Origin of the sequence: Nostoc sp., assembly GCF_036917675.1 — a bacterium.
Lineage (GTDB): Bacteria > Cyanobacteriota > Cyanobacteriia > Cyanobacteriales > Nostocaceae > Nostoc.
In genome coordinates, this window is sequence record NZ_JBALCT010000060.1 from 1 (window position 1) to 56,905 (window position 56,905).

Here is a 56,905-nt window from a genome sequence, read left to right on the forward strand (position 1 = left end):
AGCTAAAAACATCGGGAGCCGTGTACACGGAAACGGGTACGCACGGATCTAACTGAGAGGTGCGGGAGACAATACTCCCCATCGACTCAACCAAACAGTGGATATTTTAGATTTATTTTATAAGGGCGGGCCAGCAATGTGGCCTTTGCTAGTTCTCTCGATTCTATCTTTGAGTGTGATTTTCGAGCGTTTGTGGTTCTGGTTGCGAATGTTGACTCAGGAAAAGCAAATAGTCGATCGCATCCTAGATGCTGCCCAGGATAATTGGGAAGTAGCTGCGGACATTGCCAGACTTGCAAGCCATCAGCCCGTCGGGCGTTTTCTCTATGCCCCTCTACGCTTCGCCAAAACTGATGCGGAAACCTTTCGATTAGCACTGGAGGCTACCGCCGAAGATGAATTAGCTGGAATGCGGCGGGGCGAAAAACTTTTAGAAGCCGTGATTGCCCTAGCGCCGTTGCTGGGATTATTGGGCACGGTTTTGGGTTTGATCCGCGCTTTGCGATCAATTCGGATTGGCGATTTAGGAACTGAATCTACTGCTGGGGTAACTACTGGTATTGGTGAATCACTGATTGCTACGGCAACGGGGCTAATAGTTGCCATTATTAGTTTGGCATTTTACCGCCTATTTCAAAGTTTTGTAGTTAACCAAGTCAAAGTTTTTCGGAAGGCAGGGAATGAGATGGAATTACTGTACCGGCAGTCTCCGCCTGACTTTAGTAATAGAACATCAGCAATTGTACCAGAAAATTTTACTCCACCCCGCAAGCCAGGAAAGACCAGGTTTTCTGAACCTCCTGAACCCCCGAATGCACCTAATTAATTAGTTAAGAATTCAACCCCCAAACCAGGTGTTAGAGTGAGACGATGAAAGTTAATCTACATACTCCAATTGAAGAAGTCCAAGTTCAAATCATCCCTTTAATTGATGTTGTTTTTTGTATCCTGACGTTTTTTTTGTTAGCAGCTTTGCAATTTACGCGGCAACAAGCAATAAATGTTGATTTGCCTAAAGCCAGCCCCAGTTCAGTATCTGGAATAACATCACAGAGTGGAAGTCTGATTGTAACGATCGATGCCGTTGGCAATACTTACATAGAAAAACAGCCTGTAAAACGGGAGGATTTGCGAGAGAGGTTAAAACAGTATCTCCAACAAAATCCCAGTGCCATTGTGGTGCTGAATGCTTCCCGAACAGCAACTTACAATGATGTGATTGAGACATTGGATTTGCTACGGCAAGTAGGGGGCGATCGCGTTTCTTTGGGAATTATTCCTGCCCCATCTGAACCACCCACAAACTCACTCAACCAGCCTACTGTTCCGTCATTCCCAATCAATCCTGGTGCAGCACCAGTTCCAGGTATCAATCCTGAAGGGAATCTTACCCCTAATTTTCCCTTAGCACCTAATTCCGTACCCTTACCGACGGTAACTAGTCAACCTTCAACTGGGCAGGGTATTAGTCCGATCAATCCTGGTATTTCCAACCCACCAGCATCCCAAACCCCTGTAGCACCCAAAAAAACCCAACCTACTCTTAAAAGATGAGATAGGGAGCGGGGGAGCAGAGGAGAGTTAGAATTTCCCTCATCTCCTCACTCCCCTTCAAGCTCTTTCCCAAACCTAAAGATATCTAAAATAAAATTCGGTTAGAGAAAAATTTCCTGCTAATTTATAGATAATTGGTTGAGCTTTAAAGATTTTTCCACCGATAAACTAAAGTAATTTATCACCAATTGCCATTCACGTTTCAGGGGTTGTGGCATGAATATCGTGACGCTTTTAATTGTTTGGATAGTAACAGCTATCACCCTGTTAATAATTAGCAAATTGCCTCTGGGAGTTGAAATTGACACTCCAGGTAAAGCTTTCCTTTCGGCCGCAGTGCTTGGTATCGTGACGGCAATAGTCAGACCGATTTTAAGCCTCGTTTTTGCAGTACCAAATTTACTCACATTGGACTTATTATCCAGTATTTTCACATTTATGATTGCCGTGGTTTGTTTTAGTATTGCTGCTTGGTTAGTAGACGGCTTTCGCTTGCGTTACGGAATTTGGAGTGCTGTTATCGGCGCATTTGCGCTGACTATAATTAACAGCTTAATCTACAAATTATTGGGTGTCTAAAATCAATAGTTAGGAGTTACTTTAAAATCAATAGTTAGGAGTTACTTTAAAATCAATAGTTAGGAGTTAGGAGTGATGAGTCATGAGTTGTTAATAAGTCTTAACTCCTGCACAGACGCGATGTTCCTCGCGTCTACTCCTAACTCTTGTACAGACGCGAGGAACATCGCGTCTCTCCCATCTCCCATCTCCTAACTATTCGTTGGAACTTGGGGGAGCAACTGGGATAGTTGATTGTTGTTTACGTTGCTCGCGTTTTTTGCGATCGGCTGAGAGCATATCTGCCATTACCACCAGCGCTTGCGCCATCTTGTCTAGGTTAGAACGGTATAGTTCCAAATCTTTGTTGAGTTTGTCATCAGAGAGGTGCAAGCCAGCAGCGATCGCTTTCAGCGCCTCAGTGAGTTGTTTTTCATCTTTGACTAATTCGGGATCTGACAGTTCTAATAACGAAAATACACCAATTGCAAACAAACGGTTGTATTTAAAGTTAGGATTGTTGGCGATCGCTTGCAGGTGCGCTTGCAAGTCAGCATCTCGATCTAAGTGAGTAGTTTGACCTAGCCACGCAATTAAATCTTTAATTGGTAAACCTTTAGCTACAGTTTGCAATCTTTGGGCATCCTGTTGATAGTGTTGCGGATCTCGTTCTATAGCCCGACATAGGGCGTTAAAAATTGATTCTTGATCACGTTCTGGTTGATAGCCTTCCATGAAGCGGTCAAAGGTAGTGACGACACCCAAGGCATAAATTGGATTGTAGCTAAAATCGATATTTACTGACAGCAGATGCATTTCCACCATCAATTCTTCTACTACCCGACGATAAATAGTGTTGATCGGACGGGTGTGAAGATTATAGAAAGTTCGCTTTGTATCAGAGACAGTACGGACGTTATTCACAAAGAAAAAGAGAATGTTAAGGGCGACGTATCTTTATTTTCTCGCTTAAAGGCTAGTTTGCCAAGTTAAGCTTTTAGCTGGTGACGGTTTCATTTACAATATAGACAAATCAGAAGCACTTTATAAGCTGCTAGACACTGGGGATAAGACCCTTTAACCTAAAAACTAGCAAAAAATTATTATCCTTAATGATTCGTTTATCGCATTTATGAACTTCTCGCCCCAGTTAATTGCTTTAGGTGAGTACCTAGCTGGTGAATTTGATAATCGGCAACAAGCCATAGCAGAGCCAGTTTGGTATGTCCACCTCCGGCTGTGGCAAAGACCAGTTAATCTGTTCACAGAAGATAGCATCACCCTGTTTGCCGAACAGGCTAACATTATTAACCTAGACCAACCTTACCGCCAGCGAATTATGCGGTTGCGTCAGGGGAGCAACTCTGACGCATCTCTAGAAGTACAATACTACATGCCTCAAGATCCAAGTGCATTAAAAGGCGCAGGTGATAATCCTGCTCTACTGAACACACTGACACCCGAACAATTAGATTTACTACCAGGTTGTATCCTAACAGTTACTCAGGAAACACTAGCCCGCGATCGCTATAAGTTTACCGCTACCTCACTACCAGAGACTCATTGCAGCTTTACTTATCTTGGTAATAGCGTCTATGTTTCCTTAGGATTTGAAGCCACTGCGGCAGAATTTCACAGCTACGACAAAGGAATTGACCCAGCAACTGGAAAAGCAACTTGGGGAGCGATTATGGGGCCTTATCGTTACACCAAGCGAAATCAGTATTCAATAAGATAAAGTTATGAGTCATGAGTTATAAGTTTTGAATTAACTCCTAACAGACGCGATGTTCCTCGCATCTCTCCTAACTCCTGTACAGACGCGAGGAACATCGCGTCTTTCTTAGCTGGCAATGCTACGAGGTACACCTTCTAAAGCTTCCTCTTCTGTTTCAAAGATTTCAAAGACAGTATCCATCATCGTCACTTCAAACACAAGTTTCGCTTCTGGATGTACATTCGAGATGCGAAAACTGCCCTTGACTTTATCAGCATCACGCATCCCAGCTACCAAAGAGGTTAGACCGGAACTATCAATAAAATTTACCTGAGCCAGATTTACAACTACATGGCGGCTGAGTTTGGAAATACACTCTTGTAACTTCAGGCGAAATTGCCAAGCAGTGGTAATGTCTAGGCGACCGGCTGGTGTCAAGACAATAACAGTGTTTCCGTCTTGGGTTGTATAACTTTTTTGGTCTATATGAATCACTAAAGCCCTCCCCGTGGCATTCCTTTTCAGATTAACTAGCGACAGAATTTTCTAATGCTGTCACTTGAGATTAACAAGCTATAGCTAAAATTGTCACCTTTTTTTCTTAAGTGCTTACCTTTAGTAGTTTAACTTACCGAAATAGTGCTGAGTAGCAATTTTTAATGGGGAGTGGGGAGTAGGGAGTGGGCTTGCCGTGACCGTAGCCGAATGGGAGTGGGGGAAGATCAGGATAATTATCATAACTCCTGACTCCAGACTCAGCATGGACTAAACCATAGCTAACAGCACTCAGCACTCAGCACTCAGCACTATTAATTGGGTGTCCAGTTAATCCAATCTTGGGGCTTGAGGAAGGTTTCATATAATTCGGCTTCAGGGGAATTGGGTTCTGGCTGATAGCCGTATTCCCAACGCACTAAGGGAGGTAGGGACATGAGAATTGATTCGGTGCGTCCGTTGGTTTGCAGACCAAAAATTGTGCCTCGGTCATAAACCAAGTTAAATTCTACATACCGTCCCCGGCGGTAGAGTTGAAAATTCCGTTGGCGATCGCCATACTCTATCCCATGTCGCCGTTCTACAATTGGTACGTAGGCTGGTAAAAATGCCTTACCACAGTCTTGCACAAAGGCAAATAAATCTTCCCAATTGCGGGTTGCTGGTGTTCCCACCTGGTTGCTATAAATAGCCGCTTCCCCATTGGGATTTGGACCACGATATAAAGCACCCTCACCATCTTGGTAATCAAAAAACAGACCACCGACACCCCGTGTCTCATCACGATGCTTCAGGTAGAAATATTCATCACACCACCGCTTAAACACTGGGTAATAGTCTGGGTGGTTTTGGTCACAAGCTTGTTTTAATGTTTTGTGTAAATGTGCCGCATCTTCAGCAAAGGGGTAATAAGGTGTCAAGTCAATACCGCCACCGAACCACCACACTGGACCGGCTTCAAAATAGCGATAATTTAGATGAACTGTTGGTACGTAAGGATTGTGAGGATGTAATACCATTGAAGTGCCCGTGGCATAAAAGCCATGCCCCTCTGCTTCAGGGCGTTGGGTTAAAATTGAGGCTGGCAAATGCTCTCCCCAAACTTCAGAAAAATTTACACCTGCTTGTTCAAATATTGCACCTTCGCGCAGCACGCGCGATCGCCCTCCGCCCCCTTCTGGGCGTTCCCAACTATCTTCGAGAAACTTAGCCACACCATCTAGTTTTGCCAATGATTCGGTAATTTCGTCTTGCAATTGTTTCATAAACTGACTGACCCTAGTCTGAGCATCAGTTGCTGGCAAAGACTTGGATGATTGTGCTGCTACAGTTGGTATTTGCGAGTTGGTCAACATAGATTCCCGAACCTAAATTACAATTTCCAGAAAGCCACAAATTTCTTATCTTAAAATTTGGGTGAAACATGCGTCAACAATCAAGCTCTATTTGCCCAACCCGCTTTTTCTTACTGGTTAAGCATTTATACGATTGATGGGCATCACTACAGTTATTTTCCCTCAAATGCGTATACGCTTGTATATTGACTGAGTTTTTTTTTGAAATTTTATTTTTAATTGGAATATTTTGGTATAAACACTAGACTATAGTCTTACCCTTGATACTTCAAGGTTAAGACTTGCCTGCTCAAAACTTCTTTGCCATATTGCTATGTTGGATGTTGGCATCTGTGGCGAATCGAGGCTTGCTATGTTTAGGGTATTTCGGAGAAAGTTTTAATTTAGGAACTAAGGGTAGTTGCCCACAATACCAGAGTTACCAGAAAGTGTCTAGGGAGGAGGATTAGGAAAATGCAAGGTTGGTTATCCAAATTCATCCACCGCAAACGTCGTCGGTTTTGCGCTTCTCTGGTGCGGACGTATCGAGAGATTAGTTCTGCTTCTGTAGATGAAATGTGGCAAAAAGTCGCTGATTTAACAGATGTTTCCTGGCATCCACTACTTAAGAGTACTAATGTCCCCTACGGATTAGTACCCAAACCAGGATTGATTTTTCAGGCTGTAACACGCTTTTCCCCGATTCCCATTCGGATTTTTGTGGAACGCGTCAATCCTAGAGAGATGCTGAGTATCCGAGTGCTGGCGATTCCTGGGATAGAGGAACGGGTGACTTATCAAGTAGAGTCAACAGTTTGTGGTACTTGTCTGTCTTATTCTGTAACGCTACGGGGTTGGTTATCGCCCCTGATTTGGTCTTTATCCCGTCCTTACGCAGACCGCGTTGCACGGTCTTTAGTCGAGGCAGTAGAAAAGACGGCATTGCCAACGGTATCTAGTAAGAAAAAATCCCTTAATGACAGTTGCTTTGATTTTTAGGTACTGAGGAGTGGGGCATGAGGGAGCAGGGGAGGCAGGAGGAGAAATAACCAATGCCCAATGCCCAATGCCCAAAGAAAGTTAAGATTGCATTAGGTGAAAACACTAACCTGACCTTAATTAAGAAAGCATCCAGTTAATAGCTAAGATGTTCGCCACGAGTGTATTTCTTCATTTTGAATTTTAATTTTTTATGTACGATGTCCTCAATTCTCACTCTGTCTTAGAAGTTTTGCGACCAGTGGAAGACCCAGAACTCCGCAAAAGTCTGGTAGAACTGAATATGATTCGCAACGTCAAAATTGACGCTGGTAAGGTTAGTTTTACTTTGGTGTTAACCACTCCTGCCTGTCCTTTACGTGAATTTATCGTCGAAGACTGTCAGAAAGCTGTCAAAAAACTCCCAGGCGTTACAGATGTCAGTATAGAAGTAACGGCAGAAACACCGCAACAAAAAAGTTTGCCCGACCGCACTGGCATTTCTGGGGTGAAAAATATCATTGCTGTTTCCAGTGGCAAAGGTGGCGTTGGTAAAAGTACGGTGGCGGTGAATGTAGCAGTGGCTTTAGCCCAAACTGGGGCAAAAGTCGGCTTGCTAGATGCTGATATTTATGGCCCCAATGACCCCACCATGCTGGGTCTAGCTGATGCCCAAATTACTGTCCGCTCAACCAAAACAGGTGACATCCTGGAACCTGCTTTTAATCACGGCGTCAAATTAGTTTCAATGGGCTTTTTGATTGACCGAGATCAACCAGTAATTTGGCGGGGGCCTATGCTCAATGGTGTAATTCGCCAGTTTCTCTATCAAGTTGAATGGGGAGAACTGGACTATTTGATTGTAGATATGCCACCGGGAACCGGAGATGCTCAGTTAACTTTAACCCAAGCAGTGTCGATGGCAGGGGCAGTAATTGTCACCACGCCACAAACTGTAGCCCTGTTAGATTCTCGCAAGGGATTGCGGATGTTCCAACAAATGAATGTCCCGGTCTTGGGAATCGTAGAAAATATGAGCTATTTTATACCCCCCGATCAACCGGATAAGCAGTATGACATCTTTGGTTCTGGTGGTGGCTCCAAAACAGCCACCGAATTGGGAGTGCCATTATTGGGGTGCGTACCCCTAGAGATTTCCACGCGAGTTGGTGGTGACAGTGGTGTGCCGATAGTGGTTGGTGAACCAGATTCGGCTTCGGCAAAAGCATTAACAGCGATCGCTCTTACCATTGCTGGTAAAGTATCAGTTGCTGCCCTGACATAAGAAATTTTCAAATCTCAAAGCTAAGTCTAAACTGGCATAATGTTGTTAAAACGATCGCTCCCCAAAATTCGCTGGAAGTCTTGGGTTAAGCCCTGGCAGGATGTAGATTGGCTACTATTTTGTTTACCGATTGCTATCAGCATCTTTGGCGGCATCATGATCCTCAGTACGGAACTGAAGCAGCCAGTAACTGACTGGTGGTGGCACTGGATGGTAGCAGCTATCGGCGTGCTTATAGCCCTGTTTTTATCTCGCATCCGTTACGAAATCTTGATGCAGTGGCACTGGGTAACATACGGACTGACGAACTTCAGTTTAATCGCTGTGATGATTGCTGGTACTAGCGCCAAAGGGGCGCAACGATGGATTACTGTTGCCGGCTTTAACGTCCAACCCTCAGAATTTGCCAAAGTCGGCATGATCATCACCTTAGCAGCTTTGCTACACAGGCGCACTGCTTCTAGCATCGAAGGTGTTTTCCGCGTTCTGGCAATCACTGCCATACCTTGGGGATTAGTATTTTTGCAGCCAGATTTAGCAACATCACTGGTATTTGGTGCGATCGTTTTAGGAATGCTTTACTGGGCAAATGCTAACCCAGGCTGGTTAATTCTGATGATTTCTCCGGTGGTTGCCGCCATTTTGTTTAGTATATCTTGGCCATTAACAGAGCCGATAGTTTTATTTAAAGGATTAGCTTTTGGCCCATTAGCTTTTGGCCTATTAGGGCTAATTTGGTCAGTTGCGATGGCAATTGTGGGCTGGCGAACTCTCCCCTGGCATCGATTTGGTTTTGGCGCTATTAGTGCGTGGAGTCTCAATATCTTGGGTGGCGAATTAGGAGTCTTCGCCTGGAACCATATTTTGAAAGACTATCAAAAAAATCGGCTAACTGTATTCATGGACCCCGATCACGATCCCCTCGGTGCCGGGTATCACCTAATCCAATCTCGCATTGCTATTGGTGCTGGTGAAATTTGGGGATGGGGTCTGTTCAAAGGGCCAATGACGCAACTGAATTTCGTACCTGAACAGCATACAGACTTTATTTTCTCTGCGGTGGGGGAAGAATTCGGTTTTCTTGGTTGTTTGGTAGTGCTGTTTGTCTTCTCCTTAATTTGCTTGCGTCTACTGCATGTTGCCCAAACCGCCAAAGATAACTTTGGTTCGTTGTTGGCCATTGGCGTTTTTTCCATGATCGTGTTTCAGGTGATTGTGAACGTTGGTATGACTGTAGGTTTAGCGCCTGTGGCAGGAATTCCCCTACCTTGGATGAGTTATGGGCGTTCTGCCATGCTGACTAACTTCATTTCCTTGGGAATAGTAGAATCGGTAGCGAATTTTCGCCAAAGGCAGAAGTATTATTGATTCGTCATTGGTTAGTTGTCCTTTGTCCTTTGCTAATGACCAATGACTAATGACAAATGACTATTAAGAAGTATTAAGCTATTAAAAGGAAACAAGCGAGGCTAAAAACATGATCCTGCCTGGAGCAACTGTTCGCGTCAACAATCCCGCAGATACCTATTATCGCGACGAAGGACTCGTGCAACGATTGACTGATGGCAAAGTAGCCGTATTATTTGAAGGTGGTAACTGGGATAAATTAGTTACCTTCCGCCTGAGCGAATTGGAACTCGTAGAAACCACCGCCGGACGTAAAAAAGCTAAATAATATTAGTTAGGAGTGAGAAGTTAGGAGTTAGGAATTACAATTCTTCAACTCATCACTCCTAACTCATCATTCTTAACTCATCACTCCCATGCGCCTCCCCCTACCACAGTTTGCTATTGGCGATCGCCATCCCAACCATATTGCGGAGGTGATTGAAACTACTAGTACTGAATTTTTAGCTCAGTGTTTGGAACCAAAAGATTTGAGCTTTCCCTCAATGCCACCCTTTGGTAGTTGGGTTTGTTCTGTAGATGAAGAATCTGGCAATCAAATTTATGCTGTAGTGTATTATGCCACAACTATGCCGATAGATTCAGTACACCGGGCCAGAGCCTTGGGGTTGTCTTTGCAAGACTTACGCGAGGAACAACCCCAAATATTTGCGATGCTCAGAACTGAATTCCGGGCTGCGATCGTGGGATTTGAGCAGTCTTCCCAGAATCGAGGTTATAACCAAAGAATATATCAATATCTACCACCCCGTCCCCCACAAATTCATCAAGCTGTTTATCGGTGCGAACCAGAAGCGATCATTAAATTTACTGAAGAACTAGATTTTTTGCGGACACTGCTTTGTATTAATGGTGCGCCAATAGAGTCTTTGACCGCAGCTGCGATTCGAGATGTATACCAGTTACGCAAAGCTGACCGAGAATGGCTAATTAAAGCTGGACGTAACTTGAGTGTGCTACTTAAAGACGACTACGATCGCTTGCGGTTCATTTTGAGTCAAATCCACCCGTAGGTAGTTAGTTCTCAGATAATTACCTAGTTAGTGTAAGTTAAGAATTTTGATTGTTCGTCAGGTGGCTTCTCTATTTATATCGATTAAGCGATCGGACTCAAGATAATCGCAATTTTACCATAGCCCCTTCAATTCCTACCTATGGAACTCATATCACAAGTTCTTGTTCTGGAACCAACTTCCCAAGTTCTTGGCAAGGAACCAATTGTTCCCTTTGCTATTTTGCTGGTGGTCATCTTAGTTATACCGATTATATTTGAGCGGCTAAGATTACCAGGATTAGTGGGTTTGGTTTTCTCAGGGCTAGTACTTGGGCCTTCAGGCTGGAATCTACTTCAGTCTGACTCGCCGATGATTAACCTGTTATCAGACATTGGGTTAATTTACTTGCTGTTTGTCGCTGGGCTAGAAGTTGATCTAGAACAGTTCCGTCGCCAGAAAAGTCGTGCTTTTGGGTTTGCTAGCTTGACTTTCAGTATACCCTTGGTGATGGGAACCTTAGTAGGGCTGATTTTAGGCTGTGGCTGGAATATATCAATATTAATTGGCTCTTTATTCGCTTCCTATACCCTTTTGGCATATCCGATAATCAGCCGTTTGGGAATAGTAAACAACGAAGCTGTTAGCGTCACCATTGGAGCGACGGTTTTTACAGATATTGGCGCAGTGCTGATCTTAGCCGTTTGTCTAGCCGTCGCTAATGCTGGAACATTCAGCTTTGCTAAACTACTCACCTTGTCGGGTTGGTTAGTTATTTACTCTGTTGCCGTTGTCACAGGCTTTGATTGGGCAGGCAAAGAATTTTTCAAGCGGTCTGGAGACGACGAAGGAAACAAGTTTTTGTTTGTGTTGCTTTCTCTGTTTCTGGCGGCTGTAGGCGCTCAATTGATGGGGATAGAAAAAATTGTTGGTGCTTTTTTAGCCGGTTTGGCGGTGAATGAAGCTGTGGGTGAAGGTCCAGTCAAAGAAAAGGTGGTATTTATTGGCAGTGTGCTATTCATTCCCATTTTCTTTGTTCACCTTGGCTTACTCGTCAATCTACCCGCCTTTGTGAACAATCTAGATACGCTCAAGTTAACACTGTTGATGATAGTCGGTTTGATTGTCAGTAAATTGATTGCCGCTTTGTTGACAAAACTGGTTTACCGCTATAACTGGCAAGAAATGCTCACGATGTGGTCGCTGTCACTTCCCCAGGTTGGTACAACTCTAGCAGCAGCCTTAGTGGGATATCGGGCCCAGTTGCTGCCACTAGAAGTATTACACAGTGTGATTATCTTAATGCTTGTTACATCAACCTTGGGGCCGTTGATCACCAGTCGAATAGCTGTTGGTTTGAATTCTTCACCAGCCGAAGATCCAGCACCACCCCTACTTGAACAGAAGGCATCAGAGACAAACAATGCTTTTACTATCGTCGTACCTATATATAATCCTCAGACCGAGCAGTATTTGATTGAAATGGCGGCGTTATTAGCGCGTCAGTCTCATGGCAAAATTATACCCCTGGCGATCGCTACTGCTGCCGCTCAGATGGATGCACCGCAGTTAGAAGCGTCTCTACAACGGAGTGAGCGCTTATTAACTAAAGCCACGGCACACAGTCGAATATTGGGCGTGTCCGCAGAACCAATGCTGCGAATTGATGATGCCTTTGCTCAAGGAATTAGCAGAGCTGCTCGTGAACAAAAGGCTAATTTAATTGTTATGGGTTGGGGTAAACGGACTGGGTTACGAGCGCGTTTATTTGGGAATGTGATTGATGGTGTGCTTTGGGCATCCCATTGTCCAGTAGCGGTGACACGTCTAGTAGAATCACCGAAAAAAATTCAGCGCATCTTAGTACCAGTAGAAAACTTAACATCACCAACATTACAGCCTGTACAATTTGCCCAGATGTTGGCAGAGGCAAATCAGAGCCATATTACTGTGCTGAATGTGTGCGATCGCCGCACTAGTTCCAGTAAAATTGCTTGGAGGCGATCGCATCTCTCCCTATTGGTATCTAAATTAGCTTTGGCCAATACCCCAGAAATTCAAATCATCGCTCATGAAAATGTTGCTCAAGCAATTTTGCAGGCAGCACGATTATATGATTTGGTAGTTTTACCTTTTATACGTAATCGTACCAGTCCTGGAGGGTTAGCCATTAGCGATGTCACAACCCAGTTAGCCAGACAAATTACCTGCTCCATTGTCATGCTTGGAGAACCGCAACGCACTCAAACCCCAAATGTAGTGATGTCAAACACGATTACCAGCATTACATCTGCTGTATGATTGAGTGGATTTGGGCTGCGTTGGCGTAGCCCCCCGAAGGTATGCTTGAAATTTGACGAGTTTCAACCTACTCCCTGCTACTTTGCATCCAACTGAGAATAGTAATAACCATAAAAAGACTCTATTTTATTGAAGATTTAATGAATTTTAGGTGAAAGACTGACAACTTTGAGACTAAATTTGGTATTTTGCTAATTAAATTGTTAAGGAAAAAGGTAAAAATATTACAAAACTACATCCGTAGAGAAATAGGTAAGTTCAATAACACTTTTTGATTGAGCCTTATTCTTTTTTTTCGTTTTGTATTTTTGTCTCCAAGCTGGGTAATCTAAAAGTAAGTGCGATCGCTACTGAAAATATTTGTAAGTAACTGGGAAACTATGAGAATTTTGGTGACGGGCGGTGCTGGGTTTATTGGTTCCCATCTCATCGACCGACTAATGAGTGATGGGCATGAATTAATATGCTTGGATAATTTTTACACTGGTCATAAACGGAACATCCTTAAATGGTTAGGTCATCCGTACTTTGAACTGATCCGCCACGATATTACCGAACCAATTCGGTTAGAAGTGGATCAAATTTATCATTTAGCTTGTCCTGCTTCACCGATACATTACCAGTACAACCCAGTTAAAACCGTTAAAACTAACGTAATCGGAACGCTGAATATGTTGGGGCTGGCTAAACGGGTGAAAGCAAGGTTTTTCTTGGCTTCAACTAGCGAAGTCTACGGAGATCCAGAAGTTCATCCCCAACCCGAAGAGTATAGAGGTAGCGTCAATCCCATTGGGATACGTTCATGTTACGACGAAGGCAAAAGAATTGCTGAGACTCTAGCATTTGATTACTACAGGCAAAATAAGGTTGATATTCGAGTTGCTCGGATCTTCAACACTTACGGGCCGAGAATGTTAGAAAATGATGGCCGGGTGGTGAGCAACTTTCTAGTTCAAGCGTTGCGGGGTACTCCTTTAACCGTGTACGGTGATGGTTCGCAGACTCGGAGTTTCTGCTACGTTTCCGATTTGGTAGAAGGATTCATCCGCCTGATGAATGGCGAGTATATTGGCCCAGTAAACCTGGGTAATCCTGGTGAATACACGATTTTACAATTGGCACAAGCTGTGCAAGACATGATCAACCCGGACGCGCAAATTAAGTTTGAGCCACTACCTTCGGACGATCCCCGACGTCGCCAGCCTGATATTACCAAGGCAAAAACTTGGTTAAATTGGGAACCTACCATTGCTCTGCAAGAAGGGCTAAAACTAACAATAGAAGATTTTAGCGATCGCATTCAAAGCGATGCCAATAATTCAACCACCTGAGTGGCGTCTAGCGTCGCTGTGAATTTTCATGTAGGCTGACCCTATCGGTAGCTAGTATGCTTAGTGGCTGAGTTTCCTGCCAGTGTGTAAAAGACTAACCCGAAAAAAGTGAGGAGTTAAAAAATGCGTGTTTGCGTGATTGGTACTGGTTATGTTGGTTTAGTTACAGGTGCTTGCTTGGCTCATATTGGGCATGATGTAATTTGCGTAGACAATAACGAAGAAAAAGTTAAGTTAATGAAGTCTGGACAGTCCCCAATTTTTGAGCCGGGACTCTCAGAAATTATGCAGTCTGCCATTCAAACAGAGAAGATTCATTTTACCAGTGATCTTGCTGCTGGAGTTACCCACGGAGAAATTCTGTTTATTGCTGTGGGAACACCACCTTTACCTACTGGTGAAAGTGATACTCGTTATGTTGAAGCTGTAGCCCGTGGGATTGGGGAAAATCTCAAGGGTGGTTATAAAGTCATCGTAAATAAATCTACAGTACCCATTGGCTCAGGTGACTGGGTGCGGATGCTTGTTCTAGATGGTGTTGCTGAACAGCAGAAAACACTCGTAAGCGCAGGTGGGGTATCGAGTGATGAGAAATTACCTGAGTTAGCAGCCGAATTTGATGTCGTGAGCAATCCAGAGTTTTTGCGCGAAGGTTCAGCAGTTCACGACACCTTCAACCCCGATCGCATTGTACTAGGAGGCAATAGTCAAAGAGCAGTTGCCTTAATGAAACAACTGTATGCCCCAATTGTGGAACGCAAGTACGCACAGGATCAATCTTTACCCCCAGTGCCAATTCTGGCAACAGACCTGAGTTCGGCGGAGATGATTAAATACGCCGCTAATGCCTTTTTAGCCACTAAGATTAGTTTTATTAACGAAGTTGCTAATATTTGCGATCGCGTCGGTGCTGATGTTACCCAAGTAGCCAAAGGTATTGGTTTAGATTCCCGCATTGGTAACAAGTTTTTGCAAGCTGGTATTGGTTGGGGTGGTTCCTGCTTTCCCAAAGATGTCTCAGCTCTGATTCATACTGCTGAGGACTATGGTTATGAAGCCCAGCTAATGAAAGCTGCTGTTAGTGTCAACGAGCGCCAGAGATTGATTGCTTTGGAGAAACTCCAACAAGTTCTGAAAATTCTCAAAGGCAAAACAGTCGGACTACTCGGACTCACCTTCAAGCCAGATACCGACGACTTACGAGACGCCCCAGCCCTCATCCTAATCGAGCAGCTAAACCGACTTGGAGCCAAAGTTAAAGCTTACGACCCGATTATTTCCCAAACAGGTATGCGTCATGGTCTTTCTGGTGTGCTAGTAGAAACCGATGCCGAAAGACTTGCTGACGGGTGCGATGCTTTAGTACTCGTCACCGAATGGCAGCAGTTCAGCACTCTTGACTATGTGAAGATGGCGAAATTGATGGCTCACCCCGTTATCATCGATGGTCGTAACTTCCTCGACCCCGAAGCAATGGTACGCGCTGGATTCCAATATGTAGGGGTGGGACGGTAGAGAGATAGAGAGTTAGGAGTTAGGAGTTATAGCGGTTCTTAATTGCATAAAATATAGACCTAACCCCCAGCCCCTTCCCTACAAAGGAAAGGGAGTAAGATTCAAAGCCTCTCTCCTCTTAGGCTATCGTGTACACACAAGTTATCGAATTACACAAAAACCTCAAAGAGTCCTGACTTTAATCCCTCTCCTTAATAAGGAGAGGGACAGGTTTTGCGTAGCATAACCAGGGTGAGGTTTCTTTAAGCTATTCGATAAACTCTAAATTGCGTCAAGAGACACTTGTGTGTACACCGTAGCCTCTTAGGAGAGAGGAATGGAAGTGAGGTCAAAGTGTATTAGCTTCCATTCGAGAAGCGCTATAGGAGTGATAAATAAAAATTAATTACAACCTATAATCAATAACTCCTAACTCCCCTCAAAACTTAAAGATTTAAACTACCGCTCACATTAATCTAGAAAACCAATTCAGTAGTCCTCGAAGAACCTCTCCCCTACCTCTCTCCTCGTAGGAGCTACGGTGTACACACAAGTCGAAAAATCCTCTACCCAGATTTTTCTCAGAGTGAAACTGTTACGCTGACCGACATCTCGCCCAGAACTGAAGTTCAGGGCTGATAGCTGAAGTCCACTCAAGTGGACTGAATTGATCATTTAGTCCACTTGAGTGGACTTCAGCTATGAGACTCGGAATTAATTCCGAGGCGGGATAGAAAGACAGTGCGAGATTTATTAAGGGGAGTTTAACTCCCCCTTCCCTTGTAGGGAAGGGGGCTGGGGGGTTAGGTTCTTGATTACTGAATTGATGCTCTAGGAGGTATTTAATTTGTTTAAAGTTTTACACAAAGCTGCTCAGAAAAACTTTACTTTGAACTTTTGCGTGTTAACTTCATATCAAGCGCTATGTGGAATACGCTCAATTTCAGCATATCCACTGAAAATAAGTTTTTGACCTTCAGTTTCTAATCGGTTGAGCCGCATTTTCACTCCATCGAGGTCAAAACGATCCAAATCGACCATATTATCTAAAATTTCTACCAGCGCCACGCTCAAGGTTTGCGAAATTTCGCGTTGTGCTTCTGGCACTTGGTCAAGTTCAATTTTCGGATCTTTGAAAGAAACTCGCCGCCGCCTTTCTATGCCTATAGTTAGAATCATGCTCAGGGGTACAAGTTCGCCATTATTTAAATCTGCTTTTGCTACAAGGTGTAAGCGATTTTCAGGTAATAGCTGTACCTGAACTTCCGTAAAGGAGACTGGTTCTCCGCCAGATAATTCTGTCAGGGATGGTACGGTGAGGTTCAGCAGGCGCTTTTTCACCAGTTCCGCACTAAAGGCTTGGTTGATGCCTGCTTCTGATAAAATTACCTGAGCGATCGCTTGAGTGGGTTGCTTGAGATTGAGTTTGCCTTTTAAAACCGAGCCGAAGTCAATGCCAACCGCATCGGTTTCAAACGACATCTCCTCTACCGCGAAATCTTTCCGAATCACCAAGCCACGACCGCTCATTTTGAAGCTATCAATGCTGCCTTGCAACAGTTTGCTGGAGGGGTAGCAGCGCACAAAGACTTCTACTGACTCGCTTTGGGTAAACAGGTGGCGAATCGTTTGGCTGGCGACTGTGTTGAGCATTCGCTCTCCCCAATCTGTGCCTTTAGGATCTTGTAAACCAGTAAGTCCGCCGAACATGTGGTTTTTAGTCTCTAGAAGTTCTTTGTACTTTTGTAACAAATTGTCAACAATACAGCAAGCGATCCCCAGATTAATTCTGCTGATGGGTAGGCATAGGATAGCTGATGGTTAATCAAGGACTGTATCATATATTACTGATTTTATTACATAAGCGGAATGCTAACATTATATTTAGTGCAAATTTAATGCATAATCAAAGTCATGCTGAACATCGTTCGAGATATTCATTCTCTCTCAAGCTTCAAGCGCAATACTTCTGAATTTATTCAGCTAATGAAGGAAACTGGACAACCGGTGGTGTTAACCGTGAATGGCAAAGCAGAATTAGTTGTGCAAGATGCTGAGTCTTACCAGAAACTTCTAGAGCTTTTGGAACAGTTGGAAACAATTGCGGGAATCAGCAAAGGACTGGAGGATGTAGACGCAGGTAGGACAAGACCTGTTGAGGAATTTGAGCAAGAAATGCAGCAGAAATATGGCATTTCAAGTTAGGACAGCCAAGACAGCAGACGCTCAAATTGAGGCAGCATACCTGTGGCTAAGAGAGTACAACCCAGACTATGCATATCAGTGGTTTAGAGGGTTGATGGATACTATTGCATCTCTTCAAGAAAAACCTCGTCGGTGTGCCTTAGCTATAGAACATGAGGTATTTTCTGAGGAAGTGCGTCAACTTTTCTATGGCAAGTCAAAAAATATCTACCGTATTTTGTTTACAATTCGTGAAGATACTGTTTATGTACTTTATGTGCGTCATAGCTCACAAGTACTCCTCGCAGCTGATGAAATTGATAAGGAAGAGTTATAGCGTTATTAATAGTTGATTAATGGGAATACTTGAACAAGGTAAGGTTGTCAGGAAAATTCTCACTAGTATTAAATATGACAAAAGAAAATATTCTAGAACTTGCCAAGCAGGGCGATACAAACGCGATTAACACTCTGGTAAGTCAGTGGTTAAATTTACCCATAATTACGCCAAAAACTAGTTTCAAACAAAATTGTCTACAGATAATGCTGGAATCAATTGAAGTTCCAGTACAAAAATTAGTAGTCCCGGTTATTTGTGATGGATTAATTAATTTAGGCATCCAATCTTTTAAGAATGTCAAAATATACGGTAGAGTCACAGGTGAAGATTTTCCCGATTGGCAACAAGAAATTGAATTACAAGCATTATTAAATTCACATGTATTAACACCTCAAACAGAGATTGAAGTGGAATCTTCAATTGCCATTACTAAAAAGAAAAAAGATAATAAATTAACTGTAAAAAAATCATCTTTTTGGGATTCATTGTTTGAAGCAGTAGCAGAAACAGCCGAAGTAGTTGGAGGTGCTGCCGTTCACGCAGGGCAAGCTGTTGTCGGAGCAACTGTAGATATTGGTGGGACTATTGGAGGTGCTGCCGTTCACGCAGGGCAAGCTGTTGCAGGAGCGGCTGTAGATATTGGCGGTGCAATTGGTGGCGCAGCTTTTCAGGGAACACAAATAGCAGGGCAGGCACTAGCAATTGTTGGCAATAATCCCCAATTGCAAGTAGCAATAAAATCTTTAAATAAAGATTGGTTAAATCCTTTAATTGAACAGGTTGATTTAGTTAAAGCCGAGGCTTCTGTCAGAAAGTTACAGAAAGAACACCCAAATGAACAGCCAGCAGAAATTGCTCATTATATTATGCTGGAAAAAGCTGTTTTAGCAGGAACAACAGGGTTTGCTAGTAGTGTTATACCAGGACAAGCAGCTGCAATGTTTGTAGTGGATTGGGCTGCTACATCTGCATTATCAGTGGAGTTAGTCTATCAAATTGCTGCTGTCTATGGAATGGATTTAAAAGATTCCGATCGCAGAGCAGAAGCAGTAGCAATTTTTGGTTTAGGGGTAGGTGGAAAAACAGCAATCAAAGCAGGTTTGGGTTTACTACGAAATCTGCCAGTAGCGGGAGCCGTAATTGGTGCTAGTTCAAATGCAGTCATGATTTACGCATTAGGTTATGCGGCTTGTCAGTTTTATGAAGCAAAACAGAATCCATTAACTTTAGAGGCAACATTAATAGATGCTCAGGTAGAAAGCGTAAAATTTATCGAAGCCGCTATTTCTCAAGAAAAGATTATGGATCAGATTTTGGTTCACATTGTCTTAGCAGGTAATCCAGATAAATCTTGGCAAGATATTTTACCAGAATTACAAGCTGCCAATCTTAGCCCTGCCTCTATCGAGGCGATCGCTTCTAATATAAAATCTCCACCATCTTTAGAAACCTTACTTGAGCAAGTTAATAGTGATTTTGCTGTACCTCTACTAGCGCAATGTCAAAAAATTGCTGATCTAGACGGGGTAATTACACCAGCAGAAGCTAAGATTATAGATTCTATTAACAAAAAGTTAAACTGTGATTTGGCTGCAATTAAATAACCCTGAATATTGGTGTTAAGATTTATTTCCAAAGGCGATCGCAATCTCTACACAAAAGTGCGATCGCACCATATCCATTAATTATGAGACTATCTGGTAAATTGCAGGTCGATATCTCGGTTCAGGAATTGGTTTGCCCTCCATTTTGGCAGCATCTAACCATGCTGCTTTTGCTTGCAAGACTTCACGAAGCGCTTCTTCTTCAGTTGAACCAAATGCTGAACAGTATTTCAAATCAGGAATATCAGCAATATAGCCCTCATCTTCTTCGCTATAGAAAATATTAATGTGATAGTGTTTCATACTTAACCAAGTATCGCCACCAAAATACGCAGCAAGTCTTCTATATCAGCAGGAACACGATATAAATTGAGGTTTTGAGTTATTTGTTTACTTTCTCGATTCAATAAACCAAATTGCCAAATATCCCCTGTAGAAACAGCCCCCTGTAAACTTGCCTCTTGAGAATCAGTCCAAGCATCAATAGCAATCAGTTCTACAGCAAGCTGGGTAAAACCCCTTGCCAAATCAGCATTTTAGCTTCTACAACTAAGAGTTTATGGGCTGCATGAAGATAATAGTCAAGGGAACCTTTTAACTGTTCTGTAACAATTAAAGGATATTCGATTCTAAGTTGGGCGCGGGTGTAATGAACAACATCCAATAAAATTGGGGCAATTAGTAACTCTCTGCGGGCTGCTTCACTAGTCAAACTAATATATGGCAAACTCTCCTCAATCCTAGATTTGAGATTTGCGAGTCTGTCTAATTCAATGCTGGACTTTTGTTGATTGAGAGAGGAACGTTTTAAAGAATAGCCAAATTCAGCCAGTATGTCTTCTGGCTCGAATGCCATCTCAAAATAGCTTCTGAAAGTGTAGGAGTTATTTGGTTGAAGGATGGGAATTTTGCTCATAGCTGCACGATCAAACCTCCAACTGCATCAGATTTTCAAATGGATGCTGATTTTTCCAACGGTAAGTATTAAAATCTCTAAAATCTATCGACAAAATTCTTCCATGCCCTAGATGTTCTGCCAAAACCACTAACGAAGCATCGGCAAGATCCATTGGTAAGTTCGTATATTTTTCCATCAGTTCACAAATATGTTTACCATGATGGGGCTGCAAATCAAAAACCGTAAAGACGCCTAAAAATAAGTTATTAATGAAACTTACTTGGGCGCGATCGCCCATTCTTGTTAAAAGTAGATAGCAAGTTTCTGTAACAACAGGCCAAGTCGTAATCAAAGGTTCGTTGAGATTAGCAAGTACCATTATTGCTTGAGTGTGATACGAGTCATGGCGATTTGCCAATGCTAACCAAAAGCCAGTATCAATGATGATCATACTTAGCTTTTAAGCTATCTTTCAAAATTGATTTGTAATTTACAGATAGATTGGGATCTGCCTCACCGCAACCAATAAAACCTGTTTTGGTGAGCATTGACAAAGGATTCTTTTGCTGCTGCTGAATTTGTTGATAGTACAATTCCAGGGCAGACTTAATCACATCTGTTACTGCTTGATTAGTCTGCTGTTGAATATAGGCTAGTTTGTCAGCATACTCGTCATCTAATCGGGCATTAATTCGCATCGTTATGTTAGTCTTGTCATACAATCGTATGACAAGACTAACATATCTGCTACCTCGTCAACAACTTCCGCCGCAAATTATCTAACGCTGCATTCGCACTCACATGACGAATTAAAGCTCGACCTCGCGCCGCACCAAACTGATACTCAAAACTTGCCACTTCATCCTTCGGCCCAGCTAAACCAACGTAAACTAAACCCACCGGCTTCGTATCTGTCCCTCCAGTTGGGCCAGCAATGCCAGTGATGCTCAATCCCCAAGTTGTTGCAAGGCGGGTTTTTACCCCAATTGCCATTTGCTCTGCAACGATCGCGCTTACCGCCCCAAATTTATCTAAATCTTCTGGGTTAACTCCCAGCAGTCCAACCTTCACCGAATTATCATAAGAAATTACTCCACCCCAAAAGTAATCAGAACTTCCAGAAATCTCGGTCAACATTTGCCCTAAACCGCCACCAGTGCAAGATTCTGCCACCGAAAGCGTTTCTTTTGATGCCCGCAATAACTGACCGACCACGGAACCAAGAGTATCATTATTGACACCGTAAAAATCCAGTCCGGCAATTTCTTTAAGTTGTTTCTCAATGGGCGCAATTAGGGCTTCTGCGGCTGCTTCTGAATTTGCTTTAGCAGAAACTCGCAATCTAACTTCCCCCTTACCTGCATAAGGGGCTACTGTGGGATTTGGCAACTTCAAATAGGAAGCAACTTTTTCCGCCAAAGCCGACTCACCAATACCCCAAAACTTTAAACTCCGGCTGTAAATAATTTCTTTACCCCAACCTTGACTTTTGAGAAATGGCACGGCTGTTTCTTCCCACATCAGGTGCATTTCACTAGGAACACCGGGAAAGGTAAAAATCGTGATTTCAGGGCGGGGTTGCCAAATAATACCGGGTGCTGTTCCACTAGGATTGGGTAGGATTTCTGCACCTTGGGGAATCAAAGCTTGCTTGCGATTACTTGGTGACATAACGCGACCACGTTGGGCGAATTTCTGGGTTATGTCTTCGATGATGTCAGAGCGTTCTACTAACGGGACTTTAAAAAAATCAGCGATCGCTTCGCAGGTGAGATCATCTGGTGTCGGGCCGAGTCCACCAGTGAAAATGAGAATTTGCGCTCTGGAAATAGCAATTTCTATAACTTGCTTCAACCGTTCTGGATTATCCCCAACCACTGTTTGATAGTAGTGGGGAATACCTAGCTGCGCTAATTGTTGCGCCAAAAATTGAGCATTGCCGTTGAGGATATCTCCCAACAGCAGTTCAGTACCAACACAAATAATTTCTGCACTCATTGGATTGGTTAAAGGGAGTAGGGAGTGAGGAGATAGGGGAGATAAGGGGGACAAGGGGGACAAGGATAATAACCCATGCCCAATGCCCAATGCCCCATGCCCAATTATGCTAGGGCTGGTACAGGAATTTCCAGGTGAGGATATAAGGGGAAGCGATCGCACAATGCTGCTACCCGTCGCCGACAATCTTGGGTTACGATGTCGGAATCTGGAGAAAGTAGGCGATCGCTAATAATATTTCCAATCTCGGTAAATTCTCCTACTCCTAAGCCGCGCGTGGTCATTGCCGGTGAACCTAACCTCAGACCACTGGTAACAAATGGCGATTGTGGATCAAAGGGAACTGTATTTTTGTTAGCAGTAATATTCACAGTACTAACTAGCTGATCCGCCTGCTTACCAGTTAGACCGATAGAGCGTAAATCCACGAGCATTAAGTGGTTATCAGTGCCATCAGAGACAATCTTTAAACCCCGGTTTTGCAGTTGTTCTGCCAAAGCACGAGCATTTTCAATCACTTGGGCAGAATAGGTCTTAAACTCAGGCTTCAGGGCTTCTCCAAAAGCTACTGCCTTACCCGCAATGACGTGTTCCAATGGCCCGCCTTGGTTGCCAGGAAAAACAGCTTTATCTAGCTTTTTACCTAGTTCTGCGTCGCTGGTCAAGATTAAACCACCTCTAGGACCGCGTAAAGTCTTATGTGTAGTTGTTGTTACTACATGACAATGAGGAATGGGATCAGGATGAAGACCACTAGCAACTAAACCAGCAATATGGGCAATATCGGCAAGTAAGTAAGCGCCGACTTCATCAGCAATGCTACGGAACTTTTCAAAGTCAATTATCCGAGAATAAGCGGAATAACCACAAATCAGCAGCTTAGGACGCTCCCTCAGCGCCAGCTCCCGAATTTGGTCATAGTCAAGTTGTTCTGTTTGTTGACTGACACCGTAATGGCAAACTTGAAACCACTTACCTGAAACATTTACAGGTGAACCGTGGGTGAGATGTCCTCCATGAGACAAATCCATCCCCATAATTTTGTCCCCTGGTTGCAGCAGCGAGAGGAATACTGCAAAATTGGCTTGTGCGCCAGAATGGGGTTGCACATTCGCATGAGCAGCACCAAATATCTGTTTAGCGCGGTTGATCGCTAGCTGCTCAATTTTGTCGATATACTCACAACCGCCATAGTAGCGTTTACCAGGTAATCCCTCGGCATATTTATTTGTCAGTACCGAACCTTGAGCTGCCAGGACAGCAGCAGAGGTAAAGTTTTCACTAGCAATCAACTCCAAGTGATCTCGCTGACGCTGTAGTTCGTCGTTGATTAACTCTGCGATCGCTGGATCACTGGAGGAAAGAAAGTCTGAATTAGTCCTAGTCACTTCAATTATCCTTGTGGAAATTTGTACAATGGCTGATTTTGCTTGGATACAGCACCTAACAGTTCATTTCCAAGAGTCTATAGCCCAAAGTCTATAGTTCAATGATTTTGACTGCTCTACAGAGGCGATTAATCGTCTCCGTAGTATTGAGATTTATTTGTACCAACTTATTTATTATAAGGACGTTGCTTTTTGAAGCTGCGCTAAATAGAGCGTAATTGCGATCGCCGAATAGCCCGTCGGAGACATCGCTCCTCTATGAGACAAAAACCAAGAAAAAGCTGAACGCTTCGGCAATTAACTGTGCGTCAAGTCTAATTTATTAAGGAAAGCAGAAGACAGAGGGCAGTTCTTGCACGAAGAATACTGCCCTCTGTCTCAATGAAAAGTGCTGTTAGCGCCTCCGGCTTCCCTCTCCTTACTAAGGCTACGGTGTACACACAAGTCTTTGGTGAGGGCATTTCCGGTTAAGCCTCATAACCCCTGAGATACCTCACCCTGGTTTTACTATGTAAAACCTGTCCCTCTCCTTAGTAAGGAGAGGGATTAAAGATAGGACAGGGTGAGGTTTTAGAGAACTTTTAGGTAATCGAATAACTTGTGTGTACACCATAGCCTTACTAAGGAGAGGGATTGAGGGTGAGGTTTGATCTTATATTTAATTACGCCTACCTACTTACCTGTCCCCTAACCCAATATTCCGATCAGGAAACAGTAGCCAACGATGCCAAAGCATCTGGTATTGTCTCAGAAGGAGCCTGAAATTCACCAGTGATCACGTACTCTAAACGCAGTTTTAACCAAGTAATAAATTGGGGATTAGTGGAAATAATCGCTACTGCTGGTTGGGGACACTTCGCCTTTAGCTCTGTAAACTGTGGTGTTTCCAAGAAAGCTGGTTGCTCAACCAACCAAAAATCTATTTGTTTTTCTTGTTCGTGGTAGTGACGGGTGCGCTCTTTGATAACTTCGTGTATTGGTTCTTCTTGGAGAAGAAAACGTTGACTAGCCAAAACGTAATAGTATGTTTGCATTTTCATCCTTTGGTTGCTATTTGAATAATTTGACATACCCCCCGACCTTAAAGGTACGGGGATTCTAATTCATGGTTCACAGAAATCCGCTTGCTATATCAGGTTTCCCATCAATAGTATTGGTGGTCTTCTCCCCATGCTTTCCATCTTTCGATGCAGATTCCCAATGCCCTTGGGTACTGTTGTTTTGCCACTCAACTCCTAATATCTTCATTCCTTTGTTGAGGATATTAATTGCCGCGTTTGTATCACGACATATTTCAATGCCGCAACTAGAGCATGAATGAGTTCGGTTGCTGAGTGACTTTTTGAATCTATGTCCACAATTACTGCAATCCTGAGAAGTATAAGCCGGAGTTACTGCCACAACTGCTTTATCCCAGATTTTCCCGTAGTATTCCAACCATTGAGTGAACTGATACCAACTAGCGTCAGAGATCGACTTAGCTAAATGGTGGTTCTTAACCATGTTCGCAATCTTCAAATCCTCATAGACAATCACATCATTAGAGTGAACTACGCATCGGGCTTGTTTTATCGCCCAATCTTTACGCTGCCTAGTGATTTTTAGATGAATTAAAGCTAATTTTTTCCTTGCTCTATGGTAGTTATTTGATTGTGGCTTCTTGCCTTTGACAAACTTTTTACTTAATCTCTTTTGCGCTTTTTTAAGTCGGCGCTCAGACTTTCTAAAAAATTGAGGATAAATGACAGCATTATTATTTTGGTCTTTGGTGAAATATTTTAACCCCAAGTCCAACCCAACAACATTGCCAGTATATACCCCCTCTTCCTTACGTTCGGCATCAAAGCAGAATTGCACATGATAGCCATCCGCTTTTTTTACTACACGAACGCGGTTGATTTTAAGTCGATGAAGGTCTTCTCGCGTGGATGAATTACAGAATACAGATAAAGAACCAATCTTAAAGCCATCTGTGAAAGTGATAATTTTGCAATCATCAGATAGTTTCCAGCCTGACACTTTATATTCTACTGAACGACAATGTTTTTTAAACTTGGGATAACCTTTCTTTTTCTCCTGCTTTTTACAACGTTTGTAGAAACTTGAGATAGCAGCCCAAGCTCTTTCGGCACTGGCTTGACGCGCAGCAGAGTTTAACTTCAAAGCAAAGTCAAATTCGGAGGCTAAGTATGAGCACAGCTTGTATAAGTCAGCTTTACCAACTTCTTTATTATCCATCCAATAACGAACCGCTTTGTTTCTAATAAATTGGGCAGCGCGAATGGCATTATCAAGAGCTTGGTATTGTTCCTTAGTTCCCTTTAGTAGCTTGGCTTCTCTTACTATCATCTCTATATTTTATCACGAAATATTGTAGATAAAATAATATAATAAAATGATATAATAAAATATAAAGCCGTCCTTGAAGGACGGGGCTTTTACCCATTTTTTTGGTAAAGGTACAGTACTACACTCTGTACCTATAGGAACTAACTCTTACGGGATTTCTTGAACCAAGAACTGAACGGACAAGCACTTCCCTGGTTTTCAGCTTTTGTCTGTTTGCCACCAGACGTTAGCTTTTCCAAGAATAGATTATTGTCAAAGTAGTGTTCTAAGGAAATAACCTTCAAGTCATCGGTAACTTTGGCAATGCTCATGCCGATAATTTCTATCGTCTCTCCAGTCGGTGCATGGCCTTTGTATTCTCCGTTAAAATGTCCCCAATGCCGCCATTTGAATGTGACATTTGGTGGCCCAGAGAAAACTTCCACCACTTCCCAAGGAAATCCTTGGGGAAATGTTGTGTGGAAGACTTTTGCGGATGATTCAAAGCTTTCTTCTGAAGCCTTGTAGTGTTCTGAATCAGCCATAAATAAATTGTAAGTACCTTGGGCTGATAAATCTGCTGCGGTGTACTCTACTCCGCCGTTGGTACTGACGCGAAACTTGTCATTTGCAATAGATAACCACTCTTGCGGGTTAGCTTTGAAGGATACCTCCATCTCTAAGGTTCGCACCAAGTTTTGCGCGATCGCTTCCAGTGTACCTTCAAGGTGATTGTAGATACTTTCTTGGGCGAGATTCTCGTTTGAACGGGAATAATCAGGCGGTGTCTGATAGCGCCACTCAACATCAGTACTTTCTGCTATTACTTTATCTCTATCCTGTACCCAAAGCGGCAGGTCGTTAGATTGTGTTGCGCTCATAGAAGTAAGTTTTTGCTGAAGATTTGATCCCAATTTCTAGATTTCGCAGTGACAACCCCTCTTTTAAGACAGAATTTTAGATTTTAGATTTTGGATTTTAGATTGAAATTTAATCCAAAATTTAAAATCCAAAATCCAAAATTGAATTGCCCTATTCCCCATTCCCTCTTATAGCTTGTTTCATCTCCCGGACTGCCCTTTCTATACCTACTAATGCTGCCCGACTGATGATAGTATGACCGATATTCAGTTCTTCCATGCCTGGAAGCGCAGCCACAGGATAGACGTTCCAGTATGTGAGTCCATGACCAGCATTGACTCGCAAGCCAGCTTTAATCGCTTGTTCACAGCCTTTAGCTAATATGGCTAGTTCTCGCTGGCGATTTGTTTCATCCTTAGCTTCAGCATATTGTCCGGTATGCAATTCAATAAACCGCGCTTGCACCTTGACAGATGCTTCGATTTGTGCTATTTCTGCGCCGATAAATAAACTAACTGGAATGCTAGCGCTTTGCAATTTATCGACTATCTCACCTATTCTAGCAATTTGTCCGATAATATCTAGTCCGCCTTCGGTTGTAACTTCTTCGCGCTTTTCGGGGACTAAAGTCACGTAATCTGGTTTGATATCGAGAGCGATCGCGAGCATTTCATCTGTAGCGGCCATTTCTAAATTAAGATGCGATCGCACTGTTTGCCGCAATATTAGCACATCCCGATCTTGAATATGCCGCCGATCTTCGCGCAGATGCACCGTAATCCCATCTGCACCCCCTAATTCTGCCAGTACCGCCGCCGCCACTGGATCTGGTTCCACCGTCCGCCGTGCTTGCCGGATAGTGGCGATGTGGTCAATGTTAACGCCAAGTGTAGGCACCCCAAATTTCTCCCGAATCGATGTATATGCCAAATTTATTGACACTCTCCTTATCTATATTATCTGTACTAACAACCTCTGTACAGCTATGCGTTTACGCCGGATTCCAATACTTACTTTGACAGTAGTGATTGTCTGTAAAAAGACACCTATATTATGGGACTTCCAAAGAATAAATTATTGCAGAAAAAACAAGAGACAACATTTATTAAATAATGATAATTATTTTGAGGAGAGAAAGGGGCTTGTCGTCAGTAAACCCGCTAAGTAAGTGGATCAAATTAAATATAAAACCTCACCCTGCCTCCGGCTTCCCTCTCCGATACTTTGGAGAGGGATTGAGGGTGAGGTTTGATCTTAACTATTTGACAATTTATTTCGGCAATCCTAAAATTAGCGGGACAAAAAGCCCCGCTAATTATTAATTCTTGAAGTTAGATTTTAGTTTACTTCCAATCCTTATCTGCTTGTGAAAGCACATAAGCCGCTACATCTTCAATTTGGTTAGGTTTCAAACGACTGCCGAAAGCAGGCATGGCATTTTTACCTTTTGTAACTTGGGCAATAATCGCCTCTTCTGAGTACAAACCATACTTTTCCAAAGCATCTTTCTTCAGATTTTTGTTAGCTTGAACCAGATTCTTACCTCCCGCGTGACAAGAAGCACAATTGGCACTAAATACTTTAGCTCCACTAATAGCATCTGCTGCCAATGCTGGATTACTGAAGGCAAAGGTGAAGATTGCTATGCCTAACAGCATCACTGTAATCATTCTTTTCATTTCGTGTTCCCTGTGCAATAACGGCTTATTCGGTGCAATATCTTCCCTAATTGTCAGTTGAGGCGTTGCCATAGTCAAATGACAAGCTGTCAAACTTCTTTTATTAAAGTTTTTAGATTTTGAATCTTCGGGATTTTACAGCAGTTTTCATTTATTTAAACCACATTTGTTGTCGGGGCACTATTTGACAGCCCTAATTTAATAAGCGCATCTTCTGTAACACGACAAATTCGCCAATCATCTAATATAGATGCTCCCATACTACGGTAGAATTCTTGGGCTGATTCGTTCCAATCCAATACACTCCACTCTAATCGCCCACAATCACGTTCTACAGCTATTTGGGCTACTTTCGTAATGAGAGCCTTACCAATACCTTGCCTGCGATATTCTGGTAAAACAAATAAATCTTCCAGATAAATTCCTGGCTTAGTCAGAAATGTTGAATAATTATGAAAAAATAGGGCAAAACCAACAGCTTGACCCGCAGATTCTGCTAATATTGCCTCTACATAGCTTCGTGATCCAAATAAATGCTCCTTAAGTGCCAGAGCATTGCCAGAGATCGCGTGAGATAATTTTTCATAATCTGCATGTCCTTGAATTAATTTAAACAGTACGCTGTAATCGCCTGCTTGGGCAAAACGCACAATCAAATTGCTACGCAAAGTCATTCCTCTATAGTTCATAGTCTATAGTCTATAGTCTACTGTGCAATTTTTTATGAGTAATGACTAAAACCCTTGTGGTATAACTAACGTGGCTATAGCGGTTGAGACGGGAAACCCAGAAGACGAATAAGACAGTCCTTATGGTAGTTGAAGTTTGGAAACCCCATCTTCAACCATTCGCGCAGCGTGTTGCAGACAAGGTAAGATGGGGTACTTCACAGTTTTGCACTTTATTTGAAGCATATTCGTTAGTAGAGCTAATTAGATCAGGTATATCTTGATCAATGTAATTAAATCAACCAACCTTTTAAACGTTTAGCAATGTGAGGACGCCGCAATTTTCGCATAGCTTTGCTCTGAATTTGTCGCACTCGCTCACGAGAAAGATTAAACATATTGCCAACTTCTTCTAAGGTACATGGTTCGCTGGTTGTCAAACCATAACGCAGAGAAATCACATCTTTCTCCCGTGGAGTTAAGACATCACCCAAGACTTCCCAAATCTCCTGACGCATCATGTTTTCATTCATTTTTGCTTCTGGAGACAAGTTATCTTCATCTTCTAGCAAATCCATCAATTCCGTGTCTTCTTCTTTCCCGACGCGGTGATTGAGAGAAAGTGCTTGACGCCGTAGTTGTTGTAGCTGGCGTAGTTGTTGCACACTAATTTCCAAAGCTTCTGCCATTTCAGCTTCGGTGGGATTACGAGAGAGTTTTTGTTTGAGTTCGCGTTGGGCTTTTTTCAGCTTGTTAAGCTTTTCAACAATATGAATAGGTAGCCGGATTGTCCGCGCATCATTAGCTATAGCTCTGGTAATCGCTTGTCTAATCCACCAATAAGCGTAAGTAGAAAACTTATATCCTTTATCTGGATCAAATTTTTCTGTAGCGCGATTTAATCCCATTGCTCCTTCCTGAATTAAATCCAGAAAAGGCACTCCCCGATTCAAATATCGCTTGGCAATAGAAACTACTAATCTCAGGTTCGAGCGAATCATTTTGCGTTTCGCTACTCTACCTTGATACAAGCGACTTTCTAATTGCTTTTCCGTCATTTCTAGCTCGGAAGCTACTTCTAGTTTGCTAGGTTCCTGCCCCAGTTTCAACTGTAATGCAGCTTGTAATTCCCTAACTTCCTCTAGAAACCTGACTCGCCGCGCTAACTCTACCTCTTCATCAGCTTTTAGAAGCGGATAACGCGCCATTTCTTTAAAAAACGCGCCTACGGCATCATCATGTTCGGTTTTATTATATCCCGAAGGACGAGCCGCCCCCATCTCATCTCCATCCCGTTCGTCTGATTCCAGATTTTCTACTACAATTGGAGATTCTTCATCTGCTACTGGATCTAAACTTTCGAGTGATGGTTCTTCGCTATCAGCAGTGTTCTCCAGTATTTCCATTTTTCCCAATTCAACAATATTCATAGTTTCCTTTAGGGATTGTTGTTTTGTTTGGTACATAATTTAGTTACAGCTACTCGTTTGAGGCTTGGTAGTTTTCCCTAATGGACGAATGCACCCGTTTATATAGCGAAATACAAGCTTCTGCTAATTTCTCTTCAAAAATAAAAATACGTATCTACCTACAAACTATAGGTTACGGTTAGATACAACCTATAACTAAACTAGCCTTGATACCCAACAAAACTTTCTTCTCAGGCTCACAACATATATATTCTTCATTTTTTTCGGAATTATCAAATATGTCAAATCCTCCTCAAACTTTCTCAACCTTAACAAATATAAAAATCTCAGCTAACCATCCCAATTTCCTAAACTTTCATATATTTTTCTAAACAATTTTAATGTTTAGGGGTTGGAAGCCACTGGATAAATCGAAAACCTGCTGCTGGGATTATGCATTCCCGATTTAAAGTTACCGACATGATAGAAATTACAATAATGGCAGTTTAATTTCGGGATGCTCATGTATAAAATAATCTCATATACAGAAAGGGTTGAATATCTATCGATAGGCGGAAAAAGGCTACTCCCTATTTAGTAGTTGGAGTAACTTTTGGAGATTTAGCCGAGATGCTTTTATTTGTAAGGTAGGCACAAAATATTTATTGCACGTATAGAAGAGGCAAAATTGTCTAGTAGATTACATAAGAGGAAACTTATCAAGTATTATGAAGGATAACAGTATTGGGAAATACCATTTGAGTCCAAAAAAGCAAAAAATTAGAGTTTAATTAGCTAGGTTAATTGTGACTAAAATGTTAAACTATAAAGTCAGCAGATATGTATATTAATAACGTAAATTTATCTCCTTTAGTGGTGGCTGAACCTAGTGAATCGTACCAGTCGAGTACAATTCTTAATAGGTGGGTTGAAGTATTGGTAGACTGTCCAGGAAGTATAGGACTATTTACTTATCGATTGCCAGCCCAGTTAGAAATAAAACCAGGGGATATTCTGAGTGTGCCATTTGGAGCGCAACAATTAGGAGCGATCGCTATTCGGTTACTGTCACAACCAAATGTCGATTTACCACCAGAAAAAATCCGGGAAGTAGAAGATATAGTCAGCGTTGGATTTTTCCCAAGTGCTTATTGGGAATTACTCAATCGAGTTGCTGCATATTACTATACGCCTCTGATTCAAGTGATCCGGGTTGCTCTGCCACCAGGGTTGCTGGGGCGATCGCAGCGTCGTATCCGCGTCATTAGAGGCAGAGGGGCAGAGGGAAGTAATTATTTACTGGCATCTCCCAATCCTTCAGCTTTTCTGACTCCAACTGCGCGGCAAATTTGGGAACTTTTACAAGCGCAGTCGGTAGGAGACTACAGTTTCGTCTACCTCCAACAAAAAGTCAAATCTGCTTATCGGGGAATTCGGGAGTTGTTACGATTCGGTTTAGTAGAAAGCTACTTAGAACCACCACGACTAACTCGACCAAAGCTTCAAAAAGCAGTCACGCTCATAGGTACAATCGATCATGATTTAACTACTCGCCAACGAGAGATTTTAGAAGTGCTGCGGCGGCGTGGTGGCGAGTTATGGCAAAATGAATTATTGCAAATTTGCAATGCTAGTTCCTCTACCCTCAAGACGATCGCCCAAAAGGGTTACATCGTCATCGAAGAACGGGAAGTATTACGAACAGAACAAGGCCCAGCATTCGCTCAAGATCAACCAAAGTCATTAAATGCAGCCCAAGCTAGCGCCTTAGAAACAATCCAGACACTAGATAGATTTGCTCAAGTTTTGTTGCATGGGGTGACAGGTTCGGGAAAAACCGAAGTATATTTGCAAGCGATCGCACCCCTGCTCAACCAAGGCAAATCCGCCCTTGTCTTAGTCCCAGAAATTGGCCTCACACCCCAGCTAACTGATCGTTTTCGCGCCCGTTTTGGTAATAAAGTCAGCGTCTATCACAGCGCCCTCTCAGATGGTGAACGTTACGACACTTGGCGACAAATGCTCACAGGAGAACCCCAAGTTGTCATTGGTACCCGCAGCGCCGTTTTCGCCCCTTTGCCTAAATTGGGTTTAATCATCTTAGATGAAGAACACGACAGCAGCTTTAAGCAAGACTCCCCCATACCCACCTACCACGCCCGTACCGTCGCCCAGTGGCGAGCAGAATTAGAAAATTGTCCCTTGGTGTTGGGTTCCGCTACCCCTTCGTTGGAGAGTTGGGTAAGCGTCGGAACCTCACCCCCTAGCCCCCTCTCCGCAAGCAGAGAGGGGGGACAGGAAAGGAATTTTAACTCATCACTCCTAAATCAGAATTCAGGAGGCAGGAATTATTACTTAAGTTTGCCCGAACGCATCAACTCGCGCCCTCTCCCGCCAGTGGAAATCGTCGATATGCGGCAAGAGTTGCAGCAGGGAAATCGTTCTATATTTAGTAGATCGCTACAAGCAGCTTTGCAACAGTTGCAAGAGAGAAAACAACAGGGGATTTTATTTATCCATCGCCGGGGACACAGTACTTTTGTATCTTGCCGCAGTTGTGGATATGTGTTGGAATGTCCGCACTGTGATGTGTCGTTAGCCTATCACCACACCGAAGAAAAAGCGCCGGAATTATTGCGTTGTCATTATTGTAACTATGCGCGATCGCATCCCAAATTCTGCCCTGATTGTAGTTCCCCTTACCTGAAATTTTTTGGTAGCGGTACTCAACGAGTCACGCAAGAATTAGCGCGACAATTCCCAGAATTGCGCTTGATTCGCTTTGATAGCGATACCACCCGCAACAAAGGCTCACACCGTACCCTACTTACCCAATTTGCCAACGGTGAAGCGGATTTATTAGTAGGAACGCAAATGCTTACCAAAGGTTTAGATTTACCACAGGTGACACTTGTCGGCGTCGTTGCTGCGGATGGATTGCTAAATTTATCAGATTATCGCGCCAGTGAACGGGCATTTCAAACCTTGACTCAAGTCGCTGGACGTGCTGGGAGAGGCGATGATCCGGGTAGGGTAATTGTGCAGACTTATACTACAGAGCATCAGGTAATTGCAGCAGTGCGATCGCACGATTATCTGTCTTTCTCTCAAGCTGAGTTAGAACAACGCCAAGCACTCAATTATCCCCCTTATGGGCGGTTAATTTTATTGCGTTTAAGTAGTCTTGATCCCATTCAAGTGCAGAATACGGCGCAAATTATTGCCACAGCCTTGAGTACAGAAGAAGAATTTGAGATATTAGGCCCAGCACCAGCGAGTATTTTACGGGTAGCTAATCGTTATCGCTGGCAAATATTGATTAAATTTGCCCCCGATGCATTGCCACAATTGCCAGATTGGGAAGAAGTGCGATCGCTTTGTCCCCAATCTGTTAGCTTGACCATTGATGTAGACCCCATCAATATTATGTAATTGGGTATAGCGTTTCCTAATCAAATGAGGTGCATCATAGCCCTCTCGAAGAGCGGGGAGGGGGTTGGGGGTGGGGTTCTTGTACCTCACTCAACTGAGAACCGCTATAACTCTCTTAATAACATACCAAAAAGTCAATAGGTATTTAATCTGAATGCCAGCCCTGAACTTATGAGCTATAACGAAATATCTTTTCGACCTGCCCAGGAAACAGATGCGTGGGTGCTGAGTGCAATTCGTATTGCTGCTATCAAAACTTTGCCTGCAACTTTCTACACCCAAAAAGAACTTTTAGCTTGGCGTAATTACCGCGATAAACCTGATGGTTCAAATATCTTGAAGAGGATGAAAGTAGAAACTTTCTGGGTTGCGAGCAAGGGAGATTTTGTTATAGGTTTTGCTAGTTTTTTTGTTGATGAACTCATCGGGCTGTATGTCCATCCTAAATATCAAGGCAAAGGAATTGGGCGTGCTTTAGTTCAACATTTTTGCGAGCAAGCAACTGAGCAAGGTATAGATAAGGTAATTACAATTGCTAGTCTTTATGCCGAAGGGTTTTATTTACGACTAGGATTTACTGCCATCCAAAGAGCGCCTCTTTATTTAAGAAGTGGGGTAGTTGTCCCAGTTACTCAAATGAGTAAAACATTAGCTACCGCACCGAATTGAAGAAGAATACATTCGTCAGAATTCAGGAGTCAAACAATGCAAGGATTTTGCGAACGCGAAGAGTGTGTCGGAGACAAAAGTTGCGTGCCGGGGTGGAGGGGTTTGAGCAAACTTTTCAAAACAGATTTTAGATTAAAGAATTGAAAAGAGCAATCAAGTCACTTGCTCTGTCATTTAATTTTAGATTTTGCCCAAAGTTGCTCTTGCGGCTCTGCCCCGCCACTTCCTACATAACCTATGATGTAAGTAAGTACTTGCCAGCACAAATGAATAAAAGCATCCGTTCATCAACTCTCACCCGTACACGTTTGATAGAAGCTGCCTCGCAGGTATTTGCTAGTTTAGGTGTTCAAGGAGCAACTACCCGTGAAATAGCTCGTGTTGCTGATGTGAATGAGGTGACTTTATTTCGCCACTTTGCTAGCAAAGAACAACTTCTGGCAGCAGTAATCGAAAATGCCTTTGCACTCCAGACAGAAGCCCTTGCACACCCCGAAGCGTGGACACAGGATCTAAAAATTGATTTAAGACACTATGCCCATCTTTATAATACGATGTTAGAGGCACAGGAAGACTTAATTCGTACTTTCATTGGAGAAGCTAAACGTCATCCAGAAGAAGCCAAACAAGTGATTCAAGAAGCTGCCAAGCTCTTAGGAGAAAAACTGGTAGCTTACCTGCAATCGAGTCAGAAACGAGGCACCGTCAGAGCAGACCTTGATCCATTTCCAGCAGTCGATATGTTTAAAGGAATGCTGTTAGCTGGAATGCTATGCCGCAGTGCAAAATTCAATCAAGGTAGCTATAGTTGTGAGGACTATATTGAAACCTGTGTAGATATTTTTGTGCGCGGTATCAGTGTCACTCCACTCTCAGTTGTCAATAGGACTGTAAGCTAGAAGCCAAATTAGACAATAATTAAGATATATAAAAATATTGAAAGGAAAAGTTGTCAGTGGTTTAGGAAACTTTTCTTACTGGATTGAGAAACTCCAGGAATATTACTTGAGAAAAACGTGAATGAAATTTTTTCCTGGAACTTTAAATATTCAGCTAGATCAACCTTACCATCTCCCGAAAAATGTAATTCGTCTGGAAAAGGAAGAATATGAAGGGACTGTTTCTGTTAGCATTGTTCCCTGTGAGATATTTGGAAGAGATGCTTTTATCTTAAGAACAGACAAAAACAATACTGAGAGTGGAGATCATCCGAAAACAATTATTGAGATAGCTTGCGATGTTAAACTTCGGGAGCTATATAACCTTAAAGATAATGACTTGATTGAAGTTGAGATTTCTGATGTCAGATTTATCTAAATTAAACAATCTGCTTGCAGATGAAGCGTTAATCCATTACGCGAGTGGTCGGGAGCAAGAGCGGTTATCAAAAGGTGCAGGTTTGCTGGAATTAGCCCGAAGCCAAGAACTTATTAGCCGCTACCTACCACCTTCTCCCGCAGTGATTTTCGATGTTGGCGGTGGCGCTGGCGTCTATTCTTTTTGGCTGGCTGAACAGGGCTATGAAGTCCATCTGATTGATGCGGTTCCTTTGCACATAGAGCAAGCCCGACATTTGTCTCAAGCTCAACCGGAATATCCTTTAGCTAGTTTGGCAGTTGGAGATGCTCGTCAACTGAATCGGGCGGATAATAGTGTTGATGCTGTTGTCTTACTGGGGCCTTTGTATCATCTGACTGAGCGCACAGATCGTATTATTGCTTTGCGTGAAGCTCATCGCATCTTAAAAACTGGAGGTTTTGCTTTCGCGGTGGGAGTTTCTCGCTTTGCTTCAACCTTAGATGGTTTATTTCGGGGACATTTAGATGATCCAGAGTTTGCAGAGATTGTTAAACAGGATCTGATTGATGGTCAACACCGCAACCCAAATAACCATCCTAACTACTTCACAAAAACCTTCTTTCATCATCCTGAAGAACTCAGAGCAGAGGTTGAAGAAGCGGGTTTACATTTTGAAAAGACTTTAGCGATTGAAGGCCCAGGCTGGTTACTACAAAACTTTCAGGAACACTGGAATGAGCTAGGTCGCCGCGATCGCCTTTTAGAAGCGATTCGTTGGTTAGAAACCGAACCCTCTATATTGGGGATGAGCGCTCACATCATGGCTGTTGCCCGTAAATAGGCGGTAAAGTAGAGTGATCGCCACTAACTAAATTCGCTTGTTGTTTTGCCAGCACTTGTTTGCGTAACAAAAGTAATTGTCTATCTTTAATGCCTTCTGCGATTAATCCATCGACAGTTTTCATGAGATAATCAGCGCAGGAACCCAATTTTCCCGATGCAGTGGCAATACTATTAACAGTGGTTGTTAATGGTATTTGATCAGCGTACCTGGGATGTTGGCGATTGGCAACAAAGGCGATCGCTGGGAATTCTTGCGTACCATCAAACACTTTTACCCAACGAGCAAGGTAGACACCAGCCAACATCTCCCGTCGCCAAATCAGCAGTAATTCGGATGGTACATCAGCAGCAGCAATCCGATAAATAATACCACGACAGCTACCGCCCCGATCAAGTCCTAAGAGCAATCCGGGATTCTCTGGAGTGCCGCGACCAAGGATCATCCATGTACAGAAGCGCCGATGCCAACCATAAATGATTCCAGCACGACGCTCGACGTATGTAATTAGGGGATTCCAAATCAGCGAACCGTAGGCAAATATCCAGATATCAGAATTTGGTGGTTGCTGTTGTAGTGTATCATCGAGCGATCGCTGTAACTCATCTTCGCTCAGGGTAGTTAGCTTGATTCCAGAGTGTGATGCCTCTAAGAGTCTGGTCTGTTGATTTCCGGCTTCCAGGTCGCTACGACTGAGTGACATAATGTAGATTATTTCCTTTTCTGTAATCGGACTTACGCAAAATTTTTCGATTTACTAAAATTTTGATGCATAAATTGGAGTTCAGATGTAGTGAGGTCGCGCCATTGACCCAATTCTAGGTCATCTAATTGTAAATGGGCTATGCTGACCCTGACCAGCCGCAAAGTTGGAAACCCTACAGCCGCAGTCATGCGCCGTACTTGGCGGTTTTTTCCCTCAGTCAAGGTCATTTCTAACCAAGCTGTCGGTACATTTTTGCGAAATCTAATCGGCGGGTTGCGTTCAGGTAGCTGTGGCTCTGTTGGTAAGAGCGTAACTTCTGCTGGTTGAGTGCGGTAATCTTGAATTTCCACCCCTGTTTGCAACCTTTTTATCGCATCTGCATCTGGAATTCGCTCTATTTGTACCCAGTAAGTACGTTTATGACCAAAACGCGGATGAGCGAGGCGATGTTGCAATTGTCCATCGTTGGTTAATAACAGCAACCCTTCACTATCCCAGTCCAAGCGTCCCACAGGATACACATCAGGTAGATTAATATAATCTTTCAGGGTGCTATGTGTGGGAGCATCTTTTGTAAACTGGCTGAGAACGCCATAGGGTTTGTAAAAAATAATATATCGGTAATGATTTGTCATTGGGCATGGGGCATTGGGCATTGGGCATGGGGCATGGGGCATTGGGCATTGGGCATTGGGCATTGGATATTGTTATTCTTCTCTTGCTCCTCTGCTCTCTGCTTCCCCTGCTTCTATTCTCTAACGGGACTTCCAGTTTTATAGATTATCTCGTTCCCAGTCTCCGACTGGGAATGCCTCTCATTGAGGCGGCAGAGCCGCAATTGAGGGGCATTTCCAGCCTCTGGCTAGAAAGGAGGTTTTAAAGCAATACGCTTGGGTTAAAGTCAAAAACCAAAACCAGCGTAGGTTGGGTTGAGGGACGAAACCCAACATTTTCGGTACTTTGTTGGGTTTCACTACGTTCAACCCAACCTACAATTATCCTTAACTACAATTATCCTTAACCCAAGCGTATTGGGTTTTAAAGGGGTTTGAAGCCTTCAAATATGTCCCCACATTAAGATGCGTTTATAGGGGAAAAAGAACGGACGCTCATCTTCTAGCAACTTGAACAGTTTCTGCTGATAACGTTTTACAAATCGTTCATAGGTTTGGACATCTAGCTGCGATTCATATGCCGTTAGCAGTGTCCCGCGATACCACTCTACTACGGCTTCTCGTGAAGGCAGCACATGTCCATAAATCTGAAGCTTTACTTCCTGCTTCACAAACCCCAATTTATAAAGCAGTTTGGCGTATGTTTCTGGAGAAAGTACCTCTAAACGCCGCACATATCCTCCCAGTTCTTGACTAAATTCTTTTGCAGTCTCAACTGCCATCTTATGCACTGGCTCATTATCCATCGTTGGTATTTGTACAGCAAGCTGTCCACCAGGTTTTAACTTGCCCCGCAATTTCTCAAATAACGCCTCATGTTCCGTCAACCACTGCAATGCCGCATTAGAAAATATCACATCAAACTCCCCATCTCCTGGGTTTTCCTCAATTTTTCCTTGCTCAAACCGTAGTCCGTTACCTTCAAACTGACGAGCCTTTTGCAGCATTTTCTCAGAAGCATCTATCCCTAAAGTCTCCTGTGCTGCTAAGGTGTCGTGCAGATACTTCGTTAACTTTCCGGTTCCACATCCTAAATCGAGAACTCGTAAGTTTTCTTGCGGATGTATCATATTTACCAAGTCGTAGAACGGGCGACTTCTCTCTGACTCAAATCGTTCGTATAGTTCTGGATTCCATTTATCTGGCATCTGTTGATAATTCCTAATTCGTAATTTATAAAGCCGTATTTTTTGATGTAAACGATAAAAAACGATATCGTCATAAATTGTGGGTTGAAATTTGCTTAAGATACACACCCAATACTTCGACGTCGCCCTTCGGCTACGCTCAAGACAAGCTCAGTACAAGTGCCCTATGACTAATTACTTTCGCTCCAACGTTGATGCAATGGCTAGCTATGTCCCAGGTGAGCAGCCCCAACGCGGTACACAGATTATTAAACTCAACAGTAACGAAAACCCCTATCCTCCTTCCCCTGCGGCATTAGCTGTGTTACAAAATATCGATGGCGAGTGGTTGCGGCGATATCCAGAACCTTTTGGGGGAGAGTTTCGGCAAGCTGCAAGTAAAGTTTTAGGAGTTCCTAGCGATTGGATAATTGTCGGAAATGGTAGTGACGAATTGTTGAGTGTGATCATTCGAGCTTGTATAGAACCTGGGAAGAAAGTAGTTTATCCGATGCCAACTTACGTCCTATATCGCACATTAACAGAAATGCAAGCTGCGGAAATTATTGAGATTCCCTACAGCGAGGATTACAGTTTACCTTTGGAAGAACTGGTTGCTGTGAATGGTTCTGTGACATTTATTGCATCGCCTAATAGTCCATCGGGGCATGTGGTGGCAACAAATGATCTGCGAAAATTAGCCAGCCAGTTATCTGGAGTTTTAGTGATTGATGAAGCTTATGTAGATTTTACCAAAGAGAATGCATTGGCTTTGGTAAAGGAATACGAAAACGTTATCGTAATTCGCACACTATCTAAAGGGTACTCGTTGGCGGGATTGCGCCTGGGGTTTGCGGTGGCAAATCCCAAGTTGTTGCAGGGATTGTTTAAGGTGAAAGATAGCTATAATATTGATGCGATCGCTTGTGCAATTGGCACGGCTGCTATTACCGACCAAGCTTATAAAAATGCTTGTGTAGCAAAGATTAAAACATCACGAAATCAGCTAGCCACAGACTTAAAACAATTAGGTTTTCATATCTGGGATTCTCAAGCTAACTTTTTGCTAGCACAACCTCCACAAAGAAACGCAGAATATCTCTATCAAAAACTGAAGGAACGGGGAATTTTAATCCGCTACTTCAAGCAGCCTGGACTAGATGATAAATTACGCATTACTGTTGGCACCGATGAACAAAATCAAGCTTTAGTAGAGGCGCTGATTTATTTGTTGTGGAGTAGGGATTAGGGAGGGAGAAATTTCCCGTAATAGTAAGCGATCGGTTTCTAATATCATGAGAGTTTAATCCAATTTTAAGTACAGCATTTCATTAATTCGTAGCGAATTAATTTTGGCAATACACTGCATTAACAATGCATCGGCTTGTATTGTTAATGCATCGGATTGCATTGTTAATGCATCGGCTTGTATTGTTAATGCATCGGCTTGTATTGTTAATGCATCGGCTTGTATTGTTAATACATTGGCTTGCATTGTTAATGCATCGGCTTGCATTGTTAATGCGTTCCTCTGCATTCAAAATGCTACGTTTCTATGCAAAACTGTATTAAGCCCAGTTGCGTACTACAACAATCTTGAACCTACTTTCACCAGACAAATCGTAGTCTAAAGAGCCGTAGTGTTGCAAAGCCCAGTCTTGCAAATCTTGAATTGCACGGGCAAAGATATCATCCGGGATGTGCCAGGTATTGCCATAAATCTTGTTTCTATAATATTCAAGCAATTTACCCACAGTCAGTTCAGATTGCCATTTGGCTGCAACCACTGTTTCTAAATTTGCTCCTTGTTCGTGCAACTCACCTAAAACTTCTTCTTCTGTTGCACCATAGCCAGGTAAAGGGTAATCATAGCTAGAAATAATATCTTGCCAACGTTGCTGAAAATCAAACCTACCCTGATTCACATGTTCATTAACTTTGCTAAAATTCATATTACCGTGAGTGTAGAGGTAAATTCCTCCTGGCTTGAGGACTCGGCGAATTTCTGCTAGTGCTTGCTTCCAAGCAGAAACCAAGTGAAACACATGAACTGTCAACGCCACATCGAAAGAGTTATCAGCAAATGGTAGAGATGTTGCATCTCCCTTGATTGCTGTAAGTTGGTGAGACACACCCTCTAGTTTTTGGTGCAACTCAGCTAGCATTTTTTCAGAGATATCAACACCAGTGTAGGAATAGCCTTTTTTTGCGATCGGGACAGCAATTCTACCAGTGCCGATACCTGCTTCATAGAATTTGGTTTCTGCTGTTGGTGAAACTAGATTGAGGATAAAATCTGTGATTTGCTCGGAAATACCTGGGGGTAGTTTTCGTGTGGCATCGTAGATATCAGAAACGCGATCGAATGAAATTGTTGCAGTCATGCTATCTTTTATCCTTTTGTGATGGTTATTGACAAAGGCAAATACAGTCAGATGACTAAGAAAATTGCACTTTACCAAGTTTTTTTAGAGCAAAGAATAATGAACTAATATGTAATGTTTGTACTAAGATACCATTATCAATATTTTCTATTAGTTTTTTTATAGGCAATATAACTACATCAATTTGTTCTGTAATGTCTAACTTCAAATCAGCTACACGTTCTACATTTATTGCTAAAAAACAATGGGTTAAGTTGGTATGATTAGCTGGATTTGGTGATAATATACCAGTTTCAATAAAATTATTGCTAGTGTAACCAGTCTCTTCCAATAATTCGCGTTTTGCAGCTTCCACTGGTAAAATATCTTCAGCCTCTACAGCACCACTAGGCAATTCTATAATTGTCTTTTTCAGACCGTGGCGATATTGTTTTACTAAAATAACTTCCTGATTTTTCGTTAAAGCTACAACATTGACCCATGTTGGATATTCAAGAATATAATAGGGGTCAACTATTGTTCCGTTGGGCATTTGGCAAGTATCAGACCGGACTGAAATCCATCTATCTTTTACTATCTGTCTAGATTTTAATACAATCCAATCAAATGAATTTACCATATTTAAACCTCTATTTGTCTGCTTTTTACAGTAATTATTTCTATTGAATACGTGTTGCTAGAATCACTGAGTTTTTTGCTGTCACGCGGATTTCTGTGGCAGCAATCCGAGGATCTTTGAGCCAAAATTCCCTGATTGGATCTGTTCGTCCGTGCCATTCTGGAGGCCAGTATTCTTCGGGTGTGAGATCGTCTAGCAAAATAAAGCCTCCTGGTTTGAGAGCATTTATTAATGTTTGAGGTTCGCTGAGTTTTGCCTTTCCGCCATCGGCAAATAACAAATCAAAGGGAGCATAGGTGAGCAAGTCGCGCCAGTCACCTTGAAGTGCGCGGACATTAGACTTATCTGCAAATAGCTGTTGCACAAGTTTAGCAAGCTGGCGATCGCTTTCAATCGTAATGAATGTAGTATCTGGGCGTAATGCACTCACAATCCACGCTGCACCAACTCCGCATCCACTACCAATCTCGCCAATTTGACCCTGTGTAATGTGGCTGGTGAGGACGTGCAACAAGCGACCAACTTCCGGGAGCGAAGATTGGGTAAACTCAAGTTGTGCAGCTAAGGATTCTGCTTGTTGCACCACTGGCGCAATTTCGGTAATGCTAGTCATAGTTTTTAAATTTACACTGGCAATAATGAAACATGGGCTGAAACCACTTTCCATCCCTCAGAAAACCTGTACCAAGTCTGGCTTTGTCGCCCGAAACGTTCTATACCATTAATATTGCGGCGAAACTCTAATGTCACTGTTGCTGCATCTTTCCCAAAAGTTACAACCTTGAGATTCAAGATTTCTCGCTCTATTTTCGGGTTTGATCGAGAGGCGCGAAAGTTACGAATTTCATCACCGCCATAGAGGTTTTCTGTGATGCCAAACCGCACTACTTCGGGTGCATCCCAAAATAAGCTATCCATCACCTCCAAATTGTTATTACAAAGGGCTTCTTCATACTTGAGGTACAACTCAGTTACTTCAGTTACAACAGTAGGATCATTTACGGTAGTCATTGTTGTTACCAATTTTTGGTGTTATGCCTGATTATGCACTCTTTCAAATAGCCAGAGCTATTTTTCTAGGACTTACGCAGGAGTTACGGAATCACGAACCGCAGAGGCGCTGAGGACACGGAGAAATCAGAGTTTCAGAGATATTTTGCGTAAGTCATATTTTCTTTTAAACTCCTAATGACCTATGTAGTATAAGCGAAAATTTCTGGAACTAAAAGCACGCAGCATGACTTGCGATTTTCTTGATGCTTCCATATATCAACCCTAAATAGTTCCCAGTCGTTAACCGTGAATAAAAAAGTAGGCAGTCATGCTGAAGGCAACAATCATGACAAATTTCCGAATTAAGTGGGGTTCAAGTTTACGGGCATAGTGAGCGCTTAAATAACCACCAAGGGAACCACCCACGGCCATCAAAATAGCTTGATGCCAAGCAATCACACCTGCAAAAATAAATGGAACGATCGCAATACCATTGATACAACTCCCTAAAAATGTCTTAAAAGCGTTCATTGTGTGAATACTTTTGATGCCTAAAAATGTCAGAGTTGCTAGCATTAAAATTCCTAAACCTGCGCCGAAGAAACCGCCATAGATTGCGATCGCTAGTTGAGCCAGTACCAAATTAAACAAGGGGACAGATTTCGGTGATTTATCCTGGTTTTGACGCTGCAACCACTTTTTGAAAGGTTCGCCAAAGGTAAATACAAGTGTTGCCAGCAGCAACAGATAGGGAATTAGCTTTTTAAAGACATCTGGCGATGTATATAACAAAGCGATGGAGCCAATCATGCCACCAACTAAACTGATACCACATAGAACTAAAAAATCTCGCCGCTCGATGCCTAAATCTTGACGATATGCTCCAGCACTTGCTAAAGCCGCCACCCACATCGCAGTATTATTCGTGGTATTAGCTGCGATCGGCGGTACACCCGTAAAGATGAGAGTTGGAAATGTGATAAAGCTTCCACCACCCGCTACAGCATTTAACCCGCCTGCAAGGAAAGCGGTACTAAAGAGAAGTAAGCTATGAATAAACGTTAATGATGGCGGCATTATTTTAAATTACGAATTACGAATTACGAATTACGAATTATTAATCTGTGAATCTCACTTGGCGAATGGGCAATCAAGTCAACACCATGAGCTTTCAATTCCTCCTCAGTTCCATAGCCATAGGTAACACCAATTGAAGCAATGTGATGGTGCTTGGCTCTAATGATGTCATGTGAGCGTTAGCGTTCGCGCAGCATTCCGCAGGAAAGCTTAACGAAGTTATCGCCTACCATCACCACAGTAGAAGGTAAAAGTTTTTCTGTTAGTAAAATATGTTGAATTAAGTCGCCTTTTATGCTTAGTGTTCCATCAAGTTCACTACCATAAACACCATCAAAAAGGAACGATAAGTCAAAATATTCAATAATCTGCGTGGCATAAATGTATGGTTTAGAAGTCGCAAGAAAAGTTTTATAACCAGCAAAACGAATGGCTTTTAATATTTCTGGAATCTGGGGATAAAGAGAGTTTTCAAATAATCTAATCGTGGCAAAGCGACGACGATACAGTGAAATAGCTTGTTCAATTACTGTGCTATCTAAAGTTTTCAGCAACTGCGAAAAGCTATCTTTTAGTAGTGGTTCAATACACCAATGCAATTCATCAGCATTCGGTGGTCTGTAACCGAGTTCAGATAGCGCATACTGAATGCAGCGAGTGATGCCAAGTTGGGGATCTGTTAATGTCCCGTCTAGATCAAAAAGGATAGCAGAGGAAAGCATATCTTATATTAATTCGTAATTCGTAATTAAAAAAGTCAAGTTTAATCTGGATTTCCAGGTCTAGATATTTAACTTTATTTGGGATAATTGGTATTACATAAAGCGGTTCTCGTTTATATGCAATAGACTTTGACCTCTCTCCAACGCTACAAAGGTTGGGGCTGTTCTTGTTAGGTATGTATTGGACTCAACCCAGAAGCGCTCTAAAATATTCTAAAATTCCCCATGCGCCATGCCCCATGCCCAATGCCCAATTTAATTTCTAATTTTGAGCGATTTCATAAAGCCTTCTGCACTAAGTAACGCGATCCCCAATGTGACAACACCAATCCCCACGCTCTGAATCAAGTTTAAAGTTTCGCTAATAGTTACCCATGCAACTAGCGCCGTCAATGCTGGACTGCTAGAGCCAATTATGGAGGCGGTAGATGCGCCAACCATCCGAATCCCCACATTGTTTAGAGTGTGTCCGAGAAAGCTAACTAGACCCGAAAATATGCTACCAATCCATAGGGGTGTCCAGTCAAGTTGGGCGATCGCAGCTGGCCAGAATAGTAAGCTAAAACCGGAGAGCAGCAGAGTGCAGGCAAAACTGATCCAGGTAAAAGGAACTGGATGGAATTTTTCTAAACATTTTTGAGCAATGATGCAATAAAAGGCGTAAACGATGCCAGCGCCAAAACTAGCGAAAATGCCGATCGCAATGATATGACTGCTGTAGGTGGCAGAAGATTGGGGAATGGTGAGAGCGCTTCCCACCAGGATAATACCCATTACTAGCCAACGGAACAATGTGGGGCGATCTCCAAAAAACCTCCAAGATAGCAGTGCTGTAAATACGGGATAGGTGAAGAAGAGGGTCAAGGCAATGCCTGTGGGAATCAAGCCAATAGCAATGTAGAGTGAGGCAATATATACAAACATCAGTACCCCACAGCCCAAAGCTTGGATTAGAACATCCCTGTGCTTGGAGGTGAACAAATCTTTTAATTCAGTCCAAGCAGATGGATATAGCTTAAATGATAGAGATGCCATCAGTGGAACCACCAGCAGCATTCGCATGAACATCAGCAAGAAGGAATTCTGCAAATCCGGTTTAACGTATCCACCGAGTAAAAATAAACCGAGTACGAGATGTTCTGAAAACAAAACTCGGACAGTAACGTTGTGAAACGTCAAAACAAAGGAGGATAGAAGAACCGTTAAGATGCCCAACACGATAAAAAGTTTCCTTAGAGACGACCTGATTGTATTGCTAAAACCTAACAAACCAGATGAAGTTTGAGGAAATCAAAGCCGTCGCTTCCAAAACATTGCCAGTTGTTCAATCAAAACTATCCAAAGGAACCGACGCCCACAGGTTCAGGAGCAGGCGCATTTGTGATGAACTGGTTTCCCGGACGGAGTAAACCGAGATTTTCGCGCAGGGTTCGGCCTTCATACTCAGTACGAAATATTCCTCGACGTTGCAGTTCGGGAATTACCAAGTCCACGAATTCATCTAAACCTCCAGGCAACCAGGGCGGCATGATGTTGAATCCATCAGCCCCACCATTGACGAACCAATCTTCTAACTGATCGGCAATGTGTTCTGGTGTTCCGAGAATCGTTCGATGTCCCCGCGCTCCTGCAATCCATAAATACAGTTGTCGGATTGTTAAATTCTCTCTGCGGGCAAGATCGGTGATCAGCTGCAAGCGGCTTTTGCCACCGTTGGTATCTGGCAGATCCGGCAGAGGCCCGTCTATGGGATACTTAGACAAATCATGTCCACCCACTAGCCCAGAGAGTAGCCCTAATCCTACTAGGGGATGGATTAACTCCTGAAGTTGCTCATATTTATCCTTAGCTTCCTGCTCAGTCTTACCAATTACCGGGAATACCCCTGGCATAATCTTGAGATGGTCAGAGGAACGTCCGTATTTAGCCAATCTCCCCTTGACGCTGGCATAGAACGTTTGAGCTTCTGCCAGTGTCTGCTGTGCAGTGAAGATCACCTCTGCTGTTTGGGCAGCCAAATCCTGGCCAGCCTCGGAAGATCCAGCTTGTACGATTACTGGATACCCCTGCGGTGGACGCGCCACATTCAGCGGCCCGCGCACCGAGAAATATTTACCCTTGTGGTGGGGAATATGCAACTTTTCTGCATCGAAGTAAATACCTGACTCCTTATTGTGGAGGAAAGCATCGTCTTCCCAACTGTCCCAAAGTTTGGTGACAACATCTACAAATTCCTTCGCCCGTTCATAGCGCAGTGAGTGTTCTAGGTGGTTTTCTTGGCTGAAATTCTGCGCTGCGGCTTCAGCAGCAGAGGTTACAAGATTCCATCCAGCCCGACCACCGCTTAGATAATCCAGTGACGCAAACTTGCGAGCGAGATGAAAAGGTTCATCGTAGGTCGTTGATGATGTCGCCACCAAGCCGATATGTTCTGTCACCGCAGACAGAGCCGACAACAAGGTTAAAGGTTCAAAGTGGACACTGAATTGTCCCGAACGGCTAAAAGCCTCAGCCCCTTGCCCTCTATCCCAGACGGCCAAACCATCTGCGAGGAAAAGCATATCAAATTTGCCCCGTTCAGCCGTCTGTGCCAGCTGCTTGTAATGCTGGAAGTTCAGACCTCCGTCAGCCTGGGCGTTGGGATGCCGCCATGCTGCGACATGATGACCGGAACCGGGTAAAAATGCTCCGAGTTTAAGTTGTTTTTTCGTACTCATATTTCTATTTGCGAGGGCGTACTCTTGCTTTTTTCGTTCTCTTGTTTGTAACAAGAAAGTGTTAGTTATTAGGACTCTGGTATTGTTGCTTGTATGGAGGATCGTTTAGAGAATTCATCGTACCAATAGGCAAGTTTTGGATATTTCTGTCGCCATTGCAAATCAGGAAGACGGATCTCTAGTCCAAGTGCAGAGGCGAGAGTTATATGAGCAAGTTTCGGAGTTTGGTCGAGTTTATCTGATATCTTCTCGAAGTAGTCCAAAATTCTCAAGGCGCGCATTTGTTCTAACTCGATCACCCCAGAAGACTGCTCACTGATTGGACGCCTTAACTCCCGTACCCAGACACCAATGCCATCTATGAACCCACCAGTCATACCTTTTAGTTGCTGTAAAAAGCCATGAGAAATCTCAGCAACTAGTTTTATTTCAGGATTGAAGTGATTCAGATAGACGCATATTATACGTGTTTCACTCAAGATAAATCCGTCGTCAGTCGCTAGCGTTGGAACTTTACCTGTAGGGTTGTAATTCAGTAGGTCGCTGTTCGGATCTCGTACAGTGACTTTTTGCATTTCGATGCGATCGCACAGATTCAGTTCTAGTGCAGCTACCCGTGTAATGCGTGCATACGGTGAGTTAGGTGTATAGAAGAGTTTCATAAAAAAGTGCGATCGTCATTAGTCAGCAGAAGGTTAAGCCAGCAAAGGGGAGTGGAATTCAAAGACTCATCCGCGAGTATCAAAGACTCATCCCCTATTCCCAATGCCCAATCCCCAAATATTACGCAGTCACCGCCTCACGCCGATTGTACTGAGAAGCGTCTCCCTTGATGGCCTCACTTTGTTTACCATCGATACCAACTGGGAGATCGCCGACAATTGTGACTCGTTGAACGTGGCGGGGCTGGTCGCCGTAATCGGCGATCGCATAATGTTGAGTAGCTCGGTTATCCCAAAAGGCGACATCACCAACTTGCCAACGCCACCGAACTGTATTCTCAGGACGTGTTACATAAGCTTGTAACAGTCTGAGAATGTCATCTGATTCAGTTGTTGATAAGCCACGGAACTGGCGCACAAATCCGCCGATGAATAGCCCATGTTCGCCGGATTCGGGATGGATGCGTACAACTGGGTGCAGAGTCTCGTATACAGTCGAGGTGAAGACAGCCCGGTAAGCCTTGACATCTTCCGGTAGATCGAATCCAGTTGCATAATCGTATTTGTTGCTGTGTACTGCCCAAAGTTGATCTGCAAGATTACGCAGATGGGTAGGTAAATCTTGGTATGCAGTCACAGAGTTTGCCCAAATTGTATCGCCACCGGTTGGGGGAATATCAAGCGCTCGTAAGATAGAGCCGAGAGGAGGACGGTCTATGAATGTCACATCGGTATGCCAGTTATTGGCGCGGGAAGTGGTGCGACCATAATTTAGGTCTAAGACTTCTGGATTTTCTGGCAGCGATGGTACAGTGGGGTGGGCTGTAGTGACTTCACCGAAACGACGAGCGAAGGCGACTTGTCCATCAGCATCGAGCTGTTGCTGATCACGGAAAAAGATCACTTTGTATTTGACTAGAGTCTTGCGAATATCGCTGATGATGTCATCGCTGAGGTTAGAACTCAGATTAACACCGATGATTTCAGCACCGATACGTCCTGCAACTGGTTTGATGTCAAAGTGTTGAGAACCCATGTATTTTTATCTCCAAGAAGTTTATGTTTTTACAATGTAGAGACGCGATTCATCGCGTCTACTAAACAGATTCATCGCGTCTGCTAAATACCAGGGGTAGAGCCGCCATCAACGATAATCTCTGTTCCTGTAATCGATGCAGCAAGATCAGACACCAAAAATAGCGCCAGCGCGGCAATTTCTTCTGGCTGGGCGATTCTTTTTAAAGGAATATTTTGGATGTTTTGTGCCTTCACTTGCTCGACGGTGATCCCTTGCGCTTGGGCGTTCTGCTGGGCTAAACGTTCAGCACGCTCAGTAGCTGTAGCACCGGGCGATATGGCATTAATCCGAATCTTGTACTCGGCTAACTCTTTAGAAATGCCCTTTGTAAAGTTGAGCAAAGCCGCATTGCTTGTACCACCAGCTAGGAAGTTAGGGCGAGGTGTACGTCCTGCACCGCCGACTATATTGACAATTCGACCATCACCGCGACTTTTTTGATGGGGGACGACGGCTCTAACTAGGCGGATATAGCCCAATAATTTTAAGTTCCAAGCATCCAAAAATAAATCATCAGTGGATTCCAGGAAAGACCCAGCACGGGCTGAACCAGCGTTATTAATCAAGATATCAATCTGACCAAACTGGGCCAATGTTGTTGAAACAACTTTCTCAATATCCTCTGCTTTAGTTAAATCTGCACTGATCGCAATCACTTTCGCCCCTGGCGTGGGTAGGGATTGGATGTCAGCTACTGCATTTTCTAGTCTTTCTTGATTGCGGGCTGCGATCGCAACATTAACACCCTCACTATAAAGTGCTTTGGCAGTTGCTAAACCAATTCCCGCACTTCCTCCGGTAACGATCGCTGTTTTACCTGATAGTTTTAGTTCTAAGCTCATACAAACTTATCCTCAAAAATCTTATTTGCGAACTAATAATATTGCTGATTGAGAGCCTGTATTGTGGATATCCAACATGGCTTGATTTTCCTCTGATGTACAACCCAGAAGCATCTTGATTTCTGTATCTCGCTTTTCCAAATCAACACTGAGAATAACGGCAGTTACTGTTTGACTAGACAAGCTACCTATCCAGACATCAATATCATTTCCATCTCCAGAGCAAGTGTTTTCTAAGTATCCATAGTCCAGTGGATAAACGAAGGATGGATAACGTGGATGTGATGCCCTTTTTGGACGATCTATCTTGAGATTACTAGCGGCTACAAGCTGATCTAGTTTGAACCAGAAGTCAGTACTATTCCCCATGCCATCAGCTAATACTCAATTGGAAATGTGTAACACAGCCTTGCCAGGAAAACGCCTGTCAAGTAGTTGTTGTGCTACATCAGCTATTTGTGTCCAAGAAGCTTCTAAATCAATGTGAGGACGCAAATGACCTGCTTCTACTAAACTCAAAAGCCGTTTTAGACCGACTGCGGCTGATTCAAATCTCAATTCATCGAACAGACGTAAACCATACAGGCTTACGCTACCAGTCCCAAAAAATTGAGCGGCGTTGAATGTTACTTCTGCTCCCCCAGATACTCCATACAGCACAGTTTTTCCATCCTGTGCCAGTAAGCCAAGGGCTACCCCCAAAGTCTTGCCACCCACCGACTCTATAATTAGATCATAGAGGCCATATTCGCTTGCGGGTGAGAGGTCTTCGCCAATCACCACTGATTCTGCCCCTGCTTCTCTAACCAAAGTCTCATAGCCAGCTTGACGAATGTATGCTACGACGTGCGCCCCTGACAGTTGTGCCAATTGGATAGCAAAATAACCAACACCTCCTGATGCACCTGTAACTAGAACTCGACGACCTAACAGCGAACCACCTTTTAGTACTGCATGATACGCGGTTAAACCCGCTACAGGCAGTGTGGCAGCTTGAGCAAAGGATACTGATGGCGGCACTTCTGCTAAGGCGTTGGTGGGAACAGACACTAGTTCTGCCCAAGCACCAGCGCGGCGCAAGCCAACTACACGCGTCCCTTGGGGAAGCCCTGAACCATCGGCAGCCGGGGTTTCCACTACACCTGCCAAGTCCCAACCAGGCTGCCAACCAGCCTCAGCAGAAGTTGAACGTTTCACCTCTCCCCGATTGAGAGAAATCGCGGCTACCCGCACTAGAGCTTCATCCGGGGTAGGCTTTGGTGCAGTCACTTCACTCAGCGCCAAACGTCCAACCACATTCGGATCAACAATCACAGCACGTATTTTACTCATAGAGAATGCCCTGGCTTAGAGATGAATTTCTAGATCGGTGGTTCACGATATACTGCCTACAATAATAAACTCGATAGATTTAGCTAGTCCTTCTTAACCCCAAATCCCTACAACTAGGTTAATGATATTTAACAATCTACGGTAACTTGATAGGTTTATAGTAATTTTAGGTCGTAAAAAGAAAAGTATCACAATATAGACAAAATAATCAAGCACCCCGCAAAAAGATTTGTTTCATCAATGCTTACATCTATTGCTACGTAGTAAGCTAGTCGCTGTCCATTGGTGTCAACTTAACGTGAAAACCTTCCTAGAACCAGGTTTTATAGATTATCTCGTTCCCACTCTCCGACTGGGAATGCCGTTCTAGAGGCTCCGCCTCCCTCGCTGGCGACAGAGCCGCCAAGATATGCATTTCCAGCCAGAGGCTGAAAACGAGGGTTTAAAGGAGTTTTACCTTAAGTTGACACCTATGGTCGCTGTCAACCTCCTGCTCTACGAGAAGCCACCTTCCAGCAGTTTAGGGATTTTACTACGTAGTACAGGAGTATTCAAAAGGAATAATTTTATCTTATGAAACTTAAGCGTTATTTATGGATAACTATTTTAACCATAACTGTATTATTAGGTATCATTCTTCCAGGGAGAACTCAGCAAGATACGTCATCCAATACCCTATTTCAAACATCTACAATTAGTGCTTTGTCAATAGGTATTTATGAGGGAAATACTAGTTTTAAGGAATTGAAAAAATCCGGTAATTTTGGTTTGGGAACAGTAAATTATCTGGATGGAGAAATGATTGGATTAGATGGCAAATTTTATCAGTTAAAATCTGATGGAGTTGCCTCTGTTATTCCTGATTCGATGAGAAGCCCTTTTGCTACAGTCACCTTTTTTAAACCACAAACATTAATTAATCTCGAAGGGCAGATTAATTATAAACAATTGCAGCAATCGTTAGATCAGCGCTTACCGAGTAAAAATTATCCTTATGCTATTCGGATTCAAGGTAATTTTCCTTATCTCAAATTTAGAAGTGTTCCCAAACAAACCCCACCCTATCGTCCTTTAACAGATGTAGTCAAAGAACAATCAATTTTTGAGTTAAGGAACGTCAATGGCACTTTAGTGGGTTTTCGGACACCCGAATATATGCAAGGAGTAAATGTTAATGGCTATCACTTTCATTTCATCACTGCAAATCGTCAAACTGGAGGACATATTTTAGATGGACAATTCCAAAATGCTAAAGTAGAACTTGATAGTTTATCAAACGTTGAGATAAATTTGCCCAAAACTGCTGAATTTAACCAAGCTGATTTGGGAGATGGCAGACCTGCTGAAGTTAACAGAGTTGAACGGTAACTAAATATTTTTGGATTAAAGCTATGTCACCAGAAACTATTGCAAAAGAAAAGGATACCCGTCCTCCTGTGGCGATTGGTCATGTGAGATTATATGTGAGTAATATACCAGAATCTAGCGATTTTTTTGTCAAGATAGGGCTGCGGCTGATTACCAAATCAGAACAATTTGCTGTTTTAGAATTACGGGGAGGAACGCACTTAGTTTTAAGAACAAGTTTAGAGGCGATCGCTCCTGGAATCAATGCGCCTTTTGATCTGATGGTAGATGATATTTTTGCCACCAGAGATACTTTTAAGAAGTGGGAACTGACTGTTTCTGAGATCGAACCAGGCAGAATCCACACTTCATTTACTTTGACTGCACCGGACGGCTATGTATTGACGTTAACTTCCTCACATACAGGCGATAGAGAAGTTTAACAATGTTAGTGCCGGGTTAGATCACAAGATGAAAATATACTCTCAACGACTCTGTTTAGAACCACTAAAACCGGATCATGCCGAACTGCTTTTTGATGGATTACAGAGTGCGAGTATATACGACTTTATCGAAGATATACCACCACAAAGTGTTGAATCGCTTCGCGATCGCTATATAGTGTTGGCACGTCGTCAATCACCAGATGGAACAGAGATATGGTTGAATTGGGCTGTCTGGTCTTTTGTAGAAAAATGCTACGTTGGATATGTTCAAGCAACAATTACTGTAGATAATAATGCAATCCTTGGATATGTGTTTTTTCCTAATTTATGGGGAAAAGGTTATGCACGCGAAGCAGTGAAGTGTATGATTAATTATTTATTTAAGATGTCCCAAAATCTTGATTTTTGCGCTGACGTTAATGTTCACAATCACCTTTCTATTGCTTTATTGCATAATCTGGGATTTGTCCGCTCGACATTTTTTCAAAATATTCACTCTCACCAAGATAAATTTAACCACGAAGTACAGTATCGAAAATGCTGATAGATAATTAAATTCAGATTAATTGATCAGGGGTCTAACTTCTCAGCCTGAATCCATCTTAATTTTGGGAATTTTCAGTGCGTTTCAACGCACTTTAGCTATTAGCCCGTAATTTATTGCAGGGCGGGAAAGTAACGCCAAACTAAGGTTTTAGTGGTGAGGGGTCTAACAAGAGAGTGGATTGACCAACCTGACAATTCAGATCATGTGGAAAAGCCCATGAAAGACCTAACCCCCTAGCCCCGTTCCCGACACGGGAAGGGGGAAAATTCAGAGTCTCTAACGGCCACCGTGCAACAAGAGTGGCTCCTCCTTGTAGGAGAGAGAAATAGAAGTGAGGTTTTCCAGATACCGTGAAAAGTCAGATTGAGCAACAGTCTCATAGAATTCGCCCAATACTTTTCAAACATCCTCTCAGAGTGTTTTGCATTTTTCAACACCAGATTTGCACAACATGACCCTTCAACTGTTGTCCTAACCAAGGTGTATTTTGTGAAAGTGTATTAAGACTTTTGCGTTCGACTTTCCAGGTTTGCTGGGGATCAAATAACGTCAGTTCTGCTGGTTGATGAGGTACGATCGCACTGACTTTTTGCCCCAAACACTGGGCTGGACTGCTACTCAATGCCCGCCATAATTCTAAAGCTGTAAATTCTCCAGTTTCAACGAGATATTGCCACAGCAAAGGTAATGCTAACTCGAAACCAATTGCCCCTGGTGGTGCTTCAGCAAAAGCTTGGACTTTTTCTTCGTAGCTGTAGGGTGTGTGATCAATAGCGATCGCATCTATCACACCCGCACGCACCCCAGCACGCAACGCTGCCACATCACGGAGATTACCTAAAGGCGGATCTAAATGCAAGCTGGTGTTATAACTCTTAACTGCTTTTGTATCAAGTAAAAGGTGCATCCAGGTGGTGCTAGCGGTGATGGGTAAGCCAGCAGCCTTGGCTGAAGCGATTAATTCCACGCTGCGAGATGTAGAGACACGCATGATATGAACTGGTGTGCCTATGGTTGCAACCAATTCAAGCATTGCTGCGATCGCAGTAGTTTCAGCGCTGGCGGGGATTGGGGGTAAACCAAAACGCAGAGCATCTGACCCTTCTCTCATTACACCATTTGCGACTAATTGGCGATCGCTAGGCCAAAATGCGACTGGTTTGCCCAACGGCTGGAGATACTCTAACACTCCCCGCACCAGCGCCAAATTATCTATTGGCTTACCATCCGTAAAACCAACAACTCCAGCTGACGCTAAATCTGCCAATTCCGTCATTTGCTTCCCAGCAACATCTAGAGTGATAGCACCCCAGAGATAAAGCAGGGGAGAATCAGAATGCAAACTCTCCTCTGTCCCTCTGCCCCTCTGCCCCTCTGCCCTCTTCTGCTGCAACTGTGTCACAAGCGCAGGGTTATCAATAGCTGGGGATGTATCGGGTAAAATGTTAATTCTGGTAAAGCCACCAGCAGCAGCAGCTTGTAAAAGAGACAAGAGGGTTTCCCGTTCTTCAAAGCCAGGTTCACCAGAATGGCTGTACAAATCCACTAACCCAGTACCGAGAACTAATCCCTGACAATCTCTGATTTGAGTATCGGAACTGATATCAGAAATGCGCGAAGCCACTGCTTGGATATAACCATCAGCAATCAGCACATCAAAGAGTCCGTCGATTTCAGAAACTGGGTCAATCACCCGTACTTGTTGCAGCAGTTCAGTCATAAAACTTTCTTAGTTAGGAGTTAGGAGTTATAAGTTATAAGTTAGGAGTTATAAGTTATGAGTTATTAGTTATTTGTTTCTTGCTCATCATTAGACCTCTTGCAAAAGTCCCAAACACCCCAGCCTTAATCCCCTCTTCGCTTGCGGGGAGGGGAGACAAAGCGTAGCTTTGGCGGGGTGGGGTTCAAATTTATTGATTTATACAAGAAGTCTATTTTTAACTTTATTCATCACTCATAATTTTTTACTCCTAACTTTATTCCTAACTCCTGTACAGACGCGATTGATCGCGTCTCTACTCCTAACTCCTGTACAGACGCGATTAATCGCGTCTCCTAACTCAGCACTCAGCACTCAATTACAATGCCCCTGCTGCTGTTTTATCTAGTACGCCTCCACCCAAGTGAGTGGTGATGTTCATCGCTTGCAATACAGGTAAACCGTCGATTCCAGAAGGATAGTCAATAACACTGACTGCGCCATTACCCTGGCGAAAATTCCAGAAATTTTCCAGCGATAAACCCAGAATGTGACAAAGTAATGTTTTGTTAGTAGCATCATGAGCTACTACTAATACAGTTTTGAATTGATTAGTTGATGCAGCTTGCACAATTGATTGCCAAGCTGCAACGCTGCGCTCCCACACCTGTTGCAAATTTTCCCCTTCAGGCATTTGCACTTGCGCCGGTACTAATCGCCAGCGCTGCAATTCTCCCGGAAACTCTTGCTCTATCTCTGTTTCTAATTTTCCTTCCCAGAGTCCGTGACTGATTTCTCTTAAACCATCTTGCAATTCTAACTTGACATTAGGATGTTGTTTTAGAATAATCTCTGCTGTTTCTTTAGGACGCAGCATTGTGCTACTTAC

Annotated in this window: 59 protein-coding genes and 1 pseudogene (1 of these 60 cut by a window edge); 24 read left to right on the forward strand and 36 right to left on the reverse strand. The window is 43.1% G+C overall.

The genetic code is table 11. The annotated features are described in order from the left end of the window. Positions 1-97: 97 nt before the first annotated feature. From V7K31_RS22520 to V7K31_RS22530, 3 genes are all read left to right on the forward strand, one after another. On the forward strand, positions 98-826 hold the full coding sequence (locus V7K31_RS22520) for a MotA/TolQ/ExbB proton channel family protein (RefSeq protein ID WP_335096956.1): 729 nt from the start codon (positions 98-100) through the stop codon (positions 824-826). A 44-nt stretch (positions 827-870) separates the two neighbouring features. After that, positions 871-1,554 carry an ExbD/TolR family protein gene (locus V7K31_RS22525; protein ID WP_335096957.1) on the forward strand — a complete coding sequence of 228 codons (684 nt, stop codon included), beginning with the start codon at positions 871-873 and terminating at the stop codon, positions 1,552-1,554. Between the two features lie 216 nt (positions 1,555-1,770). After that, entirely contained in the window at positions 1,771-2,133 is a 363-nt protein-coding gene (locus V7K31_RS22530) for a phage holin family protein (protein ID WP_335096959.1), read from the forward strand. A gap of 195 nt (positions 2,134-2,328) precedes the next feature. Here V7K31_RS22530 and psb29 read toward each other — a convergent pair whose 3' ends face one another. Further along, entirely contained in the window at positions 2,329-3,036 is a 708-nt protein-coding gene (gene psb29, locus V7K31_RS22535) for a photosystem II biogenesis protein Psp29 (protein WP_335096961.1), read from the reverse strand. A gap of 208 nt (positions 3,037-3,244) precedes the next feature. On the opposite strand from psb29, the gene V7K31_RS22540 reads away from it, so the two are divergent. After that, positions 3,245-3,850: a chromophore lyase CpcT/CpeT gene (locus V7K31_RS22540; RefSeq protein ID WP_335096963.1), complete on the forward strand. Its 606-nt coding sequence runs from the start codon at positions 3,245-3,247 to the stop codon at positions 3,848-3,850. Between the two features lie 105 nt (positions 3,851-3,955). Here the strand turns inward: V7K31_RS22540 and V7K31_RS22545 are convergent, their stop codons facing one another. Both V7K31_RS22545 and hemF read right to left on the reverse strand, forming a co-directional pair. Then, entirely contained in the window at positions 3,956-4,324 is a 369-nt protein-coding gene (locus V7K31_RS22545) for an STAS domain-containing protein (RefSeq protein WP_334829410.1), read from the reverse strand. A 314-nt stretch (positions 4,325-4,638) separates the two neighbouring features. After that, positions 4,639-5,679: an oxygen-dependent coproporphyrinogen oxidase gene (gene hemF / locus V7K31_RS22550; RefSeq protein WP_335096964.1), complete on the reverse strand. Its 1,041-nt coding sequence runs from the start codon at positions 5,677-5,679 to the stop codon at positions 4,639-4,641. Positions 5,680-6,132: 453 nt separating this feature from the next. Here hemF and V7K31_RS22555 point away from each other — a divergent pair, with 453 nt between their 5' ends. The 8 genes from V7K31_RS22555 (at position 6,133) to V7K31_RS22590 (ending at position 15,467) form a co-directional block, all read left to right on the forward strand. Further along, positions 6,133-6,657: an SRPBCC family protein gene (locus tag V7K31_RS22555; RefSeq protein ID WP_335096965.1), complete on the forward strand. Its 525-nt coding sequence runs from the start codon at positions 6,133-6,135 to the stop codon at positions 6,655-6,657. A 193-nt stretch (positions 6,658-6,850) separates the two neighbouring features. Further along, positions 6,851-7,921, forward strand: coding sequence for an Mrp/NBP35 family ATP-binding protein (locus V7K31_RS22560; RefSeq protein WP_335096967.1), 1,071 nt, complete (start codon positions 6,851-6,853; stop codon positions 7,919-7,921). Between the two features lie 39 nt (positions 7,922-7,960). Beyond that, complete coding sequence (gene rodA, locus V7K31_RS22565; protein WP_335096969.1) at positions 7,961-9,289, forward strand: rod shape-determining protein RodA; 1,329 nt, start codon at positions 7,961-7,963, stop codon at positions 9,287-9,289. 109 nt (positions 9,290-9,398) lie between these two features. Next, positions 9,399-9,596, forward strand: coding sequence for an NAD(P)H dehydrogenase subunit NdhS (locus V7K31_RS22570; RefSeq protein WP_335096970.1), 198 nt, complete (start codon positions 9,399-9,401; stop codon positions 9,594-9,596). Between the two features lie 88 nt (positions 9,597-9,684). Continuing rightward, on the forward strand, positions 9,685-10,341 hold the full coding sequence (locus tag V7K31_RS22575) for an HAS-barrel domain-containing protein (protein WP_334829399.1): 657 nt from the start codon (positions 9,685-9,687) through the stop codon (positions 10,339-10,341). A 141-nt stretch (positions 10,342-10,482) separates the two neighbouring features. Continuing rightward, the gene (locus V7K31_RS22580; RefSeq protein ID WP_335096971.1) at positions 10,483-12,621 is read left to right on the forward strand and encodes a cation:proton antiporter domain-containing protein; all 2,139 of its coding nucleotides are present in this window, start codon (positions 10,483-10,485) and stop codon (positions 12,619-12,621) included. A gap of 380 nt (positions 12,622-13,001) precedes the next feature. After that, a complete protein-coding gene (locus V7K31_RS22585) occupies positions 13,002-13,952 on the forward strand; it encodes a UDP-glucuronic acid decarboxylase family protein (RefSeq protein ID WP_335096972.1) in 951 nt (316 codons plus the stop codon). A gap of 123 nt (positions 13,953-14,075) precedes the next feature. After that, positions 14,076-15,467, forward strand: coding sequence for a UDP-glucose dehydrogenase family protein (locus V7K31_RS22590; protein ID WP_335096974.1), 1,392 nt, complete (start codon positions 14,076-14,078; stop codon positions 15,465-15,467). An 894-nt stretch (positions 15,468-16,361) separates the two neighbouring features. Here V7K31_RS22590 and V7K31_RS22595 read toward each other — a convergent pair. Continuing rightward, a complete protein-coding gene (locus V7K31_RS22595) occupies positions 16,362-17,156 on the reverse strand; it encodes an LmeA family phospholipid-binding protein (protein ID WP_335097034.1) in 795 nt (264 codons plus the stop codon). Between the two features lie 204 nt (positions 17,157-17,360). Here V7K31_RS22595 and V7K31_RS22600 point away from each other — a divergent pair, with 204 nt between their 5' ends. The 3 genes from V7K31_RS22600 (at position 17,361) to V7K31_RS22610 (ending at position 19,574) form a co-directional block, all read left to right on the forward strand. Further along, the gene (locus V7K31_RS22600; RefSeq protein WP_196527796.1) at positions 17,361-17,651 is read left to right on the forward strand and encodes a type II toxin-antitoxin system prevent-host-death family antitoxin; all 291 of its coding nucleotides are present in this window, start codon (positions 17,361-17,363) and stop codon (positions 17,649-17,651) included. Next, entirely contained in the window at positions 17,635-17,967 is a 333-nt protein-coding gene (locus V7K31_RS22605) for a type II toxin-antitoxin system RelE/ParE family toxin (RefSeq protein WP_335096975.1), read from the forward strand. The genes V7K31_RS22600 and V7K31_RS22605 overlap by 17 nt, the downstream gene beginning before the upstream one ends. 74 nt (positions 17,968-18,041) lie before the next feature. Then, positions 18,042-19,574 carry a hypothetical protein gene (locus V7K31_RS22610; protein ID WP_335096976.1) on the forward strand — a complete coding sequence of 511 codons (1,533 nt, stop codon included), beginning with the start codon at positions 18,042-18,044 and terminating at the stop codon, positions 19,572-19,574. Between the two features lie 81 nt (positions 19,575-19,655). Here V7K31_RS22610 and V7K31_RS22615 read toward each other — a convergent pair whose 3' ends face one another. The 13 genes and pseudogenes from V7K31_RS22615 to V7K31_RS22675 all read right to left on the reverse strand — a co-directional run bounded on the left by V7K31_RS22615 (position 19,656) and on the right by V7K31_RS22675 (position 30,860). Further along, positions 19,656-19,877, reverse strand: coding sequence for a type II toxin-antitoxin system HicB family antitoxin (locus V7K31_RS22615; protein WP_335096977.1), 222 nt, complete (start codon positions 19,875-19,877; stop codon positions 19,656-19,658). A gap of 2 nt (positions 19,878-19,879) precedes the next feature. Then, positions 19,880-20,490: pseudogene (locus V7K31_RS22620) on the reverse strand (hypothetical protein). 10 nt (positions 20,491-20,500) lie between these two features. After that, on the reverse strand, positions 20,501-20,923 hold the full coding sequence (locus V7K31_RS22625; RefSeq protein WP_335096979.1) for a type II toxin-antitoxin system VapC family toxin: 423 nt from the start codon (positions 20,921-20,923) through the stop codon (positions 20,501-20,503). Continuing rightward, the gene (locus tag V7K31_RS22630) at positions 20,910-21,170 is read right to left on the reverse strand and encodes a CopG family transcriptional regulator (RefSeq protein WP_335096980.1); all 261 of its coding nucleotides are present in this window, start codon (positions 21,168-21,170) and stop codon (positions 20,910-20,912) included. The genes V7K31_RS22625 and V7K31_RS22630 overlap by 14 nt, the downstream gene beginning before the upstream one ends. A 49-nt stretch (positions 21,171-21,219) precedes the next feature. Next, positions 21,220-22,470, reverse strand: coding sequence for a competence/damage-inducible protein A (locus V7K31_RS22635; RefSeq protein ID WP_335096981.1), 1,251 nt, complete (start codon positions 22,468-22,470; stop codon positions 21,220-21,222). Between the two features lie 104 nt (positions 22,471-22,574). Then, the gene (gene glyA, locus V7K31_RS22640) at positions 22,575-23,858 is read right to left on the reverse strand and encodes a serine hydroxymethyltransferase (protein ID WP_335096982.1); all 1,284 of its coding nucleotides are present in this window, start codon (positions 23,856-23,858) and stop codon (positions 22,575-22,577) included. 704 nt (positions 23,859-24,562) lie between these two features. Then, complete coding sequence (locus V7K31_RS22645) at positions 24,563-24,892, reverse strand: MgPME-cyclase complex family protein (protein ID WP_300421040.1); 330 nt, start codon at positions 24,890-24,892, stop codon at positions 24,563-24,565. A gap of 76 nt (positions 24,893-24,968) precedes the next feature. Beyond that, positions 24,969-26,207 (reverse strand): RNA-guided endonuclease InsQ/TnpB family protein, encoded by a 1,239-nt coding sequence (locus V7K31_RS22650; RefSeq protein WP_335096983.1) that lies wholly within the window; start codon positions 26,205-26,207, stop codon positions 24,969-24,971. A gap of 140 nt (positions 26,208-26,347) precedes the next feature. Further along, on the reverse strand, positions 26,348-27,067 hold the full coding sequence (locus V7K31_RS22655) for a SnoaL-like polyketide cyclase (protein ID WP_335096984.1): 720 nt from the start codon (positions 27,065-27,067) through the stop codon (positions 26,348-26,350). A 151-nt stretch (positions 27,068-27,218) separates the two neighbouring features. Then, positions 27,219-27,944 (reverse strand): pyridoxine 5'-phosphate synthase, encoded by a 726-nt coding sequence (locus V7K31_RS22660; RefSeq protein WP_335097035.1) that lies wholly within the window; start codon positions 27,942-27,944, stop codon positions 27,219-27,221. A 446-nt stretch (positions 27,945-28,390) separates the two neighbouring features. Further along, positions 28,391-28,726 carry a cytochrome c6 PetJ gene (petJ, locus tag V7K31_RS22665; protein ID WP_335097037.1) on the reverse strand — a complete coding sequence of 112 codons (336 nt, stop codon included), beginning with the start codon at positions 28,724-28,726 and terminating at the stop codon, positions 28,391-28,393. A 155-nt stretch (positions 28,727-28,881) separates the two neighbouring features. Then, positions 28,882-29,400, reverse strand: coding sequence for a GNAT family N-acetyltransferase (locus V7K31_RS22670; RefSeq protein ID WP_335096985.1), 519 nt, complete (start codon positions 29,398-29,400; stop codon positions 28,882-28,884). Positions 29,401-29,687: 287 nt separating this feature from the next. Next, positions 29,688-30,860 (reverse strand): RpoD/SigA family RNA polymerase sigma factor, encoded by a 1,173-nt coding sequence (locus V7K31_RS22675; protein ID WP_334829369.1) that lies wholly within the window; start codon positions 30,858-30,860, stop codon positions 29,688-29,690. 783 nt (positions 30,861-31,643) lie between these two features. Here V7K31_RS22675 and priA point away from each other — a divergent pair. From priA to V7K31_RS22700, 5 genes are all read left to right on the forward strand, one after another. Further along, the gene (gene priA, locus V7K31_RS22680) at positions 31,644-34,235 is read left to right on the forward strand and encodes a primosomal protein N' (RefSeq protein ID WP_335096986.1); all 2,592 of its coding nucleotides are present in this window, start codon (positions 31,644-31,646) and stop codon (positions 34,233-34,235) included. A gap of 171 nt (positions 34,236-34,406) precedes the next feature. Next, positions 34,407-34,904 carry a GNAT family N-acetyltransferase gene (locus tag V7K31_RS22685; protein WP_335096987.1) on the forward strand — a complete coding sequence of 166 codons (498 nt, stop codon included), beginning with the start codon at positions 34,407-34,409 and terminating at the stop codon, positions 34,902-34,904. 266 nt (positions 34,905-35,170) lie between these two features. Further along, positions 35,171-35,803, forward strand: a complete 633-nt coding sequence (locus V7K31_RS22690; protein WP_335096989.1) for a TetR/AcrR family transcriptional regulator — start codon at positions 35,171-35,173, stop codon at positions 35,801-35,803. 121 nt (positions 35,804-35,924) lie between these two features. Beyond that, positions 35,925-36,221: a DUF120 domain-containing protein gene (locus V7K31_RS22695; RefSeq protein WP_335096990.1), complete on the forward strand. Its 297-nt coding sequence runs from the start codon at positions 35,925-35,927 to the stop codon at positions 36,219-36,221. After that, on the forward strand, positions 36,205-37,044 hold the full coding sequence (locus V7K31_RS22700; RefSeq protein WP_335096991.1) for a class I SAM-dependent methyltransferase: 840 nt from the start codon (positions 36,205-36,207) through the stop codon (positions 37,042-37,044). Before V7K31_RS22695 ends, V7K31_RS22700 begins: the two co-directional genes overlap by 17 nt. Here V7K31_RS22700 and V7K31_RS22705 read toward each other — a convergent pair. The 3 genes from V7K31_RS22705 to V7K31_RS22715 all read right to left on the reverse strand — a co-directional run bounded on the left by V7K31_RS22705 (position 37,022) and on the right by V7K31_RS22715 (position 39,572). Beyond that, on the reverse strand, positions 37,022-37,747 hold the full coding sequence (locus tag V7K31_RS22705; RefSeq protein WP_335096992.1) for a gamma-glutamylcyclotransferase: 726 nt from the start codon (positions 37,745-37,747) through the stop codon (positions 37,022-37,024). The two genes, V7K31_RS22700 and V7K31_RS22705, sit on opposite strands and share 23 nt — an antisense overlap. Before the next feature lie 32 nt (positions 37,748-37,779). Further along, on the reverse strand, positions 37,780-38,385 hold the full coding sequence (locus V7K31_RS22710) for an rRNA large subunit pseudouridine synthase E (RefSeq protein ID WP_335097039.1): 606 nt from the start codon (positions 38,383-38,385) through the stop codon (positions 37,780-37,782). 422 nt (positions 38,386-38,807) lie between these two features. After that, positions 38,808-39,572: a methyltransferase domain-containing protein gene (locus tag V7K31_RS22715; protein ID WP_335096994.1), complete on the reverse strand. Its 765-nt coding sequence runs from the start codon at positions 39,570-39,572 to the stop codon at positions 38,808-38,810. Between the two features lie 166 nt (positions 39,573-39,738). Between V7K31_RS22715 and hisC the strand changes: the two genes are divergently transcribed. Next, entirely contained in the window at positions 39,739-40,800 is a 1,062-nt protein-coding gene (gene hisC / locus V7K31_RS22720) for a histidinol-phosphate transaminase (RefSeq protein ID WP_335096996.1), read from the forward strand. Positions 40,801-40,854: 54 nt separating this feature from the next. Here the strand turns inward: hisC and V7K31_RS22725 are convergent, their stop codons facing one another. From V7K31_RS22725 to V7K31_RS22790, 14 genes are all read right to left on the reverse strand, one after another. After that, positions 40,855-41,067, reverse strand: a complete 213-nt coding sequence (locus V7K31_RS22725; protein WP_335096998.1) for a hypothetical protein — start codon at positions 41,065-41,067, stop codon at positions 40,855-40,857. A 52-nt stretch (positions 41,068-41,119) separates the two neighbouring features. Then, positions 41,120-41,935, reverse strand: coding sequence for a class I SAM-dependent methyltransferase (locus V7K31_RS22730; RefSeq protein ID WP_335097000.1), 816 nt, complete (start codon positions 41,933-41,935; stop codon positions 41,120-41,122). Positions 41,936-41,990: 55 nt separating this feature from the next. Next, positions 41,991-42,554 (reverse strand): NUDIX hydrolase, encoded by a 564-nt coding sequence (locus V7K31_RS22735; protein WP_335097002.1) that lies wholly within the window; start codon positions 42,552-42,554, stop codon positions 41,991-41,993. A gap of 40 nt (positions 42,555-42,594) precedes the next feature. Then, positions 42,595-43,167 carry an O-methyltransferase gene (locus V7K31_RS22740; protein WP_335097004.1) on the reverse strand — a complete coding sequence of 191 codons (573 nt, stop codon included), beginning with the start codon at positions 43,165-43,167 and terminating at the stop codon, positions 42,595-42,597. 11 nt (positions 43,168-43,178) lie between these two features. After that, complete coding sequence (gene hpxZ / locus V7K31_RS22745) at positions 43,179-43,565, reverse strand: oxalurate catabolism protein HpxZ (protein WP_335097006.1); 387 nt, start codon at positions 43,563-43,565, stop codon at positions 43,179-43,181. 282 nt (positions 43,566-43,847) lie between these two features. After that, on the reverse strand, positions 43,848-44,624 hold the full coding sequence (locus V7K31_RS22750; RefSeq protein WP_335097008.1) for a sulfite exporter TauE/SafE family protein: 777 nt from the start codon (positions 44,622-44,624) through the stop codon (positions 43,848-43,850). A gap of 179 nt (positions 44,625-44,803) precedes the next feature. Continuing rightward, the gene (locus V7K31_RS22755; RefSeq protein ID WP_335097010.1) at positions 44,804-45,346 is read right to left on the reverse strand and encodes an HAD hydrolase-like protein; all 543 of its coding nucleotides are present in this window, start codon (positions 45,344-45,346) and stop codon (positions 44,804-44,806) included. Positions 45,347-45,601: 255 nt separating this feature from the next. Continuing rightward, positions 45,602-46,525: a DMT family transporter gene (locus V7K31_RS22760; protein WP_335097012.1), complete on the reverse strand. Its 924-nt coding sequence runs from the start codon at positions 46,523-46,525 to the stop codon at positions 45,602-45,604. A 155-nt stretch (positions 46,526-46,680) separates the two neighbouring features. Further along, on the reverse strand, positions 46,681-48,063 hold the full coding sequence (locus V7K31_RS22765) for an LLM class flavin-dependent oxidoreductase (RefSeq protein WP_335097014.1): 1,383 nt from the start codon (positions 48,061-48,063) through the stop codon (positions 46,681-46,683). A gap of 68 nt (positions 48,064-48,131) precedes the next feature. Beyond that, positions 48,132-48,725 carry a glutathione S-transferase family protein gene (locus V7K31_RS22770; RefSeq protein ID WP_335097015.1) on the reverse strand — a complete coding sequence of 198 codons (594 nt, stop codon included), beginning with the start codon at positions 48,723-48,725 and terminating at the stop codon, positions 48,132-48,134. 121 nt (positions 48,726-48,846) lie between these two features. Continuing rightward, positions 48,847-49,761, reverse strand: a complete 915-nt coding sequence (locus V7K31_RS22775; protein WP_335097016.1) for a TauD/TfdA dioxygenase family protein — start codon at positions 49,759-49,761, stop codon at positions 48,847-48,849. A gap of 83 nt (positions 49,762-49,844) precedes the next feature. Further along, positions 49,845-50,645 carry an SDR family oxidoreductase gene (locus V7K31_RS22780; RefSeq protein ID WP_335097017.1) on the reverse strand — a complete coding sequence of 267 codons (801 nt, stop codon included), beginning with the start codon at positions 50,643-50,645 and terminating at the stop codon, positions 49,845-49,847. Positions 50,646-50,666: 21 nt separating this feature from the next. Next, positions 50,667-51,014 carry an inorganic diphosphatase gene (locus V7K31_RS22785; RefSeq protein WP_335097018.1) on the reverse strand — a complete coding sequence of 116 codons (348 nt, stop codon included), beginning with the start codon at positions 51,012-51,014 and terminating at the stop codon, positions 50,667-50,669. 15 nt (positions 51,015-51,029) lie between these two features. Beyond that, positions 51,030-51,977 (reverse strand): zinc-binding dehydrogenase, encoded by a 948-nt coding sequence (locus tag V7K31_RS22790; RefSeq protein WP_335097019.1) that lies wholly within the window; start codon positions 51,975-51,977, stop codon positions 51,030-51,032. Positions 51,978-52,550: 573 nt separating this feature from the next. Here V7K31_RS22790 and budA point away from each other — a divergent pair. Genes budA through V7K31_RS22805 form a run of 3 tightly spaced genes read left to right on the forward strand, consistent with a single transcriptional unit; the run spans position 52,551 to position 54,314 of the window. Beyond that, on the forward strand, positions 52,551-53,345 hold the full coding sequence (gene budA / locus V7K31_RS22795; protein WP_335097021.1) for an acetolactate decarboxylase: 795 nt from the start codon (positions 52,551-52,553) through the stop codon (positions 53,343-53,345). A 23-nt stretch (positions 53,346-53,368) separates the two neighbouring features. Then, complete coding sequence (locus V7K31_RS22800) at positions 53,369-53,767, forward strand: VOC family protein (protein WP_335097022.1); 399 nt, start codon at positions 53,369-53,371, stop codon at positions 53,765-53,767. 28 nt (positions 53,768-53,795) lie between these two features. Next, positions 53,796-54,314, forward strand: a complete 519-nt coding sequence (locus V7K31_RS22805; RefSeq protein ID WP_335097024.1) for a GNAT family N-acetyltransferase — start codon at positions 53,796-53,798, stop codon at positions 54,312-54,314. A gap of 433 nt (positions 54,315-54,747) precedes the next feature. On the opposite strand, the gene V7K31_RS22810 is transcribed toward V7K31_RS22805, so the two are convergent. Further along, positions 54,748-56,037, reverse strand: coding sequence for a dihydroorotase (locus tag V7K31_RS22810; protein ID WP_335097026.1), 1,290 nt, complete (start codon positions 56,035-56,037; stop codon positions 54,748-54,750). 358 nt (positions 56,038-56,395) lie between these two features. After that, positions 56,396-56,905: the 3' portion of a histidine phosphatase family protein gene (locus tag V7K31_RS22815; RefSeq protein ID WP_335097028.1), read on the reverse strand. It continues 843 nt past the right edge of the window; the window shows 510 of its 1,353 coding nt (coding positions 844-1,353); the start codon falls outside the window, past its right edge; it ends in the stop codon at positions 56,396-56,398.

What these genes read in the sequence shown, in the direction of transcription:
- V7K31_RS22735 (WP_335097002.1), bottom strand. Translation starts at nt 42,554, where the DNA reads ATGGTAAATTCATTTGATTGGATTGTATTAAAATCTAGACAGATAGTA.
- V7K31_RS22655 (WP_335096984.1), bottom strand. Translation starts at nt 27,067, where the DNA reads ATGAGCGCAACACAATCTAACGACCTGCCGCTTTGGGTACAGGATAGA.
- V7K31_RS22775 (WP_335097016.1), bottom strand. Translation starts at nt 49,761, where the DNA reads ATGGGTTCTCAACACTTTGACATCAAACCAGTTGCAGGACGTATCGGT.
- V7K31_RS22780 (WP_335097017.1), bottom strand. Translation starts at nt 50,645, where the DNA reads ATGAGCTTAGAACTAAAACTATCAGGTAAAACAGCGATCGTTACCGGA.
- V7K31_RS22785 (WP_335097018.1), bottom strand. Translation starts at nt 51,014, where the DNA reads ATGGGGAATAGTACTGACTTCTGGTTCAAACTAGATCAGCTTGTAGCC.
- V7K31_RS22695 (WP_335096990.1), top strand. Translation starts at nt 35,925, where the DNA reads ATGAAATTTTTTCCTGGAACTTTAAATATTCAGCTAGATCAACCTTAC.
- V7K31_RS22765 (WP_335097014.1), bottom strand. Translation starts at nt 48,063, where the DNA reads ATGAGTACGAAAAAACAACTTAAACTCGGAGCATTTTTACCCGGTTCC.
- V7K31_RS22690 (WP_335096989.1), top strand. Translation starts at nt 35,171, where the DNA reads ATGAATAAAAGCATCCGTTCATCAACTCTCACCCGTACACGTTTGATA.
- V7K31_RS22580 (WP_335096971.1), top strand. Translation starts at nt 10,483, where the DNA reads ATGGAACTCATATCACAAGTTCTTGTTCTGGAACCAACTTCCCAAGTT.
- V7K31_RS22730 (WP_335097000.1), bottom strand. Translation starts at nt 41,935, where the DNA reads ATGACTGCAACAATTTCATTCGATCGCGTTTCTGATATCTACGATGCC.
- V7K31_RS22630 (WP_335096980.1), bottom strand. Translation starts at nt 21,170, where the DNA reads ATGCGAATTAATGCCCGATTAGATGACGAGTATGCTGACAAACTAGCC.
- V7K31_RS22575 (WP_334829399.1), top strand. Translation starts at nt 9,685, where the DNA reads ATGCGCCTCCCCCTACCACAGTTTGCTATTGGCGATCGCCATCCCAAC.
- V7K31_RS22600 (WP_196527796.1), top strand. Translation starts at nt 17,361, where the DNA reads ATGCTGAACATCGTTCGAGATATTCATTCTCTCTCAAGCTTCAAGCGC.
- V7K31_RS22755 (WP_335097010.1), bottom strand. Translation starts at nt 45,346, where the DNA reads ATGCTTTCCTCTGCTATCCTTTTTGATCTAGACGGGACATTAACAGAT.
- V7K31_RS22610 (WP_335096976.1), top strand. Translation starts at nt 18,042, where the DNA reads ATGACAAAAGAAAATATTCTAGAACTTGCCAAGCAGGGCGATACAAAC.
- V7K31_RS22540 (WP_335096963.1), top strand. Translation starts at nt 3,245, where the DNA reads ATGAACTTCTCGCCCCAGTTAATTGCTTTAGGTGAGTACCTAGCTGGT.
- V7K31_RS22705 (WP_335096992.1), bottom strand. Translation starts at nt 37,747, where the DNA reads ATGTCACTCAGTCGTAGCGACCTGGAAGCCGGAAATCAACAGACCAGA.
- V7K31_RS22685 (WP_335096987.1), top strand. Translation starts at nt 34,407, where the DNA reads ATGAGCTATAACGAAATATCTTTTCGACCTGCCCAGGAAACAGATGCG.
- hemF (WP_335096964.1), bottom strand. Translation starts at nt 5,679, where the DNA reads ATGTTGACCAACTCGCAAATACCAACTGTAGCAGCACAATCATCCAAG.
- V7K31_RS22805 (WP_335097024.1), top strand. Translation starts at nt 53,796, where the DNA reads ATGAAAATATACTCTCAACGACTCTGTTTAGAACCACTAAAACCGGAT.
- V7K31_RS22615 (WP_335096977.1), bottom strand. Translation starts at nt 19,877, where the DNA reads ATGAAACACTATCACATTAATATTTTCTATAGCGAAGAAGATGAGGGC.
- V7K31_RS22675 (WP_334829369.1), bottom strand. Translation starts at nt 30,860, where the DNA reads ATGTACCAAACAAAACAACAATCCCTAAAGGAAACTATGAATATTGTT.
- V7K31_RS22595 (WP_335097034.1), bottom strand. Translation starts at nt 17,156, where the DNA reads ATGTTCGGCGGACTTACTGGTTTACAAGATCCTAAAGGCACAGATTGG.
- hpxZ (WP_335097006.1), bottom strand. Translation starts at nt 43,565, where the DNA reads ATGACTACCGTAAATGATCCTACTGTTGTAACTGAAGTAACTGAGTTG.
- V7K31_RS22625 (WP_335096979.1), bottom strand. Translation starts at nt 20,923, where the DNA reads ATGATCATCATTGATACTGGCTTTTGGTTAGCATTGGCAAATCGCCAT.
- V7K31_RS22555 (WP_335096965.1), top strand. Translation starts at nt 6,133, where the DNA reads ATGCAAGGTTGGTTATCCAAATTCATCCACCGCAAACGTCGTCGGTTT.
- V7K31_RS22585 (WP_335096972.1), top strand. Translation starts at nt 13,002, where the DNA reads ATGAGAATTTTGGTGACGGGCGGTGCTGGGTTTATTGGTTCCCATCTC.
- V7K31_RS22790 (WP_335097019.1), bottom strand. Translation starts at nt 51,977, where the DNA reads ATGAGTAAAATACGTGCTGTGATTGTTGATCCGAATGTGGTTGGACGT.
- V7K31_RS22590 (WP_335096974.1), top strand. Translation starts at nt 14,076, where the DNA reads ATGCGTGTTTGCGTGATTGGTACTGGTTATGTTGGTTTAGTTACAGGT.
- V7K31_RS22650 (WP_335096983.1), bottom strand. Translation starts at nt 26,207, where the DNA reads ATGATAGTAAGAGAAGCCAAGCTACTAAAGGGAACTAAGGAACAATAC.
- V7K31_RS22560 (WP_335096967.1), top strand. Translation starts at nt 6,851, where the DNA reads ATGTACGATGTCCTCAATTCTCACTCTGTCTTAGAAGTTTTGCGACCA.
- V7K31_RS22750 (WP_335097008.1), bottom strand. Translation starts at nt 44,624, where the DNA reads ATGCCGCCATCATTAACGTTTATTCATAGCTTACTTCTCTTTAGTACC.
- V7K31_RS22570 (WP_335096970.1), top strand. Translation starts at nt 9,399, where the DNA reads ATGATCCTGCCTGGAGCAACTGTTCGCGTCAACAATCCCGCAGATACC.
- rodA (WP_335096969.1), top strand. Translation starts at nt 7,961, where the DNA reads ATGTTGTTAAAACGATCGCTCCCCAAAATTCGCTGGAAGTCTTGGGTT.
- V7K31_RS22800 (WP_335097022.1), top strand. Translation starts at nt 53,369, where the DNA reads ATGTCACCAGAAACTATTGCAAAAGAAAAGGATACCCGTCCTCCTGTG.
- V7K31_RS22810 (WP_335097026.1), bottom strand. Translation starts at nt 56,037, where the DNA reads ATGACTGAACTGCTGCAACAAGTACGGGTGATTGACCCAGTTTCTGAA.
- V7K31_RS22770 (WP_335097015.1), bottom strand. Translation starts at nt 48,725, where the DNA reads ATGAAACTCTTCTATACACCTAACTCACCGTATGCACGCATTACACGG.
- budA (WP_335097021.1), top strand. Translation starts at nt 52,551, where the DNA reads ATGAAACTTAAGCGTTATTTATGGATAACTATTTTAACCATAACTGTA.
- V7K31_RS22530 (WP_335096959.1), top strand. Translation starts at nt 1,771, where the DNA reads ATGAATATCGTGACGCTTTTAATTGTTTGGATAGTAACAGCTATCACC.
- priA (WP_335096986.1), top strand. Translation starts at nt 31,644, where the DNA reads ATGTATATTAATAACGTAAATTTATCTCCTTTAGTGGTGGCTGAACCT.
- hisC (WP_335096996.1), top strand. Translation starts at nt 39,739, where the DNA reads ATGACTAATTACTTTCGCTCCAACGTTGATGCAATGGCTAGCTATGTC.
- V7K31_RS22740 (WP_335097004.1), bottom strand. Translation starts at nt 43,167, where the DNA reads ATGACTAGCATTACCGAAATTGCGCCAGTGGTGCAACAAGCAGAATCC.
- V7K31_RS22715 (WP_335096994.1), bottom strand. Translation starts at nt 39,572, where the DNA reads ATGCCAGATAAATGGAATCCAGAACTATACGAACGATTTGAGTCAGAG.
- V7K31_RS22700 (WP_335096991.1), top strand. Translation starts at nt 36,205, where the DNA reads ATGTCAGATTTATCTAAATTAAACAATCTGCTTGCAGATGAAGCGTTA.
- V7K31_RS22635 (WP_335096981.1), bottom strand. Translation starts at nt 22,470, where the DNA reads ATGAGTGCAGAAATTATTTGTGTTGGTACTGAACTGCTGTTGGGAGAT.
- V7K31_RS22670 (WP_335096985.1), bottom strand. Translation starts at nt 29,400, where the DNA reads ATGACTTTGCGTAGCAATTTGATTGTGCGTTTTGCCCAAGCAGGCGAT.
- V7K31_RS22710 (WP_335097039.1), bottom strand. Translation starts at nt 38,385, where the DNA reads ATGACAAATCATTACCGATATATTATTTTTTACAAACCCTATGGCGTT.
- V7K31_RS22645 (WP_300421040.1), bottom strand. Translation starts at nt 24,892, where the DNA reads ATGCAAACATACTATTACGTTTTGGCTAGTCAACGTTTTCTTCTCCAA.
- petJ (WP_335097037.1), bottom strand. Translation starts at nt 28,726, where the DNA reads ATGAAAAGAATGATTACAGTGATGCTGTTAGGCATAGCAATCTTCACC.
- V7K31_RS22525 (WP_335096957.1), top strand. Translation starts at nt 871, where the DNA reads ATGAAAGTTAATCTACATACTCCAATTGAAGAAGTCCAAGTTCAAATC.
- V7K31_RS22605 (WP_335096975.1), top strand. Translation starts at nt 17,635, where the DNA reads ATGGCATTTCAAGTTAGGACAGCCAAGACAGCAGACGCTCAAATTGAG.
- V7K31_RS22725 (WP_335096998.1), bottom strand. Translation starts at nt 41,067, where the DNA reads ATGCAAGCCGATGCATTAACAATGCAAGCCAATGTATTAACAATACAA.